Source organism: Flavobacterium sp. HJJ, from assembly GCF_015351475.1.
GTDB classification, from domain to species: Bacteria; Bacteroidota; Bacteroidia; order Flavobacteriales; family Flavobacteriaceae; genus Flavobacterium; species Flavobacterium marginilacus.
The window spans coordinates 115344-172669 of sequence record NZ_JADKPR010000002.1; the positions used below are offsets into that span (position 1 = coordinate 115344).

The 57326-nt window shown below is 34.0% G+C and carries 61 protein-coding genes (1 of these 61 only partly in view); 51 read left to right on the forward strand and 10 right to left on the reverse strand.

The annotated features are described in order from the left end of the window. Positions 1-61 precede the first annotated feature (61 nt). On the reverse strand, positions 62-6328 hold the full coding sequence (locus IRZ80_RS02215) for an alpha-2-macroglobulin family protein (protein WP_194639856.1): 6267 nt from the start codon (positions 6326-6328) through the stop codon (positions 62-64). 166 nt (positions 6329-6494) lie between these two features. Here IRZ80_RS02215 and IRZ80_RS02220 point away from each other — a divergent pair, with 166 nt between their 5' ends. The 5 genes from IRZ80_RS02220 (at position 6495) to IRZ80_RS02240 (ending at position 10447) form a co-directional block, all read left to right on the forward strand. Further along, positions 6495-7076, forward strand: a complete 582-nt coding sequence (locus tag IRZ80_RS02220) for a YdeI/OmpD-associated family protein (RefSeq protein ID WP_194639858.1) — start codon at positions 6495-6497, stop codon at positions 7074-7076. 44 nt (positions 7077-7120) lie between these two features. Further along, positions 7121-7696 (forward strand): Crp/Fnr family transcriptional regulator, encoded by a 576-nt coding sequence (locus IRZ80_RS02225; protein WP_194639860.1) that lies wholly within the window; start codon positions 7121-7123, stop codon positions 7694-7696. A gap of 67 nt (positions 7697-7763) precedes the next feature. After that, the gene (locus IRZ80_RS02230; protein WP_194639861.1) at positions 7764-8204 is read left to right on the forward strand and encodes a carboxymuconolactone decarboxylase family protein; all 441 of its coding nucleotides are present in this window, start codon (positions 7764-7766) and stop codon (positions 8202-8204) included. 155 nt (positions 8205-8359) lie between these two features. Next, the gene (locus IRZ80_RS02235; protein ID WP_194639863.1) at positions 8360-9052 is read left to right on the forward strand and encodes a tetratricopeptide repeat protein; all 693 of its coding nucleotides are present in this window, start codon (positions 8360-8362) and stop codon (positions 9050-9052) included. A gap of 39 nt (positions 9053-9091) precedes the next feature. Beyond that, on the forward strand, positions 9092-10447 hold the full coding sequence (locus IRZ80_RS02240) for a UDP-N-acetylmuramate--L-alanine ligase (RefSeq protein ID WP_194639866.1): 1356 nt from the start codon (positions 9092-9094) through the stop codon (positions 10445-10447). A gap of 58 nt (positions 10448-10505) precedes the next feature. Here the strand turns inward: IRZ80_RS02240 and IRZ80_RS02245 are convergent, their stop codons facing one another. Beyond that, positions 10506-11132: a DUF1287 domain-containing protein gene (locus IRZ80_RS02245; RefSeq protein WP_228520775.1), complete on the reverse strand. Its 627-nt coding sequence runs from the start codon at positions 11130-11132 to the stop codon at positions 10506-10508. 101 nt (positions 11133-11233) lie between these two features. On the opposite strand from IRZ80_RS02245, the gene IRZ80_RS02250 reads away from it, so the two are divergent. From IRZ80_RS02250 to IRZ80_RS02265, 4 genes are all read left to right on the forward strand, one after another. Beyond that, positions 11234-11695: a GNAT family N-acetyltransferase gene (locus IRZ80_RS02250; RefSeq protein WP_194639869.1), complete on the forward strand. Its 462-nt coding sequence runs from the start codon at positions 11234-11236 to the stop codon at positions 11693-11695. An 11-nt stretch (positions 11696-11706) separates the two neighbouring features. After that, a complete protein-coding gene (gene radC / locus IRZ80_RS02255; protein WP_194639871.1) occupies positions 11707-12399 on the forward strand; it encodes a RadC family protein in 693 nt (230 codons plus the stop codon). A gap of 289 nt (positions 12400-12688) precedes the next feature. Next, positions 12689-13378, forward strand: coding sequence for a YjjG family noncanonical pyrimidine nucleotidase (locus tag IRZ80_RS02260; RefSeq protein WP_194639873.1), 690 nt, complete (start codon positions 12689-12691; stop codon positions 13376-13378). Between the two features lie 3 nt (positions 13379-13381). Further along, on the forward strand, positions 13382-14152 hold the full coding sequence (locus tag IRZ80_RS02265; protein WP_194639875.1) for a hypothetical protein: 771 nt from the start codon (positions 13382-13384) through the stop codon (positions 14150-14152). A gap of 105 nt (positions 14153-14257) precedes the next feature. On the opposite strand, the gene IRZ80_RS02270 is transcribed toward IRZ80_RS02265, so the two are convergent. After that, complete coding sequence (locus tag IRZ80_RS02270; RefSeq protein WP_194639877.1) at positions 14258-15535, reverse strand: replication-associated recombination protein A; 1278 nt, start codon at positions 15533-15535, stop codon at positions 14258-14260. Positions 15536-15826: 291 nt separating this feature from the next. Here IRZ80_RS02270 and IRZ80_RS02275 point away from each other — a divergent pair, with 291 nt between their 5' ends. After that, the gene (locus IRZ80_RS02275; protein WP_194639879.1) at positions 15827-16624 is read left to right on the forward strand and encodes a rhomboid family intramembrane serine protease; all 798 of its coding nucleotides are present in this window, start codon (positions 15827-15829) and stop codon (positions 16622-16624) included. Between the two features lie 80 nt (positions 16625-16704). Here the strand turns inward: IRZ80_RS02275 and rlmB are convergent, their stop codons facing one another. The 6 genes from rlmB to IRZ80_RS02305 all read right to left on the reverse strand — a co-directional run bounded on the left by rlmB (position 16705) and on the right by IRZ80_RS02305 (position 29302). Beyond that, the gene (gene rlmB / locus IRZ80_RS02280; protein ID WP_194639881.1) at positions 16705-17439 is read right to left on the reverse strand and encodes a 23S rRNA (guanosine(2251)-2'-O)-methyltransferase RlmB; all 735 of its coding nucleotides are present in this window, start codon (positions 17437-17439) and stop codon (positions 16705-16707) included. An 85-nt stretch (positions 17440-17524) separates the two neighbouring features. Further along, a complete protein-coding gene (locus tag IRZ80_RS02285) occupies positions 17525-18919 on the reverse strand; it encodes a SusD/RagB family nutrient-binding outer membrane lipoprotein (protein ID WP_194639884.1) in 1395 nt (464 codons plus the stop codon). Between the two features lie 4 nt (positions 18920-18923). Then, positions 18924-22031 carry a SusC/RagA family TonB-linked outer membrane protein gene (locus tag IRZ80_RS02290; protein ID WP_194639886.1) on the reverse strand — a complete coding sequence of 1036 codons (3108 nt, stop codon included), beginning with the start codon at positions 22029-22031 and terminating at the stop codon, positions 18924-18926. A gap of 789 nt (positions 22032-22820) precedes the next feature. Further along, positions 22821-24401, reverse strand: a complete 1581-nt coding sequence (locus IRZ80_RS02295; protein WP_194639888.1) for a RagB/SusD family nutrient uptake outer membrane protein — start codon at positions 24399-24401, stop codon at positions 22821-22823. A 12-nt stretch (positions 24402-24413) separates the two neighbouring features. Beyond that, complete coding sequence (locus tag IRZ80_RS02300; protein ID WP_194639890.1) at positions 24414-27521, reverse strand: SusC/RagA family TonB-linked outer membrane protein; 3108 nt, start codon at positions 27519-27521, stop codon at positions 24414-24416. A gap of 83 nt (positions 27522-27604) precedes the next feature. Then, the gene (locus IRZ80_RS02305) at positions 27605-29302 is read right to left on the reverse strand and encodes a hypothetical protein (protein ID WP_228520776.1); all 1698 of its coding nucleotides are present in this window, start codon (positions 29300-29302) and stop codon (positions 27605-27607) included. 261 nt (positions 29303-29563) lie between these two features. On the opposite strand from IRZ80_RS02305, the gene rpsL reads away from it, so the two are divergent. The 37 genes from rpsL (at position 29564) to ctlX (ending at position 53007) form a co-directional block, all read left to right on the forward strand. Next, positions 29564-29947 (forward strand): 30S ribosomal protein S12, encoded by a 384-nt coding sequence (rpsL, locus tag IRZ80_RS02310; protein WP_007136570.1) that lies wholly within the window; start codon positions 29564-29566, stop codon positions 29945-29947. A gap of 53 nt (positions 29948-30000) precedes the next feature. Further along, entirely contained in the window at positions 30001-30477 is a 477-nt protein-coding gene (rpsG, locus tag IRZ80_RS02315; protein WP_012022493.1) for a 30S ribosomal protein S7, read from the forward strand. A gap of 11 nt (positions 30478-30488) precedes the next feature. Beyond that, the gene (fusA, locus tag IRZ80_RS02320; protein WP_194639894.1) at positions 30489-32645 is read left to right on the forward strand and encodes an elongation factor G; all 2157 of its coding nucleotides are present in this window, start codon (positions 30489-30491) and stop codon (positions 32643-32645) included. Between the two features lie 10 nt (positions 32646-32655). Further along, a complete protein-coding gene (gene rpsJ / locus IRZ80_RS02325; RefSeq protein ID WP_007803605.1) occupies positions 32656-32961 on the forward strand; it encodes a 30S ribosomal protein S10 in 306 nt (101 codons plus the stop codon). 154 nt (positions 32962-33115) lie between these two features. Continuing rightward, positions 33116-33733 carry a 50S ribosomal protein L3 gene (gene rplC / locus IRZ80_RS02330; protein WP_194639896.1) on the forward strand — a complete coding sequence of 206 codons (618 nt, stop codon included), beginning with the start codon at positions 33116-33118 and terminating at the stop codon, positions 33731-33733. Next, positions 33733-34362, forward strand: a complete 630-nt coding sequence (gene rplD, locus IRZ80_RS02335) for a 50S ribosomal protein L4 (protein ID WP_194639898.1) — start codon at positions 33733-33735, stop codon at positions 34360-34362. Before rplC ends, rplD begins: the two co-directional genes overlap by 1 nt. Before the next feature lie 7 nt (positions 34363-34369). Further along, complete coding sequence (gene rplW / locus IRZ80_RS02340; RefSeq protein ID WP_077377770.1) at positions 34370-34660, forward strand: 50S ribosomal protein L23; 291 nt, start codon at positions 34370-34372, stop codon at positions 34658-34660. A 6-nt stretch (positions 34661-34666) separates the two neighbouring features. Next, positions 34667-35491 (forward strand): 50S ribosomal protein L2, encoded by an 825-nt coding sequence (gene rplB, locus IRZ80_RS02345; RefSeq protein ID WP_194639899.1) that lies wholly within the window; start codon positions 34667-34669, stop codon positions 35489-35491. Between the two features lie 7 nt (positions 35492-35498). Further along, positions 35499-35777, forward strand: a complete 279-nt coding sequence (rpsS, locus tag IRZ80_RS02350) for a 30S ribosomal protein S19 (RefSeq protein ID WP_035637298.1) — start codon at positions 35499-35501, stop codon at positions 35775-35777. Positions 35778-35783: 6 nt separating this feature from the next. Beyond that, positions 35784-36197, forward strand: coding sequence for a 50S ribosomal protein L22 (gene rplV / locus IRZ80_RS02355; RefSeq protein ID WP_024981512.1), 414 nt, complete (start codon positions 35784-35786; stop codon positions 36195-36197). Between the two features lie 5 nt (positions 36198-36202). Next, positions 36203-36955 carry a 30S ribosomal protein S3 gene (gene rpsC, locus IRZ80_RS02360; RefSeq protein ID WP_194639902.1) on the forward strand — a complete coding sequence of 251 codons (753 nt, stop codon included), beginning with the start codon at positions 36203-36205 and terminating at the stop codon, positions 36953-36955. Between the two features lie 19 nt (positions 36956-36974). After that, the gene (rplP, locus tag IRZ80_RS02365) at positions 36975-37400 is read left to right on the forward strand and encodes a 50S ribosomal protein L16 (protein WP_017495016.1); all 426 of its coding nucleotides are present in this window, start codon (positions 36975-36977) and stop codon (positions 37398-37400) included. Positions 37401-37413: 13 nt separating this feature from the next. Further along, positions 37414-37605: a 50S ribosomal protein L29 gene (gene rpmC, locus IRZ80_RS02370; protein WP_194639904.1), complete on the forward strand. Its 192-nt coding sequence runs from the start codon at positions 37414-37416 to the stop codon at positions 37603-37605. A gap of 17 nt (positions 37606-37622) precedes the next feature. Next, a complete protein-coding gene (gene rpsQ, locus IRZ80_RS02375) occupies positions 37623-37883 on the forward strand; it encodes a 30S ribosomal protein S17 (RefSeq protein ID WP_194639906.1) in 261 nt (86 codons plus the stop codon). A 2-nt stretch (positions 37884-37885) separates the two neighbouring features. Beyond that, the gene (gene rplN / locus IRZ80_RS02380) at positions 37886-38254 is read left to right on the forward strand and encodes a 50S ribosomal protein L14 (RefSeq protein ID WP_007803649.1); all 369 of its coding nucleotides are present in this window, start codon (positions 37886-37888) and stop codon (positions 38252-38254) included. 11 nt (positions 38255-38265) lie between these two features. Then, positions 38266-38580, forward strand: coding sequence for a 50S ribosomal protein L24 (rplX, locus tag IRZ80_RS02385; protein WP_103804342.1), 315 nt, complete (start codon positions 38266-38268; stop codon positions 38578-38580). A gap of 2 nt (positions 38581-38582) precedes the next feature. Further along, entirely contained in the window at positions 38583-39134 is a 552-nt protein-coding gene (gene rplE / locus IRZ80_RS02390; protein ID WP_194639908.1) for a 50S ribosomal protein L5, read from the forward strand. A 3-nt stretch (positions 39135-39137) separates the two neighbouring features. Further along, entirely contained in the window at positions 39138-39407 is a 270-nt protein-coding gene (rpsN, locus tag IRZ80_RS02395; RefSeq protein WP_194639917.1) for a 30S ribosomal protein S14, read from the forward strand. A 160-nt stretch (positions 39408-39567) separates the two neighbouring features. Beyond that, positions 39568-39966, forward strand: coding sequence for a 30S ribosomal protein S8 (gene rpsH, locus IRZ80_RS02400; protein ID WP_194639919.1), 399 nt, complete (start codon positions 39568-39570; stop codon positions 39964-39966). Between the two features lie 18 nt (positions 39967-39984). Further along, a complete protein-coding gene (gene rplF, locus IRZ80_RS02405) occupies positions 39985-40527 on the forward strand; it encodes a 50S ribosomal protein L6 (protein ID WP_194639921.1) in 543 nt (180 codons plus the stop codon). 11 nt (positions 40528-40538) lie between these two features. After that, the gene (gene rplR, locus IRZ80_RS02410; protein ID WP_194639922.1) at positions 40539-40889 is read left to right on the forward strand and encodes a 50S ribosomal protein L18; all 351 of its coding nucleotides are present in this window, start codon (positions 40539-40541) and stop codon (positions 40887-40889) included. Between the two features lie 3 nt (positions 40890-40892). Further along, a complete protein-coding gene (rpsE, locus tag IRZ80_RS02415; protein WP_194640171.1) occupies positions 40893-41417 on the forward strand; it encodes a 30S ribosomal protein S5 in 525 nt (174 codons plus the stop codon). A gap of 12 nt (positions 41418-41429) precedes the next feature. Continuing rightward, positions 41430-41612 (forward strand): 50S ribosomal protein L30, encoded by a 183-nt coding sequence (gene rpmD, locus IRZ80_RS02420; RefSeq protein ID WP_035637325.1) that lies wholly within the window; start codon positions 41430-41432, stop codon positions 41610-41612. Positions 41613-41623: 11 nt separating this feature from the next. Beyond that, positions 41624-42076 carry a 50S ribosomal protein L15 gene (gene rplO / locus IRZ80_RS02425; RefSeq protein ID WP_194639924.1) on the forward strand — a complete coding sequence of 151 codons (453 nt, stop codon included), beginning with the start codon at positions 41624-41626 and terminating at the stop codon, positions 42074-42076. Positions 42077-42090: 14 nt separating this feature from the next. Beyond that, the gene (gene secY, locus IRZ80_RS02430; protein ID WP_100843396.1) at positions 42091-43437 is read left to right on the forward strand and encodes a preprotein translocase subunit SecY; all 1347 of its coding nucleotides are present in this window, start codon (positions 42091-42093) and stop codon (positions 43435-43437) included. Positions 43438-43440: 3 nt separating this feature from the next. Beyond that, positions 43441-43656 (forward strand): translation initiation factor IF-1, encoded by a 216-nt coding sequence (gene infA / locus IRZ80_RS02435; protein WP_007136545.1) that lies wholly within the window; start codon positions 43441-43443, stop codon positions 43654-43656. Positions 43657-43667: 11 nt separating this feature from the next. Then, positions 43668-43784: a type B 50S ribosomal protein L36 gene (gene ykgO / locus IRZ80_RS02440; RefSeq protein WP_002987490.1), complete on the forward strand. Its 117-nt coding sequence runs from the start codon at positions 43668-43670 to the stop codon at positions 43782-43784. Between the two features lie 2 nt (positions 43785-43786). After that, complete coding sequence (rpsM, locus tag IRZ80_RS02445; RefSeq protein WP_035637331.1) at positions 43787-44161, forward strand: 30S ribosomal protein S13; 375 nt, start codon at positions 43787-43789, stop codon at positions 44159-44161. Between the two features lie 8 nt (positions 44162-44169). Next, positions 44170-44553, forward strand: coding sequence for a 30S ribosomal protein S11 (rpsK, locus tag IRZ80_RS02450; RefSeq protein ID WP_024981527.1), 384 nt, complete (start codon positions 44170-44172; stop codon positions 44551-44553). Positions 44554-44646: 93 nt separating this feature from the next. Further along, positions 44647-45252 (forward strand): 30S ribosomal protein S4, encoded by a 606-nt coding sequence (gene rpsD / locus IRZ80_RS02455; RefSeq protein ID WP_115813684.1) that lies wholly within the window; start codon positions 44647-44649, stop codon positions 45250-45252. Between the two features lie 21 nt (positions 45253-45273). Continuing rightward, entirely contained in the window at positions 45274-46266 is a 993-nt protein-coding gene (locus tag IRZ80_RS02460; RefSeq protein ID WP_115813685.1) for a DNA-directed RNA polymerase subunit alpha, read from the forward strand. Positions 46267-46328: 62 nt separating this feature from the next. Then, positions 46329-46817: a 50S ribosomal protein L17 gene (rplQ, locus tag IRZ80_RS02465; RefSeq protein ID WP_194639926.1), complete on the forward strand. Its 489-nt coding sequence runs from the start codon at positions 46329-46331 to the stop codon at positions 46815-46817. Between the two features lie 256 nt (positions 46818-47073). Next, positions 47074-48177 carry a glutamine-hydrolyzing carbamoyl-phosphate synthase small subunit gene (gene carA, locus IRZ80_RS02470; RefSeq protein ID WP_194639935.1) on the forward strand — a complete coding sequence of 368 codons (1104 nt, stop codon included), beginning with the start codon at positions 47074-47076 and terminating at the stop codon, positions 48175-48177. Positions 48178-48296: 119 nt separating this feature from the next. Beyond that, a complete protein-coding gene (gene eno / locus IRZ80_RS02475; RefSeq protein WP_194639937.1) occupies positions 48297-49589 on the forward strand; it encodes a phosphopyruvate hydratase in 1293 nt (430 codons plus the stop codon). A gap of 153 nt (positions 49590-49742) precedes the next feature. Further along, a complete protein-coding gene (locus IRZ80_RS02480) occupies positions 49743-51014 on the forward strand; it encodes a citrate synthase (RefSeq protein WP_194639948.1) in 1272 nt (423 codons plus the stop codon). A gap of 75 nt (positions 51015-51089) precedes the next feature. Further along, positions 51090-52004: a dimethylarginine dimethylaminohydrolase family protein gene (locus IRZ80_RS02485; protein WP_194639950.1), complete on the forward strand. Its 915-nt coding sequence runs from the start codon at positions 51090-51092 to the stop codon at positions 52002-52004. Positions 52005-52071: 67 nt separating this feature from the next. Beyond that, the gene (gene ctlX / locus IRZ80_RS02490) at positions 52072-53007 is read left to right on the forward strand and encodes a citrulline utilization hydrolase CtlX (protein ID WP_194639952.1); all 936 of its coding nucleotides are present in this window, start codon (positions 52072-52074) and stop codon (positions 53005-53007) included. A 66-nt stretch (positions 53008-53073) separates the two neighbouring features. Here ctlX and IRZ80_RS02495 read toward each other — a convergent pair whose 3' ends face one another. Continuing rightward, positions 53074-53703 carry a MarC family NAAT transporter gene (locus IRZ80_RS02495; protein ID WP_194639954.1) on the reverse strand — a complete coding sequence of 210 codons (630 nt, stop codon included), beginning with the start codon at positions 53701-53703 and terminating at the stop codon, positions 53074-53076. Between the two features lie 241 nt (positions 53704-53944). Between IRZ80_RS02495 and IRZ80_RS02500 the strand changes: the two genes are divergently transcribed. The 4 genes from IRZ80_RS02500 to IRZ80_RS02515 all read left to right on the forward strand — a co-directional run. Further along, on the forward strand, positions 53945-54310 hold the full coding sequence (locus IRZ80_RS02500; protein WP_194640172.1) for a CoA-binding protein: 366 nt from the start codon (positions 53945-53947) through the stop codon (positions 54308-54310). A gap of 180 nt (positions 54311-54490) precedes the next feature. Continuing rightward, the gene (recR, locus tag IRZ80_RS02505) at positions 54491-55111 is read left to right on the forward strand and encodes a recombination mediator RecR (RefSeq protein ID WP_194639956.1); all 621 of its coding nucleotides are present in this window, start codon (positions 54491-54493) and stop codon (positions 55109-55111) included. 70 nt (positions 55112-55181) lie between these two features. Continuing rightward, positions 55182-55973 (forward strand): polysaccharide biosynthesis/export family protein, encoded by a 792-nt coding sequence (locus tag IRZ80_RS02510; protein WP_194639958.1) that lies wholly within the window; start codon positions 55182-55184, stop codon positions 55971-55973. A gap of 16 nt (positions 55974-55989) precedes the next feature. Next, positions 55990-57326: the 5' portion of a polysaccharide biosynthesis tyrosine autokinase gene (locus tag IRZ80_RS02515; protein WP_194639960.1), read on the forward strand. The gene runs 1117 nt beyond the window's last position; the window shows 1337 of its 2454 coding nt (coding positions 1-1337); it begins with the start codon at positions 55990-55992; the stop codon falls past the right edge of the window.

Here is a 57326-nt window from a genome sequence, read left to right on the forward strand (position 1 = left end):
GTATAAAAAATCCATCTCGTTAAATTTAACGAGACGGATTTTTAATTGAATGAAGAATTTTCTAATTTTTTACATTCACCCGAATTCCTTTAGTATGACTGGTATATTCAGGAGCATACATACTCTCAATCGTTGAAATTCCATTGGAAAAATTCCCTGTGTTATTTACCCGAATATCATATTCTAAAATATATGTTCCTTTGTTTATCTGGTCAAAAAAGAAATGAGTTGCAACATCTTTGGTGCTTCTGTAAAAGCCCAAACCGCCTTTGTATTCATAGCCCGAAAGCACATCAACAGGCTCAAAACAGGAAGCTCGCATATCTTTCAAGTGAACAAATTCCATATCCTCTTTGGCAGAAATTATTAATCGGACAGTAACTAAATCACCAATTTTCAATTTATTCTTGGCTGTTATTTTTTGCAGTTCAGAACCTTTGTCTGTGTTTTTCTTGATATATAATTCTTTGGCAACCGATAAATTAGTTCCCGAATTGTTTTTGATTTTATCCAAATCTTCAAAATACTGCCAATACACACCTCCAAAACCTGGAACTGTTGATTTGTTTTGAATAGAAACTGAAGCCATTTCTTTTTTGACTTCATTCGCTTTCCAACTCAGTTTGATGTAACCAGTTTCGGCTTCTTTTTCGTTTCCAGCTAGTTTTTTGGTCAGGATTTTTTCATCTCCAATTTTTATAACGGTGTTGTCTTTTACGCTCAGCCAGTCGGTTCCCTGCATTAATAACGCATAGACAGCCTCGGTGGTGGATTTTGTAGTGGACCAGTTTTTGGTTTGTTTGTTTTTTAATAACCAAACTTTCATCGCATCGACAGATTTCGTGTCGTTATCCACTTCGTCGAAAGCTTCAATCAGCAGAGCCTGCGTTTCAATTGGCGCTTGATACCAATACCAGCCGGGCTTATTTGCAATCCAGTACATTCCCCAATCTTCATTGTTGGAAGCGGTTTCTTTTAAGCTTTCGATGATTTTTTTGGCAGATGATGTTTCGCCAAAACGATTCAGTACCAAAGCCGTCATTCCTTTTTCATACAAAGAATAGTTTAGCCAATCTTTTTTAGCTGTTTCTAAATACAGTTTTGTTGCTTTCTTCAAAGTATCGTTTAATGGATAATCTTTTAAATAAAAACTGCGGGTGTATAAATAATGCAGATCAGAATATGGATTCAGCCAGATTAATTTGTCTGTTTTCTTAAGGTTTTTGGTTCTTGTTTTATAATACTCCAAAAATTTGTTGTCAATAAACGGAATACCATTATTAGCAATTTCAACTCTATTAACAGCTATTTCTGAGCTTTTGTTTAATTTATGTAAATGTCCCAACCCCGCCAAAATATGTCTTGTAATGTATTCGTTTTCGTTACTTCCGTCAAACCAGGCGAACCCTCCCGAAGGTTTTTGTTTTTGTTTTAATTTATCAAAAGCTGCCTGTTGCGAAGTTTTCATTTTTTCTAAATCAAAAAGCAGAGCTAGATTTTTCTTTTTTTCGTCTTCGTTTTGAGCGTCGTTTAACCAAGGTGTTTCAGCAAGAATAATCGATTTTAATTCTTCGTTTTCTTCTAGTTTGGAATTTAATTTTCCGTTTTTTCTCCAGGTTTCAAAAAGCTCGGCGATTTTTGGATTGCTGGAAATAATCTCCGAAGCCAAAGCATTGGCATAAAAACGGGCAAAAGTCTGTTCGGCACATTCGTGTTCGTATTCCATCAGATAAGGAAGGGACTGAATCGCCAGCCAAGTTGGATTCGAAGTGTATTCTAGTGTAAACTGATGATTTTTTAAAGTACTTGAATTGTTGTTTTTTAAATTCTCAAACGTGTATTCTTTCTTCGAATTTCCGCGTACCCAAATCGGTATGCTTTCGGTCACTAGCATATTATTGGTCAAGACAGGCAGAATGTTTTCTTCCCCATCCGAAAAATTGCCGGCTTTTGCCAAAACTTTGTATTGAACACCCTGCAATCCTTCAGGAATATAGATTTTCCAGCTCACTGTTGTATTGCCATAAGCAGGAATTGTGAAGTTTTTTACGGTATTGGTATTGTTCATTTTGGAATCAACAGTCTGCATTGTTGTAGCATCAAAAAGCTGTAGAACGGCAATTCCTGTTTTGGCTTCGTTAGTAACATTTGCTACTTTTGTCGTAATAACAATGGAATCTTTTTCCCTGAAGAATCTTGGAAAGTTTGGCGTTACCATTAAATCCTTTTGGGTAATGGTTGTTTTTTCGAGATAGCCGGAAACCGCATCTTTGTTGTGCGCCAATAAGCGGAGTTTCCAAGCTGTCAAAGCTTCGGGAGAGGTGAAATTAAAGCTCACGTTTCCTTTGGAGTCTGTTTTTAAGTTAGGATAAAAGAAAGCAGTTTCGGATAGATTTTTTCTTGCTTTTACTTGGGTTAAGGCTTCTAGTGCTTTTTTGGTGGTGATGATGATAACGCCGTTTGCGCCTTTTTCTCCATATTGGGCTGTGGCTGTGACATCTTTTAGGACATCGATAGATATGATATCTGCCGGATTTAATTTTTTAAAATCAGCTTCTGTTGCAATTTCTCCATCAATAATGTATAATGTTGTTGAAGATGAACGATAACCATAAATAGTTGAGTTTCCTCTGATTCTAATTTCTTCGGCTTTTGCTGCTACAGGTTTTACAAATTTAACTAGGTCAACTTTAGGAGCAGGAGCATTACCTACTTCTTCAACTATTAGCGGTGCATCTGGATCTCCTTTTATTGTTTCAGAACTAACTTTTTTGTCCTTTATGTCATCTAAAGACATTACAAATCCATTAGTTGAATTATTAATATCAAAACCAAACCATTTCAGTTTAGTTTCTTCATTTTGCAGTTCTAATGGAGTTGATTCTAAATTTAAATCTCGAACATAAATGTTAGTTTTATCAAATCCTAAACTAGATCTAAAACTTATACCGTTGCTGTTGTAGTCATAAAAGTTCAATGCTCCCCAAGCTGTTTTTGTAAATTGATCTAAGGAACTGTCATACATGGATGCTAAAATTTCAGCTTCTGCTTTAGTATTTGAAGTTTTTAATTTAAATGACCAATTTTCCTTGCTTCCCGGCTGGATTTTGCTTCTGAAACTTTCTACAGCAAACTCCATCTTTGGCTCATCAAAAGGGAGTACTACTTCTAATTGATCATTGAAAGCCTGATTGTCAAAAACACTTTCAAAGCCAATTCGCAGTGACTTTTCGAAATCTTTTTGAAGCGGAATCGTAACTGTAGTCTGGTGGTTTTCTAAAACAATATTTTTTTCATAGAAAGTGCCGTTTTTGTAATTGGCGGTAGTATGAATATGTAAAGTGTCTAATAGTGATCGAAGCTGAACGGTCACAAAACCATCTTTCTTTGGGTCTTTATTGAGCTGCTCAACAGTGAATAATTTATTTGGACTGAATTTGTCTTTACTTTGAATGATCGAGAAATTAGAAACAGTTTCAATAGGGTTTTCATAACTGTCTTTTGCAGAAAACACTACTTTGTAATTTCCGGATTGATAATTTGTAATAAAATCCAGTACAAGGTTTTTGTCTTTTTCGGTATCTATTTTTTTTGAAAAAACTAACTTTTCAATAGGCTTTTCAGCAGTTGCGGAATTATTAATTTCGTATGGAAATAATTTTTCAAAATCAGCATCCGAAATTGTGTTGATTTCAGGATATTGAAAAACTCTGGATTTGAATTTTTTTGGTACCAGACTTACAAAATATAATTTGATTTCTCCTTTTACAGCTTTAAATTCTCCATTCAGATTCGTGCTGTTTAGGATGATTTCATTTTTATTTTTGGTCTCAATACTATTTGGAACTGTGGCATTGAGTACCAAGTCGTGGTAACCTACTTTAATAGTTGTAACAGCCGTATGTGTTTCTCCATTGATATCGGTAACACTTGTGTTTATTCGGTAATTGAAAACAGGAAGCTGTTCTTTAACTGCATTTTTTGATGGTTTCGCAATGAAATCAATCGCAAATTTCCCAGTAGCATCAGTTTTGGTTTCGCCGCTTATTAAAACTTCTTCGGGCTCATTATTGTAATAATAATTTCTGTAAAAATTTGTAAAACGGGATATGGTATAGGTCATTTTTGCATCTGAAATACTGCTTCCTGCAAATGCTTTGGCAGTTCCTTTTACGGTAACGGATTGATTGACCTGAAAGCTTTCTTTTTTAGACTCAAAAAAGACTTCAAACTTTGGACGTTTATATTCTTCTACTTTGAAATAAGCGGATGAGTTTTGAAAATCCAAGTCTTCCCAAAATGGATGTTCATCTTTTGTTTTATCATGAGAAGTATCTTTTTTGATATCGCTGGGTTCTTCTGCTTCAATCCTAAAATCTCCTGTTAAGCCATTCTTAGGCAGGACAAATTCACCCGAAAACGAACCAAACTCATTAGTAGTAACTTCAAACTCTTTAAAATTGGTGTAATTAGGATCTTTGATGTTTATTTTGAAAGAAGTGTTTGGGACAATACTTGATTTGTTTTTCTTTTTTTGAATGGCAACTCCTTTGTAATAAACGGTCTGTCCTGGGCGATAAATGGCGCGGTCCAAGTAGAATTCTACTTTTCCTATGAATTTTTCGTCTTTGTTATTTTCGTAATAATCTGTGGCATAAGCGAGATAATTTTTAGTGATTAAAATAGTGTCATTCGCTGTTGTCAGCAGAATTGGATACGGATTGTAGTAGCTGTTTTTATTCTCTTTTGGTTGATAAACCGCCAAGCCGTCTCCATTGGTTTTTATTTCGAAATAGCTCGATTTTAAAGAAACATCCTCCATCGGCTTGCCAGTTTTTCTGTTGAGAACAGTATAATATTCTTTACCTGATTTTGAATTAGCCAAAACCGAAATATTTGATACCGTAATGGTTTCATAACCAAAACCTTTTTTGTCTTTGGAGTCGGTTTCGCTCTCAAAATAAACGAGATAACTGCCGGTTTCCAGTTGTGGTAAAAGGATTTCGGTGGAGTATTCAAAATAATCTTTCTTATCTGTAAGTGGATAACTTTTGGTGATTAATGGTTTTTTGGCAGTTACAATTTGGTTTGCCAGACTATCTGTTTTGTTTGGTGTGTTATAGAATTCGGCAATTTTGCTGTAATTTATTTTAAAAAAGGAAACTGTAACATTGTTTGTGTTTTTATATTGAATAAAAGCTCTGGTGTTTTGCTTGCTGTAAATGTATTTTTGAAGTTCGGCCTGAATGTTTTTTGAAAGCAGTTCTTCTTTTTTTTGAATCGCCAGTTTGTAGGCATTCGAATTATTAGTAATCTTCAGGATGTTTTCCAATTCAGAAATCGCTTTAATATTATAATCAGGATGCGTTTCTTTGGAAGCTAATCTGGCGTAAATATTCGCTTTTTCCAATTGAATTTTTTGCAGTTCAATTGCTTCTTTTGTTTCTTTTTCTAAGTTAATTAAAGCATTCAGCAAATCTTCATCTGATTTTATAAGGTATTGGGAGCAAAATAGTATGCGTTCCAATTTGTTTTCAATAGCTGGAACATCAGCTTCTAGCTTTTGATATAGAGAAAGCACTTTTTTTAGATTTTCATCTTTTATAAAATCGAGGTTTAGTTTTGTAAAAAGATCTGTATTTCCTAAAAGAATGTTTTTATGAGCTTCATATTCTTTAGGTTCAAACTGCCATTCCTCTATTTTTTCTTTATAAAAAGCAATGTTTTCCTTTAGTAAATAATCATATAGGCTCTCTTTTTTGAATTTTTCTAAAGTAAAGAATTTGAAAATAGCTTCATAATTGCTTAGAGGTGTAGCTTTTAAAATGGCTTCGTTTTCGAGTGTTTTTTCGAATATTTTGCTGATGTCCTCTTCTTTATTAAAATCAGTAACTGCTGCGGAATCGACGATGTTTGCTGTTGCTGTAGCGACCGTATCTACCGCAACAGCTGTTGTGTCATCAACTACAACAGCAAAGTCGCTGTAATTCTGATTATAATCATTCAGACACTTCGCATGAATCAAATTCAAAATCGCTTTAGACGGAATTGAAACCTGATTAATCTGCGTTTTCAAATCGCTTAAAATGAGTTTTTTTGCATTTTCATCCAGTACTTGTCGGTACTTGGATTTATAGAAAAAGCATTTGATAATTTGGACTTCATTTTTTTTAGAGAAAGCCTTTTTACTAATTTTATTTACAATTTGATTGGCAGTTTTTATTTTGCCTTCATTTTCGTTCTTGACAACCTTGTTCCAGTCTTTTTCATATTGCTGGGCAAATAATGAAGTTGATATAAAAAGAAGTACTAAATAAATATTTTTCATAATGGATTACCGCTAAATGATTTTCGTACAAATTACTGTTTTTTTAGGGTAAAACCAAATGATTATTTTTCAATATCTTTGAGATTCTTAGTTTTTGTTTCTTAAGTAGAAAGTTGAAATTTTCTATTTGACAAAAGCTTTTTTCTGTAATCAATAAATGAATATTATGAATTCAAAAGCTGATTTTTATTTTGCTGATTCCCAAAAATGGCAACGAGAATTGGAACAGTTGCGAGTTATTGCTCTGGACTGCCAGCTTACCGAAGAACTGAAATGGGGCAGTCCCTGCTATACTTTTCAAGGAAATAATATTGTATTAATCCACCAGTTTAAGGAATACTGTGCTTTTTTATTTTTCAAGGGAGTACTGCTAAATGATGTTGCTAATATTTTAGTCCAGCAGTCCAAAAATGTACAATCGGCGCGCCAGATTCGGTTTACTAATGTCGAGCAGATTATTGAACAGCAGGTTATTCTCAAGGCCTATATTTACGAAGCCATCGAAGTCGAAAAAGCGGGTTTGGAAGTAAAATTCAAAACAACTGAAGAGTTCCTTGTTGCCGAAGAATTTAAAATAAAACTCGACGAATCAGCTGAATTAAAAACTGCTTTTGAGGCTCTTACACCAGGAAGGCAAAAGGCTTATTTACTGCATTTTTCGGCTCCAAAACAATCCAAAACCCGTGAATCAAGAGTAGAGAAATGCATTCCCCAAATTCTAAAAGGAAAGGGATTGAACGATTTATAAAGAGATAGGGAATATGAGGTTGTACTAATCATTTGAAAAAAATCATGTCTGAAATATTTAAAAAGCATCTGCAGAAATTCATTGAAATAAACGAGGAAGAGTTCTTTGAAATTTCATCTTTTTTTCAAGTGAAAAAGGTTAAGAAAAAAGAAAATTTACTCGAACAGGGACAGATCAGTAAGTCGCATTATTTTGTATTGAACGGCTGTCTGAGGAAGTTTTTTGTCAATGACAAAGGGATTGAACTCACCACTGAATTTGCAATTGAAAATTGGTGGATGACCGACAATTTTGCTTACGAGCGGGGCCTGGCAACTGATTTTTACATTCAGGCGGTAGAAAATTCAGAAATATTAGTGATTGACAGCGAATCGCAGGAAAAGTTATTGGCTGCATTTCCCAAAATGGAACGTTATTTTAGATTTGTCTATCAGCGCGCTTATGCGGCCACGCAGGTGAGACTGAAATATTTATATGATTTTTCCAAAGAAGAGTTTTACCATCATTTACTAAACTCTTATCCTGAATTTGTACAGCGGATTCCGCAATATTTAATTGCTTCTTTTTTAGGTTTTACCCCCGAATATTTGAGCGAAATCAGAAATAAAAAGCGTTCTTAAACTGGTTTAAGTTTTTTTCATTATCTGTTTCCGAATTTTGTCCTGTTAATTTAAAACAAACAAAAAAATGGAAAAGAGAATAGATATCAGCGAAATTGAACCGCAGGCCTATAAAGCGATGTACGCATTGGAAGGATATTTGGCATCAAGCCAATTGTCTAAAACGCAAAAGGAATTAATAAAAATAAGAGCTTCCCAAATCAATGGCTGTGCGTTTTGCATTGATATGCACACAAAAGATGCACTAAAATATGGCGAAACTGCGCAGCGTATTTTTTTACTGAATGCCTGGCGTGAAACGAATCTGTTTACTGAGGAAGAAAAAGTAATCTTGGCAATTACCGAAGAAATCACTTTGATTCACAATCACGGTCTATCTGACGAAACATATAAAAATGCCGAACAGTTTTTTGATAAAAATACTATTGCCCAGATTATTATGGCTGTTGTGACCATAAATGCATGGAACAGAATTGCTATAAGCACACAATTGGAGCCTGCAGAATAAAAGTTCTTTACAATTAGTCAAGATAAAAAAGTGTAAAAGTTTTTGCTTTTGCACTTTTTTTATGCCTAAAATTTAGATTAAAAAATGATTGGATTCAATTTCTAATTTTTGGTTAAAAGACTTCTATTCTTTTGGAAATTCTTTATTTTTGGAGGATGAAATTACTGCTAAGTATCTTTTTGTTGTTTCCGCTGCTGTTATTGTCCCAATCTTTTGAAAAGGGAGAAAAATTATTCATTGAAAAAAGATACGATCAAGCACAGCCCATTTTTGAAAACTTCCTAAAAAGTAATCCAAACAATCTTAAAACGATAGAATATTTAGGTGACATCGCCGCATACCATAAGTCTTGGGACAAGGCTATTTCGTATTATAAAAAACTTAAAGTTACAAATTCTAAGGAGGCTGATTATTACTTTAAATATGGCGGTGCTTTGGCAATGAAGACTGCAGAAGTCAGTAAATTAAAAGCTTTGGGAATGGTCGGAGAAGTAAGGACTTCATTTGAAAAAGCGATCGAATTGAATCCGAAACATATCGAAGCGCGCTGGGCGCTGATTGAATTGAATCTGCAATTGCCCGGAATAGTTGGAGGAAGTGAGTCCAAAGCTATTAAATATTCGTCCGAATTAAGAGAACTCTCGCCAGTTGACGGGTATTTGTCCCGCGGACATATCGAAGAATATTTTAAAAGGTATACTGAAGCCGAAAAGCAATACAAAAGAGCTATTTTGATAGGAGGTTCAAAGGTTTGCTATCAGGCATTGGCCGATTTTTATAAGAATAAAATGAAACAGCCTGATAAAGCCAATACGGTTTGGGAGGAATATAGAAATAAGAAAAAATAGAGTTATCGATCATTTGATAAAAAATATAAAGAACACTAAATGAAAACACATTTCATAGCCATAGGCGGAAGCGCAATGCACAACTTGGCATTGGCATTACACAACAAAGGATATCAGGTTACGGGAAGTGACGACGCTATTTTTGAACCTTCAAAATCACGTTTGGAAAAAAAAGGAATTCTGCCTGCTGAGCTGGGCTGGTTTCCCGAGAAAATTACTGCCGATATTGATGCTATAATCCTTGGGATGCACGCCAAAGCAGATAATCCCGAGCTTTTAAAAGCACAGGAATTGGGACTTAAAATTTATTCGTATCCTGAATTTTTATACGAACAGTCCAAAAATAAAACCCGTGTGGTCATTGGCGGTTCTCACGGAAAAACAACGATCACTTCGATGATTCTGCACGTAATGCATTATCACAATATAGAAGTGGATTATATGGTAGGAGCACAATTGGAAGGTTTTGACACGATGGTACATCTTACCGAGGAGAATGATTTTATGGTTCTTGAAGGAGATGAATATCTGTCTTCGCCAATTGACCGTAGACCTAAATTTCATTTGTATCAGCCGAATATTGCCTTGATTTCGGGGATCGCATGGGATCATATCAATGTTTTTCCAACTTATGATTTTTATGTAGAACAGTTTGAAATTTTTATTGAAAAAATCACAAACGGCGGAATTTTGGTTTACAATGAAAATGATTCTGAGGTGAAACGTGTTGCAGAGAAAGCTACAAATCCAATCCGTAAAATTCCTTATACAACACCAAAATACGAAGTGAAAGACGGAGTAACATTGTTAGAAACTCCAGAAGGGCCAATGCCTATAGAAGTTTTTGGTGCGCATAATCTAAATAATTTGGCTGGTGCCAAATGGATCTGCCAGAATATGGGAGTTGATGAAGCTGATTTTTATGAAGCGATTGCGAGTTTCAAAGGAGCATCGAAGCGTTTGGAAAAAATTGCTGAAAGCAAAACCAAAGTAGCTTATAAAGATTTTGCCCATTCCCCAAGTAAAGTTGCAGCAACGACAAAAGCCGTAAAAGAACAATATCCAAACCGTACCGTTGTGGCATGTTTAGAACTGCATACTTACAGCAGTCTGAATGCCGAGTTCCTTAAAGAATATGAAGGTGCACTGGAATATGCTGATGTTGCCGTGGTGTTTTACTCTCCTGATGCAGTAAAAATCAAGCAGCTGGAAGAAGTAACCTATGAGCAGATTGCCAAAGCTTTCAATAGAGAAGATCTGATTATTTATACCAATCCGGCAGCTTTCAAAGAATATCTGTTTAATCTGAATCTTGAAAATGCAGCCTTATTATTGATGAGTTCTGGAAATTACGGCGGATTGAATTTTGATGAGGTAAAAGAGTTGATTTTATAGTTTATCAATTAGAAAATTAGATATAATGTGCCAATTGTTTATACAGCTGGCACATTTTTTATTTTACATATTTAAAATGCCCGGCGATCTTATAAGCAAAGAGACAATCCTCTAAAACCTGCCCGTGTCCAACATTGTGAACTATCAGGTTTCGTTTTCCATCTTCTGATTTTTTATTCGTAATGATGCCTATATGGGGTAATTGTCCGTTAATCATCCAAGTTACTATTTCTCCCGTTTTATAATCGCCTGCATTTTCTGTAACAGCTAATTTTGTTCCTTTTCTTTCGAAAAAAGTTTCCAGATTTGGTACTCTCCGATGATCGATATTCGTGTCTGTTTTTGTCATTCCCCATTTCTTCAAATTTGGATATTTTGAAAAATTGGCTTTCATGTCTTCGTGAACCTCTTTTTGTAAATCAATCCCAAGTTTTCTGTATGCCCGAATAATCACATCAGTGCAGACGCCTTTGTCTTTTGGGACATCTCCATTTGGATATTTTATCGAAGTATAGGTAGGATCATAATCTATTGAAGGATTAATTATGGAAATAGCTGCTTCAGATAATTTTTCTTCAAATGTGATGGGCCTTTTTATCGTTATGAAGGATGAGGTTTTATTTTTATTTGTTTGATTACAGGAACATAAAAATATAGAAGCTAGTAATATAGAAATGTATCTCATCTTTTTTTGTTTAAAATTAAACATATTTACAATAGTATATAAATTTAATTTGATTGAATTTTCTTCTTTTTTGTGTAGTTTAGCTAAATATGATATTTTATATGAATCCAAAGGTTAATGTAATAAAAACAACAAGTGAAAATCCCGACTTTGTATTGCTGATACAAACTTTTGATGCTTATTTATGGGATCGTTACCCTAGACTGAAAAAGGATTATTGGGGAAATAATTTAATTGAGTTTAACACCAATGTTTTTATTGTTTATTTAGATGAAAAAGCGGTGGCTTGTGGCTGTTTTAAAAAATATAATAAAGAATCAGCTGAGTTAAAAAGGATGTTTGTTTTACCAGAGGCAAGGGGATTGGGTATGGCTCAATTGGTAATTAAAGAATTGGAAGCAGAAGCGAAGAATCAGGGGTTCGAAGTTTTGATTTTAGAGACTTTATATAAACAAACTGAAGCTATTAATTTTTACCAAAAAACTGGTTTTAGGATAATAGACAATTATGGACCTTATGTAGGTTTGGCAGATAGCGTTTGTATGAGTAAATCGATTATTTAAATTGTATAACAATGGAATCAGGTAATTTTCCAATAACACATTGGGCTGAAGACGACAAGCCCCGCGAAAAATTAATGCTCAAAGGCAAAAGCGTTCTGAGCGATGCCGAATTAATCGCAATTCTCATTGGTTCTGGAAACCGAAATGAATCGGCGGTAGATTTGAGCAAAAGAATTTTGGCCAGTGTCGATCATAATTTAAATACTTTAGGGAAACTATCTATTTCACAATTAATGAATTTTAAAGGCATCGGCGAAGCCAAAGCGATTTCGATAATTTCGGCTATGGAATTGGGCAGGAGGCGGAGAAGCGAAGATGTAGTAGAGCTGACAAAAGTAACTTCAAGTAAGATGGTTTTTGATGTGATGCATCCGATAATAGGGGAGCTGTCGCACGAAGAATTCTGGGTTCTGTTTTTGAACAACTCTAATAAAATACTTTTCAAAAAGCAGTTGAGCAAAGGCGGAATGACTGGAACGATGGTTGATATTCGGATTGTTTTTAAAACTGCTTTTGAGCAAAATGCAACTTCTATAATTTTGGTACACAATCATCCCTCTGGAAAATTACGGGCCAGTGATGCTGATATCTTAATAACAAAAAAAATTAAAACTGCCGGCCAGCAATTAGATATTTCGGTTCTCGATCATTTAATCATTACCGAAAATGGCTATTATAGTTTTGTTGATGAAGGAATATTTTAATTTTTGTAAATCTTCATGGGCTTTGTAATGAAGGGAAATGTATTTTTGGAGAAACGTTAAATATTATTGAAGTCAATATTGTTTGAAATGTTTTTCCTGTACCTTTGGAACGCCTCTTTTCGAGGGTAATTTTATAAAAGAAATAAAGTCTGTATTTTGAAAGTGCATTCACCTGTAATTAAAAATGATTTTAGTTTTTAGGTTAATCTGCATTGTGTTGATTTTGATTAAATTAAAAATAATGAACAGGCTGTTTTTTTGACAAACATTTTAAAATAATTGCAAATACATGTTATCTTCTAAAATAACCGATATATTCTTTGATTTGGATCATACGCTTTGGGATTTTGATGCCAATTCAGAACTGGCTTTTGAAGCTATTTTAACAAAACTGCATCCAGCAATCGAAATTACCGCTTTTATAGAAAAATATATTCCCATTAACCAGGCCTGCTGGAAATTATATCAGTATGATAAAATTACGCACGCAGAGTTAAGGTATAATCGGCTTAAACATACTTTTGATGCTTTGGAATATTTTGTTTCCGACGCACAGATAGAAAGCATGGCAAATGATTATATTCAGTTACTGCCCGAAAATAACCGCTTGTTTGACGGAACGATAGAAGTACTGGAATATTTAGAAAAAAAGTATAAATTGCATATCATTACCAATGGCTTTGCAGATGTGCAGTATAAAAAAATAAATAATTCGAATATTGCAGGTTTTTTCAAAACCATTACCAATTCAGAAATGGCAGGTGTTAAGAAACCCAATCCGTTTATTTTTGAGTATGCTCTTAATCAGGCTCAAGCCAATAAAGAAAACAGTGTTATGATTGGTGACTGTCTCGAGGCTGATGTACAGGGAGCTTTAAATGCTGGATTGGAAGCTATTTTTTTTAATGATAAAAAAATTAAAGTTGAACAAGATATTAAACAAATAACCCATTTATTAGAACTAAAAAAATATTTATAAGTCATGAAGTCAAAATTTTTATACCTATTACTGCTTGTTTCAAGCTTTGGATTTTCACAATCAATCAATGATTATACAGGAGTGATTATTCCTTTGAAATATGATTTCCTTAAATCTGAAAATCAGTACCGCCTTGCTACATTAACTAAGGTTAATTTAAAAAAAGCTGGTTTCGAAGCTTTTTATGCTAATGAAAATTTTCCGGGCGGGTACAATGACAGATGCAGCTTATTGAATGTAGATGTAATAAGAGATAATGGATTTTTAGTAACGAAGCTTTATGTAGTTTTTAAGGATTGCAGCGGCAAAGAGATTTATAAATCTGAAGTTGGGAAAAGTAAAGAGAAAGAATATGATGTAGCTTATGCTGAAGCATTGAATATGGCTTTTGAGTCTGTATATGCATTGCATTATAAATATGATGGCACGCCGGCTGTTAATAATGGATATACAGGAATGGCTGCAGTTCCACAGGGAGTACAAGCAGCACCTGCTGGAGTTACTGCAGCAGCAGCGGTGGCAGTAAGTGTTCCTAACAGCAGTACCGAACCAGACGGCTCAGTATTATTTGCACAGCCAATAAAAAATGGATATCAATTAGTAGACAGTACGCCAAAAGTCGTTCTGAAAGCTTTTAAAACAACTAATCCATCTATATATATGGCATCTAAAGGGGATATACAAGGAACATTGGTTCTAAAAGATAACCAATGGTACTTTGAATATTATGAGAAAGATACTTTAATGTCTGAAAAAATTAAAGTGAAGTTTTAATTTCAGGAATAAAGAAAATTTTCCTAATAATATAAAACCTCGGTGGCTCTGCTCCGAGGTTTTTTGCTTGTACTAAATCTATATCTGATAATTTTGTAGCTTTAATTAATATCCATATTTATCTTTCCAGCGGTTTTTCAGGAATTCACGGGTTGTATTTTCTCTGGAATTCTGTCCCGGAACATAAATTGGTGTGTTACTCAATGCTTCTGGCAGGAATTCCTGTTCCGCAAAATTGTTGGCATAATCGTGCGAATATTTATAATCCTCACCATATCCCAATTCTTTCATTAATTTGGTAGGAGCATTGCGTAAATGGATTGGTACTGGTAAATCTCCAGTTTGTTTTACTAATTGCTGTGCTGTGCCAATCGCTAAATAAGAAGCATTGCTTTTAGGCGAAGTAGCTAGATAAATAGCGCATTGGCTGAGAATAATCCGGCTTTCTGGATAACCAATAGTTGATACAGCCTGAAAAGCATTATTGGCCATAATAAAAGCGGTTGGATTGGCATTGCCAATATCTTCACTGGATAAAATCAGCATTCTTCGGGCTATGAATTTAACGTCTTCACCACCTTCAATCATCCGTGCCAGCCAATATACAGCTCCGTTAGGATCGCTTCCGCGGATCGATTTTATAAAAGCCGAAACTATGTCATAATGCTGTTCGCCGCTTTTGTCATACAAAACAGTATTTTGCTGAACTAATTCAAAAACGCGGTCATTGGTGATCGTAATTTCGTCTTCGGCGGAGGCGTTTACGACCAGTTCAAAAATATTTAATAGTTTGCGCCCGTCACCGCCAGAAAGACGTAATAAAGCTTCTGTTTCTTGCAGTTTTATGTTTTTTGAGGCTAAATAAGTGTCCGTTTTCATTGCTCTTTGCAATAAATGCTCTAAGTCAGCTTTTGTAAATGCGTTCAGAATATAGACTTGACAACGGGATAATAAAGCGGGAATAACCTCAAAACTTGGGTTTTCGGTTGTTGCACCTATTAATGTAATCCATCCTTTTTCAACCGCAGCCAATAAAGAGTCTTGCTGTGATTTACTAAAACGATGAATCTCATCAATAAACAAAATAGGATTTTTAGCAGTGAATAAACCACCGCTTTGTTTTGCTTTTTCAATTACGTCCCGAATATCCTTAACCCCTGAATTAATGGCGCTCAATATATAAAATGGACGGTTAGACTCTTGAGCAATGATTTGTGCCAAAGTTGTTTTTCCAGTTCCAGGAGGGCCCCAAAATATCAAGGATGGAATAATTCCCTTTGCAATCTGTTGTGTCAGCGAGCCATTGGGACCTACCAAATGGGACTGGCTGATGTAGTCTTCAAGTTTTTGTGGGCGTATACGTTCTGCTAATGGTGCTTCCATGCTGTAAAATTAAGCAATTTTTATATTTTTTGGAGCTATTCCAGCTCGGCATTACAAGTCCTCGTCCCGCTGACAAAATTTTTAAGTGTTTGCAAGAGCTTCTTGCTGTCGCTTTGTAAACCCAAAAAATTTAAGTCAGCAGGACTGCGGGCTTTCCATTTCGATCAGGGCTAAGAGATTTGTTTTCGTAAAAGCATTTATTTTATATGACAAAATAACACTAAATTGCTTTTGGACTCATTTTTGATTCGTTTTAAATAGTTTTAATTAGCTTAATAAGTGTTCAGAATAATGGAAGAAAATCATTTTAAATTCAGCAATGCAGTTCTAGGAGTACCGCTTTTTTTTGTGCTGTTCTTATGGTTTGTTTATTGGCTGGAAATTCGTTTTGGATTCGATTTTGACGATAATGGAATTTTGCCGAGAACTTTTTCAGGAATGCAGGGCATAATTTTTAGTCCATTCATTCATTCGAATATTGAACATCTTTATAATAATTCAATATCATTATTAGTGCTTCTGGTAGCACTTTTCTTTTTTTACAGCAAAGAAGCAGTAGGAATTGTGGTTTACGGAATTCTGCTTTCCGGAACTTTGACATGGTTTATTGGAAGAGAAAATTATCATATTGGCGCCAGCAGTTTGATCTATGTATTGGTTTCGTTTATTTTTTTCAAAGGCCTGCAGACCCAATATTATAGATTAGTTGCCTTGTCTCTCACAGTTGTAGTTTTATATGGCGGAATGGTTTGGTATGTTTTTCCAAAAATTGACGAAACCATTTCTTGGGAAGGTCATTTATCTGGACTGATTGCCGGTTTTATACTTACTTTTTTCTATAAAAAGACAGAATTTAAAAAAGTGATAAAATACGATTGGGAAAGGCCGGATTATGACCCCTCCGAAGATAAATTTATGCAGCGGTTTGATGAGAATGGTAATTTTGTCAATTTGCCAAAATCTGAAATAGTAGAAGACGAGTTAGTAGAAATCAATCCTTTTTTTCTGTCTAATTCAAATGTTGTCTACGATTATATAGAAGATTCAGAATCTATCAATAAAAAAAATGAATCAAAACCAGAGTCTTGATTCATTTCGTTTTATCTAAATAGTGAAAAATTTAGATTTTAAATTTCAATCTAAAATCTAAATTCTGCAATCTAAAATTATTAGCTTCTCTGTCTTACAGTTTCATATAAAAAAGCACCGCAAGCAACAGAAACATTCAATGATCCTATAGAGCCAAACATAGGAAGTTTTGCTTTCTCATCTACAATTTTAAGCACTGAAGGATTTACCCCTCGGTCTTCTGATCCCATAATGATTGCTAGAGGTTCATCTAAAGAAATATCATAAATATTTTGGTCTGTTTTTTCGGTAGCAGCAACAGTTTTTATACCGCTTGCCTGCAAAAGAAAAATTGCATCTTTAATATGTTCTACTTTACAAATCGGAATATTAAATACCGCACCTGCCGAAGTTTTTACAGTGTCACCGTTTACTGGAGCCGAACCCGCTTTTTGAACAATAATTCCGTTTACCCCAGTACACTCAGCAGTCCTGATTATTGCTCCAAAATTACGTGCATCCGAAATTTGATCTAAAATTAAGAACAATGGTTTTTTGCCATTTTCAACAACAGTATCTATCAGGGTTTCTAAATCAAAAAACGAAATAGGGGAGATGCTTGCTACGGCTCCTTGATGGTTATTGGGAGTTAATCGGTTTAATTTTTCTACGGGAACATAGGAGAAATTGATATTGCCACGTTTCATTACTTTCATTAAGTCCTTCATCAATTCGCCACTAGTTTCCTTCTGAATATAAACTTTATCCACTGTTGCTCCAGCTTGAATAGCTTCAATTATTGCTCTTATTCCAAAAATTTGATGTTCTTTTTCCATGAGGCAAATATAGGTATAATGTTTTTATAAAAAAAAACCGTTCTGAGTTAACAAAACGGTTTTGGTATTAATTATTGAACAGGGCTTAATTTCCACTAGCCCACCAAACAGGAGTATAAAAACTTGATACAACAGTTGCATTAGTATTTAACGTTCTCTCTGATTTTGGAGTTATTAATCTCACAGGAATCTGTTTAGTTGAACTGTTTTGATTAGGTGTTAATACAGGGAATCCTGTTCTTCTCCAATCATTGTATGGTTCAGTTGAAGTGAACAAAGCAATATATTTTTGTGTAATAATGTTTTTCAAAGTAACTGTAGCTGCCGCGCTTGTAGCAAATGTAGTATCGTCAGCCCCAGTAACATTTATTAAAGAAGCGCTTACAGCAGCTTGTAATGCAGTTTGAGCAGCGGCAGTATTTCCTAATCTAAATTGTGCTTCTGCTTCAATAAATTTAATTTCACTGAAAGTAAAAATATTTAAAGAAGTATTTGGTCCTCCAGCGATATAATCTCCAATTTGAGATGTTACGCCATCTGCATCTGGTGATTCAGGTGCAGCTCCAACATAATTGCCATGTTCATCTGCAAGTGCATAAAATGGTAAACGTGGATCTGCAGTAGTATTTAATAAATCAATAAAATATTTACCCATCCCGATGTATCCAGTTCTTTGATTATTAAAAGCATACCATGAACTTTGATTGTTACCTCCGTCAAAAGTCGCTACTAAATTATCGGAATTTACATCTTTAACAGTTCCTGTGAACGATTTTTGTGCATAAGTCAATGCTTTTTGTGCAGCGACAGTACTTCCGTCTTTTATTGTTAACCTCATAGCATATCTTGCTTTGATAGCATAAGCAAGTTTTGTCCACTTATCAGTATTTCCTTTATAAAAAATATCGTCAACTCCAGGTACAGAAATATTAGCACTTAAAGGTTTTGCTAAATCTGCTATTGCTATATCCAGATAAGATTGAATTCGTTCAATTACGTTTTTTTGAGTATCGTATTTAGGTGTAAGATTACCTTCATTGCCTTGAAATGCATCCGAAAAAGGAATATCGCCCCAGGCATCAGTTGCATACCCCATATTAAGAGCTAATATTATCCTTGCCATACCACCATAGTAGGGATATGTTGCTTCAAATTTCTGTACTATCGTGTTTGCATTAATACCAGCTTGGTAAATGTTACCCCAATCACCTTCGTTGTCTAATTCTGTCAGGATATATTGTCCCGCTTCAGCAGATTGAAATGCATTACCATTAGTATGCTGCGTAAATATAGTAAAGCCTCTTGATAAATTACCTACAGAGTTATTAATTGTCCCAACTTCAGCACCTGTAAGTAATGTAGTTGGATTAGATAATGCGGAAGGTCTATTAGGATTTTCGTTAAAGGTTTCTAATTCATTTGTACATGAATTTAGAGATATCGCTCCTAATATTATAGATAAATATATTATTTTTTTCATAATATTAAAAATTAAGTTTTAATGTTAAAGCGTAGCTTTTTGAACCTGGATTATTAAAATAATCAAATCCACTTGTGTTAGAACCTGATCCAGCAAATGAGTTTTCAGGATCTACTCCATTATAATTTGTAATTATAAATAAGTTTCTTGCTGATAGAGTTAAAGATGCATCTCTAATAAATGGCGCACTATTTGAAAGAAGTTTTCCGAAATTGTAAGCTAAACTAATGTCTCTCATTCTTACCCAGTTAACATCTTTTTCAACTTGTTGCTCATTTGCAGCTCCTGAATCACCTAAATAGCTATTGTAATAAACTTTATTTGATATAGCCTTTGTATTTGGTGTACCCGCCTCAGTAACTCCTGGAATAACATAAGTAGCTGTTCTATCTTCAGCAGACTCTTCGGTAATTCCAAGTCTATTAAGTCTTGCATGTGTACCATTCCAGATATCTCCACCTTTTCTGATGTCAAGAAGGAAGCTTAATGATATATTTTTGTAGCTGAAATTATTTCTTATGCCTGATAAGAAATCTGGAGTTGGATTACCAATGATTTGAGATGCAGATTGAACTAACGGTATACCATTTGTATCAATAATTAAATTGCCAGAACCGTCTCTTTCCCATGCTGTTCCGTACATAACCCCTAAAGGTTGGCCTTTTATGATTGTTGGAGTTACATTACCTGAGAAGAAATCGCTTCCCATACTAGAGTAATTAAGATTATCTGCAACGTCAGTTACTTCATTTACGTTTTTACTCCAGTTAATATTGATATCCCATTTGAATTGAGTATTTTTTAAGATATCGTATCCTAATTCAACTTCTAGTCCTCTGTTTTGAACAGTTGGACCATTAGTGTAGTAGTTGCTAAATCCTGAAGACGCAGCAATTGGTGCTAAAATCAATAAATCATAATTAGTAGATTGGTAAGCACTCATGTTTAAACGTAATCTTTTGAACATTTCTAATTCTAGACCTACTTCAAATTCTTCGTTATGCTCTGGTTTTAGATCTGGATTGTTACGTGTAGTTGAATAGCCATACGCACCAACACCATTATAAGGAGTATACAATTGCGGACCAAATGTATCATAATAATAAGGAGTGGTATAAGTAGTAATTACATTATAAGGATTTGGCGAAGCATAAGTACTTGCGTACGCTCCTCTTAACTTAGCTAAATTAACCCATTCTGGCATATCAAGCGTTTTGTTCATTAACCATGATGCACTTACTGCTGGGTAGAAATACGAACTATTATTAGTTGGTAATGTACTAGTCCAGTCATTTCTTCCTGTAAGTGTTAAAAATAATTGGTCATATAAACCTAGCTCAACTTGTGCATAAATACCTCTTTTTATTTGTTGGGTATCATAGTTTGTAGGTGTAAAAGTTGCAAAGTTACTTAGGTTATACAAATTAGGAGTAAGCATTGTAGATCCTACAGTGTACAAGTCATTTGAGAACTTTGAGTTGATAGATAATCCAGCATTATAACTTAGAGATAGATTATCATCCATAAATTTAAAATCACCATTAAAAATCAAATCAAGATTATAAAGGCTTGCAGTATAAGTATCTAATATTACTTGACCAGTTCCATCTCCAGTTGAGTTACCATTACTACTATAAGAATAGTTTTGTTGTGCATGAGTAGTATAAGTGTCTACACCTGCTCTTAATAATGTGTTAAAAGCTTTACTTTGGTTGTAAGTAAGATGTCCACTGATGATGTTACGATTTGTTTCATCAGTATATGTATTATTATTTACAGTGTAATACGGATTATCGTAAGCAGCAAAATAGTTTTTGTTAGTTCCTACACTTGTCTCGTATTCTCTTAGGTCATAACTTGCAGGAGTTCTAAATAAAGAGAGCATAATTCCTGCTACGTTACTTCCTTTTTGTGCTCTTACTCCTCCAGTATTAGAGTATTTTATATCTGCTCCAGCTTTTAATTTGTCTGTTATGTTATATTGGGCGTTTATACTAAGGTTTGTTCTTTTTAGAGATGTATTCGGAACAATCCCTGTTTGATCTGTATGGCCTAAACCAAGTCTAAAACTCCCTGTGTCACTACCTCCTGATAAAGCAACATTGGTTGTACTTGTAATCCCGTCTTGAAAGAAATTCTTTGGGTTGTTTACAGCTGTAAGTCCTGGTACACTAGAGATTTTTGGTCCCCAGCTTTGATTAGTTCCATTTGTTTGAGCAAATCCGTCTGAGCCATATACAGCAGGTGGTAAATAAGTTGTTCCATTAGTTCCAGCTGCATATTCAAGTTGAATTTTTGGTAACATGCTTACTTGGTCAATTGACATAGAACTTGTTAATTCAACACCTATACCAGTTTTTTTTCTTCCTTTTTTACTAGTGTAAATGATTACACCATTTCTAGCATTTTCACCATAAATAGCTGCAGCTGCACCACCTTTTAAGACAGATACACTTTCAATGTCGTCAGGATTAATATCGACAGCTCTGTTAGAGTCATCAACACCACCTATATTCGTTCCTGAACCTGCATTGTTGTTGATTGAGTTGTCGATTATTTGCCCATCTAAAACGATTAGAGGTTGGCTGGATAAACTAATAGATTTTTGACCTCTAATAATGATTCTACTAGAAGCTCCAGGTGTTCCTGCTGATCCTGTTACTTGGATTCCTGCCGCTTTTCCTGCAAGACTTTCAATAATGTTAGGTTCGTGTGAGTTTTGTAAATCTTCACCTTTTACTTGTGAAGTAGCGTATCCTAATGCTTTTTTCTCTTTTTTGATACCTAATGCGGTAACTACAACGCTTTCTAATTGTGTTGCATCACTTGCAAGTCTAACATTTAGAGATGTTGAACTTGCTGACTTCTCAGAAGATTTCATCCCAACATAGCTAAATACCAATACATCGCTTGGTGCTGCTTTGATAGAATACTTACCATCGAAATCTGATTGAGTTCCATTTTTTGTTCCTTTTACTAATACACTCACACCTGGTAAAGGCATACCTGCATTGTCGGAAACAATTCCTGAAACAGATCTTTCTTGCGCAAAAGTTACTTGCGCCACTAGTACTATAAGAAGTACTAAGAATCCATTGAACTTTAGTTTCATTTTTAAATATTTTGAATTAGTACTGTAAAAATCATAATAATTTGTTAACTATCCTAATATCTAAAACTCTTTTTTTTTGTTAAGGTTAAAATTTAACATTATAACTTATAGTTATGTTTGTGTTATATTTTTTTTGATTTCTTTCGTTATCATTTTTATGTGTTAATTTAAATATTTGGTTTTTATTATTAAAAAACTTTAATTTCAGTGGTTTAGAGTTGGGTTTAGTTGTAGATTGCGAAGAATTAATTAACGTTTTTCTATAATTATCGAAGTCGAAAAATTGATCAGTAAACTATTTTCTGAAAGAAACGAATTGTATTTATGCTTCTAAATATTAATAATTCAGAGGGTAAATAAATCTTGCTTCGTGAAATTAATTTTGATTTTATTTTCTTGTTAAAAAATGGTTGTTTGTTATGTTAAAATTTGCTAAATGTTTTTTAGTTTTTTGTATTAGCGATTTCAGTTATGCTTCTTTTTACCTGCTCCCAAGGTTTATTGTTAGGTAGGATTTTATTGTTGATATTTTATTGTTGTAATAGCTTTGGTAAATTCAAAATTGCATAAACTATATTTTTTAAGTGGTTCAATTTAAAGGGGAATAATTGGATATGGTATGAATATAGTTCGATTTTCATTGATCTATAACGAATTTATAATTGGTATTACTAGTGTCAATATTCTTCATAATTTTTTTTTATAAATTTTGAACAAAAAAAATCCCGATTACATTATGTAATCGGGAAATTAAATAAAACAGTTTGTTTCATTTCTATTTATGAAATTTTACCAGCCTGGATTTTGTTGCTTAGCCAAAGTAGGGTTTGTATTTAACTCAACTTGTGGTATTGGCCATAAGAATCTAAAGTCAGAAGCCGGAATTGCAAGAACTGTACTAGGACCTGTGTAAGGTGTTCCAAGCGTATAGTCAGCAACAGCAGGAACTGCATTTGCATATTTTGCAGGAATACCTGTAGAAGGAGCAATGTCATCTTTTTCAAGACGTTGAATATCAGACCATCTTCTTCCTTCCATCAAGAATTCAATTCTTCTTTCAGTAAGAATGGCATTTACCATTAATGGTATTGTACTCAAAGTAGCAGCTGTATAAGCTTGTGTAGCAGGAGTTGCAAGAGCTCTATTTCTAACTGTGTTTAAGTTGATCAAAGCATTAGCTAAGTCTCCTGTGCGAGCTTGCGCTTCTGCCATATTCAATAATACTTCTGCATATCTAATAACAGGTGTTGCATCTGTAAAATTGACTTGATCTTTATATTTGTTAGTATATATACGACCATTAACGTTGATTATCATTTCAGTTGCTCCAATAACACCAGAACTTGGATTTACAATTGCAGTTCTTCTTTTATCGTCAACTAACCAACTAGGATTTCTCCATATAATTGGACTAACAGCCACTAATTTTCTTCCTCCAAAAATAGAAGCTAATGCAGCATTTGTTCCTGGATTAGAAGTAGTTGAGTGTTGTATGGAGAATATTGATTCTGTATTGCTTAAATTGTTTGCCAAAACAAATGCATCTCCAGGATTAGCTGTTAATGTCCTTTTTCCGTTCAGTTTATTACCTTCAGTGATTACATTTGCCCAGTCTCTTTTTTGAAGATATACTCTTGTTTTGAATGCGATAGCTGCATTTTTTGAAGCTTTTGCAATTCCTGTAGTCGTTATAAGATTTTCAGCGTCATTTAAATCAGCTAAAATCTTAGTGTAGCACTCAGCGACTGTGTTTCTTGGTTTAAGAACTTCAGAATCAATTTCGCCTTGAGTATTAACTCCAACTTCTCTGTAAGGAATTCCCAAATGCTCTGCTGTTGCTGTATAGTTATAACATCTGGAAAAATAATTCAAAAGTTCAAAATGTGTAATTGCGCGTAAGAATTTAGCTTGACCAATATAATCGTTCCCAACTGCAGCTGAAATAATTCCTTTAGCGACGGCATCATTTACACCTTCGATCATCAAATTGCAACGATTAATTAAACGGTAACCATCTACCCAATAATAAACGTTGTTTGCTGTAGTGGCGTCATAGGTAGCTGTATAAGTAAGTTGGTAGAAAGTTGCAGTATTTACTACATCTTCTCCTCTACAGTCTCCTTGTTCTACGAAAGCGGCACCCCAAATATAACCTCTACCACCATTAGCAGTACCACTAGTATATGTTCCTATGGCTGCAGCATTATATACACCATTCATTGCTGATGCAATTAAATCTGGAGTTGTAAATGGATAGTCTTCTGAAGGACTATTTATTGGGTCTAAATCCAATAGTTTTTCTTCTGAACAGGAATTCATTCCCAAAACAATTACAGAAAGAAGTAGTAACGTTTTAAATATATTTTTCATCTTAAATTTGTATTAAAAGTTAACATTGACACCTATTGAAATTGTTTTTACTCTTGGTGTTCCAATGTAATCTACACCTGAATATTGAGTAACTTGTGTGTTTTGCATTTCTGGATTAATTCCTGAGTAGTCAGTAAACATTGCCAATCCTTGCCCTAAAGCATAAATACGGAAACTATCAATACTAATTTTTTGAGTAAATGACTTAGGTAATGTATATCCTAAAGTGATATTGTCTAAAGATATGAAGTCACCATCTTCAAGAAAACGTGTGCTTAAGTGACCTGTTAAATTTGTAAATGTATTAGATCCTCCAACAATTCTCGGAGTCCAGCCATCACCAGGATTGGCTGCACTTTGCCATCTTCCTAAAATCTCGGTACCATTATTAGAGAAATCTTGAGTTACTAGATCTCTACGCGTAGCATTGAAAATTTTATTTCCACCACTAAATCTAAACATAAATCCAAAATCAACCCCCTTGTAAGTAAAGGTATTGTTTAATCCACCATAATAAGTAGGCAAACTGTTTCCTAAAACAGATTTGTCTTTTGCAGAATCTAATGTACTTGAAGCACCTGCTGCGCTTGGATTAGCGGGGTCAAAAACAGTGTAAGTTTGTGTATTTGCATTTCCTTGTACTAAGCTGTTATCCGCTTTGTAATATACGGGATTTCCATTTGCAGGATTTACTCCATAATATCTGTAACCGTAAAGCGCTTTTAATGGTTCGCCTTCTCTAATGATGTTGTAGTCAAAAAGGATGTCTTGTCCTTGATTTAACTTAGTGATTTTATTTTTAATAAGAGTTAAGTTACCAGTGATATCCCAAGTGAAATTACCTTTTACCATTTTGTAACTTGCAGAAAACTCTAAACCTTTATTATATAGCGCACCTATATTCTTGTTAATTACTCCATATGGAGTACTTGTATTACCAGGAATACCTAATGAAGGACTTTGAGGAGCAGCTAAAATTAATTGATCTACATCATTAGAGAAATAATCAAAAGTGAATCTTAATTTATCATCAAATAAACCTAAATCTGCACCATAATCTGTTTTTTTACTTCTTTCCCATTGCAACTGATCATTACCAAATTGAGAATATCCAAATCCATTTAATGATCCGTATGGTGATGCTATAGCAAGTCCTTTATAAGGATAGTTTCCTATATCGGTATTACCAACTTCAGAATAAGAACCTCTAATTTTTAAATCAGAAACTACAGAACGAATTGACTCCATGAAATCTTCATTAGAGATAGTCCATCCTCCAGAAAATCCGGTGAAATTATTCCATCTTGTTGCATCAGCTAATTTTGAAATTCCATCTCTACGGATTGAAACTTGAAAGAAATATTTTTTGCCATAGTCATAGTTAAGGCGGCCAACGTAAGATATAATACCATTCTCGTATTGAGAACCACCTGAATCTTTGGTTGTATATGAATTTGTAATTAATCCTTCGTTGTAAAACCCATCTAGTAATGTTGCTCCTGAACCCCAGAAAGTTTCGTACTTTTCTTTTTGATATTCAGATACAGCTGTTATACCAATAGTATGTTTTTCAGCAAATGTTTTGTTATACGTTAAAATATTTTGGACGTTATAACGTAAAAATTCAGTATCATCGTTATAAACATAACCTTTGTTTGAAAAACCATCACCATTTAAAGGATTAAGATATTGAAACCCTTTATTGATTGAATTGTCAATACTTCCTTGAACTTTAAAATTCAAATCTTTTGTGATTTTTGCGTTAGCAAAAGCACTCGCTAAAATTCTAGTTATTTTTGATGAATATTTGTTTTTATCCATGATATAAACAATATTTGGTAGGTTATTTGCAATTGCAATTTTATTATCCCATTGACCAACTCTATTGTTTACTAAATCTAGGTTATATCCAGTTGGATTAGCTTCGTCGTAGATAGGTGTATTAGGTAACATTTTTGTAGCCGCGTAAATACTACCAGAAAGAGCATTACCTGTTGTACCTCCAGTATTCAAACCATTATAGTCTGTTTTGGTAAGTCCTATATTGGTTCCAATGTTTAACCATTTTGTTACACTAGCATCAATATTTGTTCTAGCGGTATAACGTTTCATATCGTTAGCTTTCGCAAGTCCTTCCTGGTCAGTAGAGCCTAATGATAAATAGAATTTACTTTTGTCAGAACCTCCACTAACGGATAGGTTATTTGTTACTTGCTGCGCATTGTTTCTCATTGTCGCTTTTTGCCAATCTGTATTGTAAGTAGTCCCTGCAGCCCATACAGTTGGAGCTCCTTTTTCATTCGAAATAGTTATAAAGTCTGGAGTTTGTAACAAATCGTATGTCTCTACAGCATTAGAAAAACCGACAGAACTATCGAAACTGGTTTTAAGGTTCCCTTTTTTACCACTTTTTGTTGTAATCAAGATTACACCATTTGCAGCACGAGATCCATAGATTGCTGTAGAAGCACCATCTTTTAAAACCTCATAGGATTCTATATCGTTTGGATTGATATCTCCCAAACCATTTGTTTGTGCTACACCACCAGTATCACCTGTTACTATAGGCATACCGTCAACAATTACCAAAGGATAAGTACCACCAGTTATAGAAGCAATACCTCTAATTCTGAAAATTGGAGCTGCTCCTAATATTCCTGATGGAGTAGTAATTTGCACACCTGCTGCTCTACCTGCTAATTGAGATTCAAAACTGGCAGTTACCAAATTCTTTAAATCCGAACCTTTTACGCTAGTTATAGATCCAGTAACCTCTTTTCTTTTTTGAGTACCGTATCCTACTACAACTACACTTTCTAGTTCAGTTGCATCACTCGTTAATTTAATGTTAAGTGAGGTTGAACTTGCAGATTTTTCTGTGGATTTCATACCTATATAGCTAAATACCAATACGTCAATTGGTGCTGCTTTGATAGTGTACTTACCATCAAAATCTGATTGAGTTCCATTTTTTGTTCCTTTTACTAATACACTAACCCCTGGTAAAGGCATTCCTGCATTGTCGGTAACAATTCCTGAAACAGATCTTTCTTGTGCAAATGTGATTTGCGCCATTAGTACTAGAAGAAGCACTAGGAATCCATTAAATTTTAGTTTCATTTTTAAATATTTTGAATTAGTGAGGCAAAAATCATAATAATTTGTTAAGTTTCCTAATATCTGAAACTCTTTTTTTGTTAAGACTAAAATTTAACATTATAACTTATCGTTATGTTTGTGTTATAAAATTTTATTTCTTCGTTTTTAGACTTACCGTTTGTTATGGCAAATTTCAATAAACCATTTAGAGTTTGTGCACCAAATCCAAACCCTATACCTAGAAGTTTATCATTGTTTTTTTTTGTAGCAGAAATTGTGGAATCCTCGTAATAACAGTAGTCTAGAATGGAATTGAAGTATAAGTTTGATGAAATTAAATATCTGTATTCTGTCATTAAAGCAATCATTAAGTTTGCTTGCAGGCTGTTTTCGGTGAATCCTCGTATTGAGTTTGTTCCTCCAAAACGATGTAATTCATTTGTGATATAATTTTGACTTTTTAAAATATAATTTTGGTTTTTTATATTTATAATATTTTTCTCATTAATATAAAAATCATTAATTATGTTAAAATTAGCAAAATTTTGTTTTTGTGGCAGATTTTCTATTATAGTCCTGTTTCCGATTCCAATTGTTAAGTCTACTAGGGATTTAATTGGGAATAGTTTGTTTTTTGAATTGTTTTTTTTGAATTCTATAGAAGCGGTATAGAAAGTGTTCTTGTAATCGGATAAATTCTGGCTGTTCAGGTTTTGAATGTCACTGGACTCTGTAGATTCAAATCCAAGATATATACGTTTATTGTAGTTTATGAAATAACCCAGGTGCAGGGCGGTCTTTGTGTTTTGAAAAATGCTGTCTTGTTTAAAAATATTAATTTGCGCTTTAATTGCTATTGGGCTGTTGAATAAATAAGGAATATTTAAATTAGCATTAAAAAGCTTTTGGTTATTTCCGTCGTTTTTCCAGTAAATAGATAATTCTTCTCCGTTTCTAAGTGCATTGACTAGGGTTAGGTCTAAATATCCGTTAAATTGAATTTTTTTATTTTCGGTGTTATTGAATCCTAAATAGCCGTCAAAATTATTTGCTTTCTTTTTTTCTAGGTATACAAATATTTTGGTGCTGTCTTGTGTGAATAGTATTTCTGGAAATTTAATTTGATTTATAAATCCAAATTCTTCAAAATCATGATTTATTTGTTTTACTGTTTCTTGATTGAAAATTGAGTTTTTGTATTTTTTTGCGATTTGTTTTTGAGCTCCTTTTGGAAAAAGTTTTTTCTGCTTCTGATCGGAGTATTTTATTTCTATTGTGTTTAAATTTCTTTTAATGTCTGTTGAAATAAATAATTCGGCATAAAGATCTTGTCTTTTCTGTAGAATGTTGTTGAGTTTTACTTTTGCGAAAGCATAACCGTTTTTTTCTAAATTTTGTAGAATCTGTTTTAAAAACGCTTCTGTTTGAGAATATGGTAATAGTATCGAATCTTGATTTGTTTCGAAAAAATCAGCTAAGATCAGTTCGTTTTTTTTACCTATATATATATGTATGTTTTTTATTCTTTTGCCAAGTGAAATTTTAGCGTAAAAAACACTGTCATTTTCTCTGTTTTTCTCAAGTATTTGGTTGTTGATATAGCCATTATCTTTTAGTTTTCTGCTGAGAATATTTATTTCTTCAATTGTGGTTTTTACGTTTTGCTGTTTTTGGGAGTAGCTAATAGAATCAATTGTATTGGTTTCTAATGGAGTTTTGCCGATTATTTTTAATTGTATAGTCTGACTTTGAGAAGTCAAATGGAGAAGAAAAAAAAGCAGAATAAGAATTTTAGATTTCAATTTGATTTCTTTTTTCATGAAAGTAACGCAAATATCTGCTGTTTGTTTTAATATTCATAATGTTTGTGATTTAAATGACAAGAAGGTCTGTTTTTTTGTAGTTTTTTGTTTTTTATATCGAGATGTATTTTATTAAAAGCCAAATGCTTACTTATTTAAAAAATAAACCAATTATGGTTTGTATAGTGGAAATTAATTTATACATTTGCAACCCCGTAAAAAGCGGGAATTTTATAAACAAGTAATTTTTAGTATTTAATTATGCCAACTATTCAACAATTAGTAAGAACAGGAAGAACTCAGATCACTAAGAAGAGTAAATCGGTTGCTTTAGATTCTTGTCCACAACGTCGTGGTGTTTGTACGCGTGTTTACACAACTACTCCAAAAAAACCAAACTCTGCAATGCGTAAAGTAGCGCGTGTACGTTTGACTAATGGAAATGAGGTAAATGCTTACATCCCAGGTGAAGGACATAATCTGCAGGAGCACTCGATAGTATTAGTGCGAGGCGGAAGAGTAAAAGATTTACCAGGAGTTAGGTATCACATTGTTCGTGGTGCACTTGACACATCAGGTGTAGCAGGAAGAACGCAGCGTCGTTCAAAATATGGTGCAAAACGTCCAAAAGAAGCTAAAAAGTAAATCAACTCACGTAAAGATGCGATTTATCGTAACTGCGTAAAAAAACAAAAGACATGAGAAAAAGAGCGGCAAAGAAAAGACCACTTTTACCAGATCCAAGGTTTAATGACCAATTGGTAACACGTTTTGTAAATAACTTAATGTGGGATGGTAAGAAATCAACAGCTTTTAAAGTTTTTTATGATGCAATTGATATCATTGAAACTAAAAAGCAAAATGACGAAAAAACTTCATTAGAAATCTGGAAAGATGCTTTAACAAACGTTATGCCTCACGTAGAAGTACGTAGCCGTAGAGTTGGTGGAGCTACATTTCAAATTCCAATGCAGATCAGACCAGACAGAAAAATTTCTATGGCTATGAAATGGTTAATTCTTTATGCAAGAAGAAGAAACGAAAAATCAATGGCTCAGAGATTGGCTTCAGAGTGTTTAGCTGCGGCTAAAGAAGAAGGAGCAGCTGTTAAGAAAAGAATGGATACTCACAAAATGGCAGAAGCTAACAAAGCTTTCTCTCACTTTAGATTTTAATTCTTAAAGAAATGGCTAGAGATCTTAAATATACAAGAAACATAGGAATTGCGGCTCACATTGATGCTGGTAAAACAACAACAACTGAGCGTATATTATTCTATACTGGAAAATCACACAAAATTGGTGAGGTACACGATGGTGCTGCAACAATGGACTGGATGGCACAAGAGCAGGAAAGAGGTATTACTATTACTTCTGCTGCTACAACTTGTGAGTGGAATTTTCCAACTGAACAAGGTAAAGTTTTACCTGAAACATTGCCTTATCACTTTAACATTATCGATACTCCTGGTCACGTTGATTTTACCGTAGAGGTAAATCGTTCTTTGCGTGTATTGGATGGTTTGGTTTTCTTATTTAGTGCTGTTGATGGTGTTGAGCCTCAATCTGAAACTAACTGGAGATTAGCTGATCAATACCGTGTACCACGTATGGGGTTTGTTAATAAAATGGATAGACAAGGTTCTAACTTTTTGAATGTATGTCAGCAAGTTAGAGATATGTTGAAATCAAACGCTGTTGCGATCACTTTGCCAATTGGTGAAGAAAATGATTTCAAAGGTGTCGTTGATTTAGTTAAAAATCAAGCGATTGTATGGCATGATGCTACACAAGGAGCTACTTTTGATATTATCGATATCCCTGCGGATATGGTTAATGAAGTGAAGGAATACAGAGATATCCTTATCGAAGCGGTTGCTGATTATGATGAAAACTTGCTTGATAAATACATGGAAGATCCAGAGTCTATCACAGAAGATGAAATCAATAAAGCATTGAGAGCTGCAACTATGGATATGGCAATCATTCCTATGATTGCTGGTTCTTCTTTCAAAAACAAAGGGGTTCAATTCATGTTAGATGCAGTATGTAAATATTTGCCATCTCCAATGGATAAAGAAGGTATTACTGGAATTCACCCAGATGATGCTGAATTGCTTGAAGAAGATCAAACTACTATTTTGCGTAAACCAGATGTAAAAGAGCCTTTCGCTGCTTTGGCATTTAAGATTGCTACTGACCCATTCGTAGGTCGTTTGGCTTTCTTCCGTGCTTATTCAGGAAGACTTGATGCTGGTTCTTATGTGTTGAATACTCGTTCTGGTAACAAAGAGAGAATTTCCCGTATCTACCAAATGCACGCTAACAAACAAAATCCAATCGAATATATTGAGGCTGGAGATATTGGAGCTGCTGTTGGATTTAAAGATATTAAGACTGGAGATACATTGTGTGATGAAAAACACCCAATCATTCTTGAATCTATGAAATTCCCTGCTCCGGTAATTGGTATTGCTATTGAGCCTAAAACTAAAGCTGACGTTGATAAAATGGGTATGGCTTTGGCTAAATTGGCTGAAGAGGATCCAACTTTTACGGTTAGAACTGATGAGGCTTCGGGACAAACTATTATCTCTGGTATGGGTGAGCTTCACTTAGATATCTTGGTTGATCGTATGAAACGTGAATTCAAGGTTGAAGTGAACCAAGGTGAGCCTCAAGTTGAGTACAAAGAAGCGTTTACTAAATCTGCTCAGCATAGAGAAACTTATAAAAAACAATCTGGAGGTCGTGGTAAATTCGGTGATATCGTATTTGTACTAGAGCCTGCTGATGAAGTTGATGGTAAAGTTCCTGTAGGATTGCAGTTTATTAATTCAGTAAAAGGTGGTAACGTGCCAAAAGAATATATTCCTTCTGTAGAGAAAGGTTTCCGTGAAGCTATGAAAACTGGTCCTTTAGCAGGTTACCAAGTAGATAGTTTAAAGGTTACTTTATTGGATGGATCTTTCCACCCTGTGGATTCTGATGCGCTTTCTTTTGAATTAGCAGCTAGAATGGGTTATAGAGAAGTAGCAAAAGCTGCTGGAGCTGTAATTCTTGAGCCAATCATGAAAATGGAAGTTATTACGCCAGAAGAAAACATGGGGGATATCGTAGGAGATATTAACCGTCGTAGAGGTCAGGTGAATGACATGGGTGACAGAAATGGTGCAAAAACTATTAAAGCTGATGTTCCATTATCAGAAATGTTTGGATATGTTACTACATTAAGAACATTGTCTTCTGGTAGAGCAACATCTACTATGGAATTTTCACACTATGCAGAAACGCCTTCTAATATTTCAGAAGCAGTAATCAAAAAAGCAAAAGGAAACGCTTAATTTTAAGAAAATGAGTCAAAAAATCAGAATAAAACTAAAATCTTACGATCACATGTTGGTGGATAAGTCTGCTGAGAAGATTGTAAAAACAGTAAAAACTACTGGTGCTGTTGTAACTGGTCCAATTCCATTACCAACACACAAAAAACTTTTTACAGTATTGCGTTCTCCGCACGTAAACAAAAAAGCAAGAGAGCAATTTGAAGTAATGTCATATAAGAGATTAATTGATATTTATTCATCTTCTTCTAAAACTATTGATGCTTTAATGAAGCTTGAATTACCAAGCGGAGTTGAAGTTGAAATCAAAGTTTAAGTACTTTAAGAGTAAAAAGGAACGCTGTTTTTAGGTAAAAAATATTTTTTTGGTTTGTGTGTAAATAAGTTATACATTTGCACCCACTTTAAAAATAGGATTTGCTTAAAAGCTGCGTTCTATATTTATATTTAATAATTAATAATTAATATTTATGTCTGGGTTAATTGGTAGAAAAATCGGCATGACTAGTATTTTCGATGAAAACGGGAAGAATATTCCTTGTACTGTAATTGAAGCTGGGCCATGCGTTGTTACCCAAGTCAGAACCAAAGGTGTTGACGGGTACGAAGCGTTGCAACTTGGTTTCGATGACAAAAACGAGAAACATTCCACAAAAGCGGCTGTAGGTCACTTTAAAAAAGCTGGAACTGTTGCTAAGAAAAAAGTCGTTGAATTTCAAGATTTTGCAACTGAACAAAAATTAGGGGATCTTATTGAGGTTTCAATTTTTGAAGAAGGAGAATTTGTAGATGTACAGGGTGTGTCTAAAGGTAAAGGTTTTCAAGGGGTTGTTAAACGTCACGGATTTGGTGGTGTTGGGCAAGCGACTCATGGTCAGCACAACCGTTTAAGAGCGCCAGGTTCTGTAGGAGCTTCTTCTTATCCATCTAGAGTATTCAAAGGAATGCGTATGGCTGGAAGAATGGGAGGAGATAATGTAAAAGTTCAAAATCTTAGAGTTTTAAAAGTAGTAGCTGAAAAGAATCTGCTTGTTGTTAAAGGATGTATTCCAGGAAGCAAAAACTCTTATGTAATCATTCAGAAGTAATGGAAGCAAAAGTATTAGATTTCAACGGAAAAGATACTGGAAGAAAAGTACAGCTTTCTGATTCAGTATTCGGTATAGAGCCAAATAATCACGCCGTATATCTTGATGTTAAGCAATATCTTGCTAATCAAAGACAAGGTACACACAAAGCTAAAGAAAGAGCTGAAGTGACTGGAAGTACGCGTAAAATAAAAAAACAAAAGGGAACAGGTACTGCTCGTGCGGGTAGTGTGAAGAATCCTTTGTTTAAAGGTGGTGGAACAGTTTTTGGACCAAGACCAAGAAGTTATTCATTTAAATTGAATAAAAGCTTGAAGCGTTTGGCTAGAAAATCTGCTTTCTCAATTAAAGCAAAAGAATCAAACATTATTGTTCTTGAAGATTTCAATTTTGAAACGCCAAACACTAAGAGTTTTGTTAATGTTTTGAAAGCTTTAGAGTTAGAAAACAAAAAATCTTTGTTTGTGTTGGGTGATACGAATAAAAATGTATATTTGTCGTCACGAAATTTAAAAGCGTCAAACGCTGTAAGTGCCAATGAATTAAGTACTTATGCTATTTTGAATGCTAATAATTTAGTGCTTTTGGAGAGTTCTTTGGAAGTAATTGAAGAAAATTTAAGTAAATAAATAGGATATGAGCATCATAATTAAACCTATAGTAACGGAAAAAGTAACCAAAGAAAGTGAAGTTTTAAACCGCTTCGGATTCGTTGTTGACAGAAAAGCAAACAAAGTACAAATTAAGAAAGCTGTTGAAGCTGCTTACGGTGTAAATGTTTTGAGTGTTAATACAATGAATGTGAGACCGGATAGAACTACCAAATACACTAAAAGTGGTTTAATCAGTGGAAAGACAAATGCAATTAAAAAAGCAATTGTACAAGTACAAGAAGGAGAAACAATTGATTTTTACAACAATATCTAAGATAAAATGTCAGTAAGAAAATTAAAACCTATTACCGCAGGTCAGCGATTTAGAGTTGTGAATGGTTATGACGCCATTACAACTGATAAGCCGGAACGCTCTTTGATAGCGCCGATAAAAAACTCTGGAGGTAGAAATAGTCAAGGAAAGATGACCATGCGTTATACGGGTGGTGGTCACAAGCAGAGATATCGTATTATTGATTTCAAACGTACTAAAGAAGGAATTCCAGCTACAGTGAAATCAATCGAATATGATCCAAATCGTACTGCATTTATCGCTTTATTAGCTTATGCTGATGGAGAGAAAACATACATTATTGCACAAAATGGATTGAAAGTAGGTCAGAAAGTTGTTTCTGGACCAGAATCTCAGCCAGAAATTGGTAATACATTGCCTTTAAGCAGAATTCCTTTAGGAACTGTTATTTCTTGTATTGAATTGAGACCAGGTCAAGGAGCTGTAATTGCTCGTTCTGCTGGAACATTTGCTCAATTAATGGCAAGAGATGGAAAATATGCTACAATTAAAATGCCTTCAGGTGAAACAAGATTGATCTTGTTGACTTGTTCAGCTACAATTGGAGCGGTTTCTAATTCAGACCACCAATTAGTTGTATCTGGTAAAGCAGGTAGAACAAGATGGTTAGGAAGAAGACCTAGAACAAGACCTGTTGCAATGAACCCTGTTGATCACCCAATGGGTGGTGGTGAAGGACGTTCTTCTGGAGGTCATCCACGTTCAAGAAATGGAGTACCAGCTAAAGGTTATAGAACTCGTTCTCCGAAAAACCCGAGTAATAAGTATATCGTAGAACGTAGAAAGAAATAATTAAGATATGGCACGTTCATTAAAAAAAGGACCATTTGTTCATTATAAGTTAGACAAGAAAGTTGCAGAAAACATTGCAGGTGGAAATAAAGGAGTTGTTAAGACATGGTCTAGAGCTTCTATGATTACTCCTGACTTCGTTGGACAGACTATCGCAGTTCATAACGGTCGTCAATTTGTACCAGTTTACGTTACAGAAAACATGGTAGGTCACAAATTAGGAGAATTTTCACCAACTAGATCTTTTAGAGGTCATGCTGGAGCAAAAAATAAAGGTAAAAAATAAGAAGCAATGGGAGTTCGTAAAAGAGAAACAGCAGATGCGAGAAAAGAGGCTAATAAGTCTATTGCTTTCGCGAAATTGAATAACTGCCCTACTTCACCTAGAAAAATGCGCTTAGTAGCGGACTTGGTAAGAGGTCAGAAGGTAGAAAGAGCACTTAACATATTAAGATTCAGTTCTAAAGAAGCTTCAAGAAAATTAGAAAAACTATTATTATCTGCAATCAATAACTGGGAGCAGAAAAATAGCGAAGCTAGTCTTGAAGAAGCTGGTTTATTTGTTAAAGAAATCCGTGTTGACGGTGGAATGATGTTGAAAAGACTTCGTCCAGCGCCACAAGGTAGAGCACACAGAATAAGAAAACGTTCTAACCACGTTACAATCGTGTTAGGAGCTATCAATAACACACAAAGCAATTCTTAAGCAGCATGGGACAAAAGACAAATCCAATTGGAAATAGACTTGGTATCATCAGAGGATGGGACTCAAACTGGTATGGTGGAAATGATTACGGTGATAAATTAGCCGAAGATCAAAAAATCAGAAAGTATATCCACGCTCGTTTATCAAAAGCTAGTGTATCAAAAGTAATCATCGAGAGAACTTTGAAACTTGTAACCGTTACTATCACTACTGCAAGACCAGGTATCATTATCGGGAAAGGCGGACAAGAGGTAGACAAGTTGAAAGAAGAACTTAAGAAAATTACTGACAAAGAGGTTCAAATCAACATCTTTGAAATTAAAAGACCTGAACTTGACGCGTATCTAGTTGCTACAAGCATCTGTCGTCAAATCGAAAGCCGTATTTCTTACAGACGTGCAATCAAAATGGCTATTGCTGCTTCTATGCGTATGAACGCTGAAGGTATCAAAGTTTTGATTTCTGGTCGTTTGAATGGTGCTGAGATGGCTCGTTCAGAGGGTTTCAAAGAAGGTAGAATTCCTCTATCAACTTTCAGAGCTGATATTGATTATGCTTTGGCTGAAGCTCATACTACTTATGGTAGAATGGGTATCAAAGTATGGATCATGAAAGGTGAAGTTTACGGAAAGAGAGATCTTTCTCCGCTTGCCGGAATGGACAAAAAACAAGCTGGCGCTAAAGGTGGAGATGCTCCAAGAGGAGACAGAAAGCCTTTTAATAAAGGTGGAAAATCAGACGCTCGTAAAAGAAAGTAAATTTTTAAACTAAAGAAAAATGTTACAGCCTAAAAGAACAAAATACCGTAAGGTACAAAAAGGTAAAATGAAAGGGAATTCCCAAAGAGGACACGAACTTTCTAATGGAATGTTTGGTATTAAATCTGTACATGAAGATGGAATGTTCTTAACTTCTCGTCAAATCGAAGCAGCTCGTATTGCTGCTACTCGTTACATGAAAAGAGAAGGACAATTATGGATTAAAATATTTCCAGACAAACCTATCACTAAGAAACCTCTTGAGGTACGTATGGGTAAAGGTAAAGGTGCCGTTGAATATTGGGCTGCCGTTGTTAAACCCGGAAGAATTATGTTTGAAGTTGGAGGAGTTCCTTTGTCAGTTGCAAAAGAGGCTTTGCGCCTTGCAGCTCAAAAGCTTCCAGTAAAAACTAAGTTTGTTGTTGCTAGAGATTTCGAAGCATAATCTATATTATATTATGAAACAATCAGAAATAAAAAATCTTTCTATAGCTGAGTTGCAAAATGCACTTAGCCAAGCTAAGAAAGCACATGCTGACCTAAAATTAGCTCACGCTATCTCTCCAATTGAGAATCCGCTTCAAATTAGAAGTGCTAGAAGAACAGTTGCAAGATTAGCTACAGAGCTTACTAAAAAAGAATTACAATAATTGTATTCTGCTGAAAGATGGAAGAAAAAAGAAATTTAAGAAAAGAAAGAATTGGGGTTGTTACTTCAAACAAAATGGATAAATCCATTGTAGTTGCTCAGGTAACTAAAGTAAAACACCCATTATACGGTAAGTTCGTGTTGAAAACAAAGAAATTTGTTGCACATGACGAAACAAACGACTGTAACATTGGAGATACTGTAAGAATCAGCGAAACGCGTCCTTTAAGTAAAACAAAATGTTGGAGATTAGTTGAAATCCTAGAAAGAGCTAAATAATTATGGTACAACAAGAATCAAGACTAAAAGTAGCAGATAACACAGGAGCTAAAGAAGTTTTAACTATCCGTGTTTTAGGAGGTACCAAAAGAAGGTATGCCTCTGTTGGAGACAAGATTGTAGTATCAATTAAAGACGCAACACCAAACGGAAACGTTAAAAAAGGTGCTGTTTCAACTGCAGTTGTTGTACGTACCAAAAAAGAAGTGAGAAGAGCTGATGGTTCTTATATCCGTTTCGATGATAATGCATGTGTTCTTTTGAATGCTGCAGGGGAAATGAGAGGAACTCGTGTTTTTGGTCCGGTAGCAAGAGAACTTCGTGAAAAACAATTCATGAAAATTGTATCATTAGCACCAGAAGTGCTTTAATTCGTTTTAAGATGATAAAGCTAAAAATAAAATCAGGAGACATCGTAAGAGTTATCGCTGGTGACCATAAAGGTGCTGAAGGTAAAGTTTTACGCGTGTACAAAGAGAAAAACAAAGCAATTGTTGAAGGTGTAAATTTAGTTTCTAAACATACGAAACCAAGTGCAAAAAACCCTCAAGGTGGTATTGTAAAAAAAGAAGCTTCTATTCAAATATCAAATATTTCTCTAATTGATCCTAAAACTAAGGAAACAACAAGAGTAGGTATTAGAGTTGAAGGAGATAAGAAAGTAAGATTTTCAAAAAAATCTAATCAAGTACTATAGTAATGGCATATATACCTAGACTAAAAGAAGAATATAAGAGTAGAGTTATCTCTGCTCTTAAAGAAGAATTCGGTTACACAAACGTAATGCAGGTTCCAAAATTGGAGAAAATCGTTTTGAGTAAAGGAGTTGGTGCAGCAGTATCTGATAAAAAATTGATTGACTATGCAGTTGATGAGTTAACTAAGATTACTGGACAAAAAGCAGTATCTACTATTTCAAAGAAAGACGTTGCGTCTTTCAAATTGAGAAAAGGGATGCCTATTGGAGCAAAAGTTACTTTGCGAGGTGAAAGAATGTATGAGTTTTTAGATAGACTTATCACTTCTTCATTGCCGCGTGTTAGAGATTTCAGTGGTATTAAAGCAACTGGTTTTGATGGTAGAGGTAATTACAATTTAGGTGTTTTAGAGCAAATCATTTTCCCTGAAATTGATATTGACAAAGTAAATAAAATATCTGGAATGGACATTACTTTTGTTACTACTGCAAAAACAGATAAAGAAGCAAAGTCATTGTTGGCTGAATTAGGTTTACCTTTTAAAAAGAATTAAGATATGGCTAAAGAATCAATGAAAGCCCGTGAGGTGAAAAGAGAAAAAACGGTAGCAAAGTACGCTGAGAAAAGAAAAGCTTTATTGGAAGCTGGAGATTACGAAGCTTTACAGAAATTGCCGAAAAATGCTTCACCAGTTCGTTTGCACAATCGTTGCAAATTAACAGGAAGACCTAGAGGGTATATGCGTCAATTCGGAATTTCACGTGTAACTTTCCGTGAAATGGCTAATAATGGACTAATTCCAGGTGTTAAAAAAGCAAGCTGGTAATAAATATTATTTGCGATTTTGATATTTCAACAGATAGTTGTAAGTTTGCCGGATTTTTGTCGGTAAATTGACAACTATCTGTTGATTAATTAATGAGTTTAATGGTTTCAGGTTCTTCCGGATGGTCCGGTAAGAATACCAAAACCGCAATTTTATACATATGTATACAGATCCAATTGCAGATTATTTGACGCGAGTTCGAAATGCTGTGGCTGCAAACCACAAAGTTGTCGAAATTCCCGCTTCTAATCTTAAAAAAGAAATAACAAAGATCTTATTTGATCAAGGTTATATCTTAAGTTACAAGTTTGAAGAGAACACTGTTCAAGGTTCTATCAAAATTGCTTTGAAGTATGATAAAGATACTAAAGAGCCGGTTATCAAAGATATTCAAAGAATTAGTAAGCCAGGTTTACGTAAGTATGCAGGCGCTTCCAAATTGCCAAGAATCCTTAACGGATTGGGAATTGCTATTGTTTCAACTTCAAAAGGTCTAATGACTGGGAAACAAGCTAAGCAGTTAAATGTTGGTGGAGAAGTAATTTGCTACGTATACTAATTTTAAAGACTATATAAGATGTCAAGAATAGGTAAAAGTCCAGTAACAATACCAGCTGGAGTAACTGTTGAAGTTGCTGGTAGTATTATTACAGTAAAAGGAAAAAAAGGTCAACTATCACAGGGGTTTTCGGACGTAGCTGTTACAGTTGAAGGAGATCAAGTTTTAGTAGAAAGATCTTCTGATCATAAAGACCAAAGAGCAAAACACGGTTTGTATAGAGCTTTAATCAATAATATGGTTATAGGGGTAACAGAAGGTTTTACTAAGGAGTTAGAATTGGTTGGAGTAGGTTATAGAGCTTCAAATCAAGGACAAAAATTAGATTTAGCTCTTGGGTTCTCACACAATATTATTTTAGAAATAGCTCCTGAGGTATCTCTTGAGACAATATCTGAAAAAGGTAAAAATCCAATTGTAAAATTAACATCATTAGATAAACAGCTTTTAGGACAGGTTGCTGCGAAAATCAGAGGTTTCCGCAGACCAGAGCCATATAAAGGAAAAGGTGTTAAATTTGTAGGTGAAGTATTAAGAAGAAAAGCAGGTAAATCAGCTTAAAAAATAAGATTATGTCATTAACAAAACCTGAAAGAAGACAACGTATTAGATTCAGAATTAGAAAAACGATCAGTGGTACTGCTGCTAATCCAAGACTATCTGTTTTTAGAAGTAACAAAGAAATTTACGCTCAACTTATTGATGATGTAAACGGAGTTACTTTGTTAGCAGCTTCTTCAAGAGAAAAAGAAATAGGAAAAGGTACGAATATTGAAGTAGCTACTGCAGTTGGTAAACTAGTTGCTGAAAAAGCCTTAAAAGCTGGTATTGATGTGGTAACTTTCGATAGAGGAGGTTATTTATACCACGGTCGTATTAAATCATTAGCAGAAGGCGCAAGAGCTGCTGGACTTAAATTCTAATATATTATGTCTAAATACAAGAATATTGAGATAGTAAAACCAAGTGGTCTTGAATTAAAAGATCGTTTGGTGAGTGTTAATCGTGTTACTAAGGTTACAAAAGGAGGTAGAGCTTTTGGTTTTTCTGCTATTGTAGTTGTTGGTGATGAAAATGGAGTTGTAGGTCATGGATTAGGAAAATCTAAAGATGTTTCGGAAGCAATTGCGAAAGCTGTTGAAGATGCAAAGAAAAATCTAGTGAAAATTCCTTTGAGCGGGCAATCAGTTCCTCACGAACAAAAAGGTAAATTTGGTGGTGCACGTGTGTTCTTAATTCCTGCTTCTCATGGTACAGGAGTTATTGCTGGTGGAGCTGTTCGTTCGGTTCTTGAATCAGTTGGGATTCACGATGTATTGTCTAAGTCACAAGGATCTTCAAATCCTCACAACGTAGTGAAAGCAACTTTTGATGCTTTATTACAAATGAGAAGCGCTCATACTGTTGCAAAACAAAGAGGTGTTTCTTTAGAAAAAGTTTTTAAAGGTTAATTCAAGGAAATTATGGCTAAATTATTAGTAAAACAAGTTCGAAGCAAAATCAATTGCCCTCTTACTCAAAAAAGAGGTTTGGAAGCTTTAGGCCTACGTAAAATGGGACAAGTTGTAGAGCATGAGTCAAATCCTGCTATCCTTGGGATGATAAATAAAGTTAAACACTTAGTTTCTGTAGAAGAAGCTAAATAACAAATACTGTTATGAATTTAAGTAACTTACAACCTGCTGAGGGTTCTACACACAATCAAAATAAAAGATTAGGTAGAGGTGAAGGTTCTGGTAAAGGTGGTACCGCTGCACGTGGTCACAAAGGAGCAAAATCTCGTTCTGGTTATTCTAAAAAGATTGGTTTTGAAGGAGGTCAGATGCCACTTCAAAGACGTGTGCCTAAGTTTGGTTTCACTAACATCAACCGTAAAGAATACGAAGGTGTTAATCTTGATACTCTTCAATTATTGGTTGATAATGGAGTAATTACAGATACTGTTGATATGACAGTTTATGTAGCTAATCGTCTTGCTGCTAAAAATGAAATCGTAAAGATTTTAGGTAGAGGAGAATTGAAAGCAAAATTAAAAGTAACTGCTCACAAATTTACTGCTACTGCAAAAGCTGCTATTGAAGCTGCTGGTGGAGAGGCTGTAATCATGTAATTCCTGCAATTAAGATGAAGAAATTTATTGAATCAATAAGTAATGTTTGGAAAATAGAAGAACTAAAGAATAGAATTTTAATTACTTTAGGTCTGCTTTTAGTTTATCGTTTTGGTGCACACGTTACGTTACCGGGAATTGACGCAACTCAATTAACTGGTTTAGCGGGACAAACCAAAAATGGATTAGGATCTATTCTGGACATGTTTACCGGAGGTGCATTTTCTAAAGCGTCAGTTTTTGCTTTAGGGATTATGCCTTATATTTCTGCATCTATTGTTGTGCAACTTATGGGAATTGCGATTCCTTATTTGCAAAAACTACAAAGTGATGGAGAGAGCGGTAGAAAGAAAATCAATCAAATTACCCGTTGGTTAACTATAGTTATTACCTTAGTACAAGGACCAACTTATATCTACAATCTTTACAGAACTTTACCTAGTTCAGCTTTTATCTTAGGATTTAATTCATTTGAATTTTTATTTTCTTCAGTAGTTATCTTAGTTACGGGTACAATTTTTGCCATGTGGTTAGGAGAAAAAATTACTGATAAAGGTATCGGAAACGGTATTTCCCTTTTGATCATGGTTGGTATCTTAGCTAGGTTACCACAAGCTTTTATCCAAGAATTTACAACAAGAGTAACTAATAATAATGGAGGGCCAATGTTATTGGTTGTTGAAATCATTATTTGGTTACTTGTAATTATTTCTTGTGTACTGCTTGTGATGGCAGTTAGAAAAATTCCAGTACAGTATGCTCGTCGTACAACATCTGGTGATTTCGAACAAGATATGATGGGTGGTAACAGACAATGGATTCCTTTAAAGCTTAATGCATCTGGTGTAATGCCAATTATATTTGCACAAGCTATTATGTTTATTCCTGCTGCTGTTGCTGGTTTGTCTAAATCAGATGCTTCTCAATCTATTGTTGGTGCTTTTAGTAATATGTTCGGTTTTTGGTATAATTTCTTGTTTGCAACATTAATTGTTGTCTTCACTTTCTTTTATACTGCAATTACAGTTCCTACTAACAAGATGTCTGATGATTTGAAGAGAAGCGGCGGTTTTATACCAGGTATTAGACCAGGTGTTGAGACTTCTGATTATCTTGATAAAGTGATGTCTTTAATAACTTTTCCAGGATCTTTATTTCTTGCTTTGATAGCTGTGTTCCCAGCAATTGTTGTAAGTCTTATGGATGTTCAGCAATCTTGGGCTATGTTTTTTGGAGGGACTTCATTAATTATTATGGTTGGAGTTGCAATTGATACGATTCAACAGATTAATTCATACTTGTTGAATAAGCATTATGATGGTTTGATGAAAAGTGGTAAAAATAGAAAAGCGGTAGCTTAACTTATGGCAAAACAATCAGCAATAGAACAAGACGGATCTATCATTGAAGCATTATCAAATGCGATGTTCCGTGTAGAGTTAGAAAATGGACATATTGTAATTGCTCATATTTCTGGAAAAATGCGTATGCATTATATTAAGTTATTACCTGGTGATAAAGTAAAACTAGAAATGAGCCCTTATGATTTGTCAAAAGCAAGAATTACTTATAGATATTAAAGATATTCAAAATGAAAGTAAGAGCATCAGTTAAAAAAAGAAGCGCCGAGTGCATCATTGTGCGTAGAAAAGGCAGATTATACGTAATCAACAAAAAGAATCCTAGATTTAAACAAAGACAAGGATAATTATGGCAAGAATAGCAGGGGTAGATATCCCAAAAAACAAAAGAGGTGTTATAGCACTTACCTATATCTTTGGATTAGGAAAAAGTAGAGCTATTGAGATTTTAGAGAAAGCTCAAGTTAGCCAAGATAAAAAAGTTCAAGAATGGAATGATGATGAAATCGGAGCAATTCGTGAAGCAGTTTCATCTTTCAAAATTGAAGGAGAATTACGTTCTGAAATTTCTTTGAACATCAAACGTTTAATGGATATTGGATGTTATAGAGGAATTCGTCATAGATCTGGTCTTCCTTTGAGAGGACAAAGAACTAAAAACAACTCTAGAACAAGAAAAGGTAAAAGAAAAACTGTTGCTAACAAGAAAAAAGCAACTAAATAATAAGTAATATGGCTAAAGCAACTGCAAAAAAACGTAAAGTTATCGTTGAATCAACGGGTGAGGCTCATATTTCTGCTACCTTCAATAACATCATCATTTCTTTGACTAACAAAAAAGGTGAAGTTATTTCTTGGTCATCAGCTGGTAAAATGGGTTTTAGAGGTTCTAAAAAGAATACTCCATACGCAGCTCAAATGGCAGCAGAAGATTGTAGTAAAGTAGCTCTTGAGGCTGGACTTAAAAAAGTTAAAGTTTATGTAAAAGGACCAGGAAATGGACGTGAGTCTGCTATCCGTTCTTTGCATAATGGTGGAATTGAAGTTACAGAGATTATCGATGTTACTCCAATGCCTCACAACGGATGCCGTCCTCCAAAAAGACGTAGAGTATAATACTCAAATAAATTTATAGTATAATAAAGGTAGAATAACGATTATCGAAGGATAAGACCTGAATTCATAATCTCTACCTTAAATTTTTTTAAAATGGCAAGATATACTGGTCCAAGCACAAGAATCGCACGTAAATTCGGCGAAGCAATTTTCGGAGATGATAAAGCTTTCGAAAAAAGAAATTATCCTCCTGGGCAACACGGGATGGCTAAAAAAAGAGGAAAAAAATCTGAGTATGCTGTTCAGTTAATGGAAAAGCAAAAAGCTAAATATTCTTATGGAATTTTAGAAAAACAATTCAGAAATTTATTCGAAAAAGCATCAGCTACTAAAGGGGTTACTGGTGAGGTTTTATTACAATTGTGCGAAGCAAGATTGGATAACGTAGTTTTTAGAATGGGTATTGCTCCTTCTAGAAGAGGTGCTCGTCAAATCGTTTCTCACAGACACATCACAGTTAACGGTGAAGTTGTTAATATTCCTTCTTACCACCTTAAACCTGGTGATAAAGTTGCTGTTCGTGAAAAATCTAAATCATTAGAGGCTATCGAACGTTCTTTATCAAATTCAAGTCATGTTTATGAATGGATTACTTGGAATCAAGATCTTAAAGAAGGAACATTTGTTTCTGTACCTGCAAGACTTCAAATTCCTGAAAACATTAAAGAACAATTAATCGTAGAGTTGTACAACAAATAATAATTGACTTAGTCGAAATTTATGGCAATATTTAATTTTCAGAAGCCCGATAAAGTTATCATGATCGATTCAACCGATTTTGAAGGTAAATTTGAATTTAGACCTTTAGAACCTGGATATGGATTGACTGTTGGTAATGCACTTAGAAGAGTTTTGCTTTCAGCATTAGAAGGTTATGCAATTACATCTGTTCGCATTGAAGGTGTAGATCATGAGTTTTCTACTATTTCAGGAGTTGTTGAAGACGTTACCGAAATTATCCTTAATCTTAAGCAAGTGCGTTTCAAACGTCAAATTGAAGATATCGATAATGAATCAGTTACTATATCTGTTTCGGGTAAAGATCAATTAACAGCAGGTGATTTTCAAAAATTTATTTCAGGTTTCCAAGTTTTGAATCCAGATCTTGTTATCTGTAATTTAGATAGTAAAATTAAACTGAATTTCGATTTAACTATCGAAAAAGGTAGAGGATATGTTCCTGCTGAAGAAAACAAAAAACAGAATGCTGCAATAGGAACTATATTTACTGACTCAATTTTTACTCCGGTAAAAAATGTTAAGTATGCTATTGAAAACTTCCGTGTAGAGCAAAAAACAGATTATGAAAAATTAGTTTTTGAAATTAAAACTGATGGATCAATCAATCCTAAAGACGCTCTTACTGAGGCTGCAAAAGTTTTAATTCACCATTTCATGTTGTTTTCTGATGAAAGAATTACACTTGAGGCTGACGAAATTGCACAAACAGAGTCATATGATGAAGAATCATTGCACATGAGACAATTGCTTAAAACGAAGCTTGTTGATATGGATCTTTCTGTTAGAGCGTTAAATTGTTTGAAAGCGGCTGAAGTTGATACACTTGGTGATTTAGTATCGTTCAATAAAAATGACCTAATGAAGTTCCGTAATTTTGGTAAAAAATCTTTAACTGAGCTAGATGAACTAGTTGCAATTAAGAATTTAACTTTTGGAATGGATTTGGCAAAATACAAATTAGATAAAGAATAATTTACTTCATATTTTGCTCTCCAAAGTGGATTGCAGCAAGATGAAGTTAAAATAAATTGGTCATGAGACACGGAAAAAAATTCAATCACTTAAGCAGACAGACTGCACATAGAAGTTCTATGTTGGCTAATATGGCTTGTTCTCTTATTGAACACAAACGTATTAATACTACTGTTGCTAAAGCTAAAGCGCTTAAACAATTTGTTGAGCCGCTTATAACAAAATCAAAATCTGATACTACTCATAATCGTCGTATCGTTTTTGCTTACTTACGTAGTAAATATGCAGTAACTGATTTATTCAGAGATGTTGCAGCTAAAGTAGGTGACCGTCCAGGAGGATACACTCGTATCATTAAAGTTGGAAATCGTTTAGGAGATAATGCTGATATGGCAATGATCGAATTAGTTGATTTCAATGAACTTTACAACGGAGGTAAAAAAGAAGTTAAAAAAGCAAAAAGCCGTCGTGGCGGGAAAGCTAAAAAAGCAGAGGAAGCTACTGAAGCTCCAGTTGCTGAAGCTGAACCAACAACTGATGCAGCTGAATAATTATGAGAATAATAATTCAATAATAAAGAGGGATAAACTATTTATAGTTTATCCTTTTTTTTTGAAAAATAAATAAGGATTTTTTGTCAAAGGTTAAAGGAAGTAGAGAATGCAGTTGATTTGGAGATCTTTTTTAAAACATTTTAATGCCTTTTTGTTACTCTGATGTTTACGGTTTCAAATAGATATAATTATTCCTAAAAAACATTGCGTCCACTGTTTTAAAAATTTAAATTTGCACAATATTAAATTAGATATGAAATATACAACACGAAAAAGCGCTATTCTTTTATTAAGTGACGGAACTATCTTCCATGGTAAATCGATTGGAATCACTGGAAAAACATTTGGTGAAGTTTGTTTTAATACGGGTATGACCGGATATCAAGAGATTTTTACAGATCCTTCATATTTTGGTCAATTGATGGTTGCTACAAATGCTCACATTGGGAATTATGGAGTAAATGATAAAGAAGTTGAATCCAACAGTATAAAAATTGCTGGATTGGTTTGTAAAAACTTTAGTTTTAACTATTCTAGAACTGACTCATCTGGAAGTCTAGAAGATTATTTTGCTAAACAGAATTTAATTTGTATTTCGGATGTTGATACACGTGCGTTAGTGAGTTACATACGTGAAAACGGGGCTATGAACGCTGTCATCTGTACAGATGAAACTCCAATTGAAGAATTGAAAACGATGCTAGCTGAAGTTCCAGACATGAAAGGTTTAGAATTAGCTTCGAAAGTTTCTACATTAGAACCTTATTTTTATGGTGATGAGAATGCTGCCTATAAAATTGCAGCTTTAGATTTAGGAATAAAAGAAAACATCCTTAGAAATTTAGCTAAAAGAGACTGTTATATTAAAGTTTTTCCATATAACGCTTCTTACTCTGAATTAGCATCTTTTAATCCGGACGGTTTTTTCTTGTCTAATGGTCCTGGAGATCCAGATCCTTTGGAAAGTGCTATACAAGTAGCGAAGGAAATACTTGAAAATAATAAACCTCTGTTTGGTATTTGTCTAGGGCATCAGGTTATTGCTTTGGCAAACGGTGTTTCTACTTATAAAATGTTCAATGGGCATAGAGGAATTAATCATCCTGTAAAAAATATAATTAGTGATCGTGGGGAGATTACTTCGCAAAATCATGGTTTCGCTGTGAATAAAGAAGAATTAGATCAGCATCCAGATTTAGAAATAACACATTTGCATTTAAATGACGGGACTGTGGCAGGTATGAGAATGAAAAATAAAAATTGTTTCTCTGTGCAGTATCACCCAGAAGCAAGCCCAGGTCCGCACGATTCTTCTTATCTTTTTGACCAGTTTATAGAAAATATCAAATCAGCATAAGATCTAAAACGTTATCGTTAATAAATAAAATTATATTAACGATTAAATAATGAAGACTAATGAATTTTTTTACTTAATTTTGAGTAAAATACAAATTAATAACATAAAAAATAAGAATAATGAGTATTATTGTTAAAATTCACGCAAGACAAATTTTCGATTCAAGAGGTAATCCTACAGTAGAAGTAGACGTAGTAACAGAAAACGGAGTTTTAGGAAGAGCTGCTGTTCCTTCAGGAGCATCAACTGGAAAATTCGAAGCTGTTGAATTGCGCGATGGAGGAAAATCTTTTCTTGGGAGAGGAGTTTTAAAAGCCGTTGAAAATGTAAATACTAAAATTGCTGAAGAGTTAATTGGAATTTCAGTTTTTGAGCAAAACCTTATAGATCAAGCAATGATTGATTTGGATGGTACGCCAAACAAAGCTAATTTAGGTGCAAATGCTATTCTAGGAGTTTCTCTTGCTGTTGCAAAAGCTGCTGCTAATGAATTAGGTTTGCCTTTATATAGATATGTGGGTGGTGTTTCTGCAAACACATTGCCTGTTCCTATGATGAATATTATCAATGGTGGTTCTCACTCTGATGCGCCTATTGCATTTCAGGAATTTATGATTTTCCCGGTAAAAGCAACTTCTTTTACTCATGCTATGCAAATGGGAACTGAAATTTTTCATAATTTGAAAAAAGTATTGCATGATAGAGGTCTAAGTACTGCTGTTGGTGATGAAGGAGGATTTGCTCCAAATTTAGCGGGAGGAACTGAAGATGCATTAGATACTATTAAATTGGCTGTTGAAAAGGCTGGATATTCTTTCGGTGATGAAATAATGGTGGCTTTGGACTGCGCTTCATCTGAGTTTTATTCGGACGGAAAATATGATTATTCTAAATTTGAAGGGCCAACTGGAAAAATTAGAACTTCTGCCGAGCAGGTGGAATATTTAGCTGAATTAGTTGCTAAATATCCAATTATCTCTATCGAAGACGGTATGGATGAAAATGACTGGGACGGATGGAAATTATTAACTGAAAAAATTGGGACTAAAACTCAATTAGTTGGTGATGATTTATTCGTGACTAATGTTGAGCGTTTATCTACTGGAATTGAAAAAGGAATTGCTAATTCGATTTTGATTAAAGTAAACCAAATCGGAACATTATCAGAGACTATTGCTGCTGTGAATATGGCTAAAAATGCTGGGTATACTTCAGTTATGTCCCACCGTTCAGGAGAAACTGAAGATAATACAATTGCTGATTTAGCAGTTGCATTAAATTGTGGTCAAATTAAAACCGGATCTGCTTCACGTTCTGATCGTATGGCTAAATACAATCAATTATTAAGAATTGAAGAAGAATTAGGGACTTCTGCATATTTTCCTGGGAAAAAAGCTTTTAAAATAAAGTAATTGTAATGAATTTGTAATAAATGAGCCATTCGTCTATGATGAATGGCTTTTTTATTGAATATTTAACAAATTCAATACTTAATAAGTTTTTAAATTACTTAGAAATTACTTAGATTTGGTAAATTATAATTTAAATTTTATTTCATAAACAATATGTCAAAAATAGCAATATTAGAAATCGATGGTAACAAGTTTGAGCTTCCAGTTATAATAGGGAGCGAAAATGAGGCAGCTGTTGATATTAGTAAATTACGTGATATGTCTGGTGTGATTACGCTTGATCCAGGATATAAAAATTCTGGAGCGTGCAAAAGTGAAATCACTTTTTTGGACGGAGAGCTTGGTATTTTACGTTACAGAGGATATTCAATCGAGGAGTTGGCTGAAAAATCTCATTTTCTAGAAGTTTCTTATTTAATAATTTTTGGTGATTTACCATCTGCAGAAAGATTAGAACAATTTGAAAATGATATTAGAAAGCACACTCTGGTAAGTGAGGAAATGAAAATTATCCTTGATGGTTTTCCAAGAACTGCTCACCCAATGGGAGTATTGTCTGCTTTGACTAGTGCTTTAACAGCTTTTAATCCTAAATCTGTTGATGCAAGCAATGAAAAAGACATGTATGATGCTGTTTGTAAAACTATTGCTAAATTCTTAGTTATTGCTACTTGGACTTATAGAAAAAGTATGGGGTATCCTTTAAATTATTATGATAATACTATTGGATATGTTGAGAATTTTATGAGTTTGATGTTTAAACTTCCTACTGCTCCATATACTGCTAATCCAATTGTTATTGATGCATTAGATAAATTATTTATTCTTCATGCTGATCATGAACAAAACTGTTCAACTTCTACAGTTAGAATGGTTGGTTCTTCTCACGCTGGTCTTTTTGCTTCAATTTCTGCGGGAGTATCTGCATTATGGGGGCCTTTGCATGGTGGAGCAAATCAAGCTGTTCTTGAAATGTTAGAAGAAATACATGCACATGGTGGCGATGCAGATAAGTATTTAGCAAAAGCAAAAGATAAAAATGATTCTTTCAGATTGATGGGTTTTGGTCATAGAGTTTATAAAAACTTTGATCCAAGAGCAAAAATTATCAAGAAAGCTGCAGATGAAGTGCTTTCAACTTTAGGAGTTAATGATCCTATTCTTGAAATCGCTAAAAAATTGGAAGCAGCGGCATTGGAAGATGAATATTTCAAATCAAGAAATTTATATCCGAATGTTGATTTTTATTCTGGTATTATTTATAGAGCTTTAGGAATTCCAACTGATATGTTTACTGTTTTGTTTGCAATTGGTAGATTGCCAGGGTGGATTGCTCAATGGAAAGAAATGAGAGAAAATAAAGAACCAATCGGAAGACCTAGACAAGTTTATACGGGTTATCCTTTAAGAGAATATAAGAAATAATAATTCTCAGACAGATTATCAAAGCTTCACTTTACTAGTGAAGCTTTTTTTTTATCTTTGGCAAAATTTATAACAATGCTTAAATTAAATGTTAAGAATGAAACTTCGAGATTAAGGGCAGTAGTGTTAGGATCTGCAATTAGCAATGGACCAACACCAAAAGCAGATGAAGCCTATGATCCAAAATCTTTAGAACATATTTTGGCTAATACTTATCCAGTCGAAAGTGATATGATTATTGAAACGGAAGCCTTTAATTCGGTCTTTCAAAAATATGGGGTCACAGTTTTACGTCCCAAAATGATTGAAAACTACAATCAAATATTTGCTAGAGATATTGGTTTTGTAATTGATGATGTATTTGTTAAATCCAATATTCTGCCTGACCGCGAAAGAGAATTAGATGCTATTCAATATGTGATTGATCAAATAAATCCAGAAAAAATAATTCGGCCGCCCGAAGAAGTTCATATCGAAGGAGGTGATGTAATGCTTTGGAACCAATATGTTTTTGTTGGAACATATAAAGGAAGTGATTATGCAAATTATATTACTGCAAGGACAAATATGCATGGTGTTGATTTTATAAAAGAATTGTTTCCAAATAAAATTGTAAAAGAATTTGATTTGGTAAAATCAAAGATCGAAGCAAGAGATAATGCACTGCATTTGGATTGCTGTTTTCAGCCCGTTGGGAAAGACAAAGGGATTATTTATAAGAGGGGGTTTAGAGAAGAGGCCGATTATATGTTTTTGGTTGATCTTTTTGGTAAAGAAAATCTATTTCATATTACGAGGGATGAGATGTATAATATGAATTCTAATGTGTTTTCAATAGATACGAATGTGGTTGTTTCTGAGAAAAATTTTACAAGATTAAATAATTGGCTAAGAGCAAATGGATTTATTGTAGAAGAAATCCCATATGCTGAAATTGCAAAGCAAGAGGGACTATTAAGGTGTTCTACTCTGCCATTAATAAGAGATTAATAGTGTGTTTTGAGCTTATATTGTTTAACTTTAGACAATACATTTTCAAACTATAAAAAATAAGAATATGACACAAACAACAAACTCCATTTTGATGATTCGGCCAGTTGCTTTTCGTATGAACGAGCAAACGGCAGTGAATAATTATTATCAAAAAGTTTTAGATGGTCTTTTGCCGGCAACAGTAAATGCAAAAGCGCAACAGGAATTTGATGTTTTTGTTGACAAGCTTCGCTCAGTTGGGGTAGACGTAACAGTGGTAGATGATGTAGAAAATGCAGATACTCCGGACAGTATTTTTCCAAATAATTGGATTTCTTTTCATGAGAATGGAGACGTAGCACTTTATCCGATGTTTGCTGAGAACCGCCGTCAGGAACGCCGTGAAGATATTCTGGATATTCTAGAAGAAAAAGGATTTATAATTAATAATATTATGGATTATACTTCTGCAGAAGAAGATGGTTTTTTTCTGGAAGGAACAGGAAGTTTATTATTAGATAGAGAAAACAGCAAAGCATATTGTGCTCTTTCTCCAAGAGCAGATGAAGAGTTATTTATTGAATTTTGTGAAGATTTTGAATTTACACCTGTAATTTTTGAAGCTTTTCAAACGGTTAATAACGAGCGAAAACTGATTTACCATACTAATGTCATGATGTGCATAGGAGATACATTTGCTGTTATCTGCGCTGATTCTATTGATGATAAAAAAGAACGAAAAATGGTTCTTGACAGTTTGAAAGGGGATGAAAAAGAAATAATTCTGATTACTGAAGAGCAAGTGAATAATTTTGCAGGCAATATGCTCGAAGTAAAAGGAGCTGATGACAGAAGATATTTAGTAATGAGCGCTTCGGCTCATCAGAGTCTGACTAAAAAACAAGTTGCCCAGTTAGAAGAGCATGTTACAATTTTGAGTTCAAATTTAGATACAATTGAAGCTTGTGGCGGAGGAAGCGCACGCTGTATGATGGCTGAGATTTTTTTGCCGAGAGAATAATAAATACAAATTCAAAAATTAAATCCCAAATTCCAGCACTTTAGAATTTGGGATTTTTTTGTGCCATCACATCAAATTACTTTTAATGATATTGATTAGTGCACTGACTATATATTGAATACCAATAGCTACAACAATAAAACCAACAATTCTTGAAATGGCAACAATTCCAGAAGCTCCAAGTATTTGAGCTAAATAGTGAGCGCTTCTTAAAATAATAAAAATAGCAATTGCGATTGCTAATATAGCTAGAGAGGCAATTATAAGTTCATTCGTTTTGTGATGTTCCTGATAAAAAGCAATTAATAGAGATATTGACCCAGGACCAGCAAGCATTGGAATTGCTAGTGGTGTCAATGCAATATCATTTCTTTTTTGAGCATCGGTTTCTATCTTTTTATTGATACCGCGCTTTTTATTGAATTTACCCGAAAGCAAAGAAAATCCAGAGCTTACGATAATTAATCCTCCTGCAATCCTTAGAGAATCAATACTAATTCCAAAAAAGCTTAAAACATATTTTCCTATAAAAAATGAAATTATAAGAATTAAAAATACATTTATTGAAGTCCATAGTGAAATTCTTGAGCATTCCTGTTTAGAATCGTCTTGAGTAAGGCCGACAAAAATTGGAACGGTTCCAATAGGATTTAATACAGAAAATAAAGCAACAAATAGGTAAATAAATAAATCCATTCAGTATTAATTTTTGATTGTAAAATTACAATTTTCTCTATAATTAAGTTTAAATAAGAGTTAGATTATTGTTTATTTCAGTAAAAGGGGTTACTAATTATGAAATTTCAAATCGATAGTGTTTTTAGCTGCAGTTCCTTAGAGCTTCAAAATTCTAATGCTGAATACGGGTTTAAAACAACTATTTAGTTAGTGCTTACTTGTTTTTGCTTACTTTTGCACTTCATAAAGATTTACAATGATAAAAAATAAAAAAACATTAATTATTGGAGCAACTACAAAGCCTGAAAGGGCCGCTTTTAAAGCAGTTAATATGCTTGTTGCTAAAGGACATTCTGTTCTTGCAGTAGGGCAGAATGCAGGGGAAGTTGCTGGTGTAAAAATAAATACGAAAGCAATTCCGGTCAAAAATATTGATACTATTTCACTTTATATAAATCCTTCACGACAAAAAGATTATTATAATTATATTGTAGAGGCTAGTCCTAAACGCGTGTTGTTTAACCCAGGGACTGAAAACCCAGAGTTTTATCAGCTTTTGGAATTAAACAATATTAAATTTGAAGCAGCCTGTACATTAGTTTTACTGACATTAAATAAATATTAATTGGATTTGTTTCTATCTGAAAGTAGAAATCAAATGGCATAAATTATAGTGATGTGATATTTTGAAACGATCTGCTTTTTTCGAAAAAATAAAAATTTATTTGTTTTAAAGTTGGCTATTGTCTTTAAAATAGGTTTAATTTTTAAATGATGGTTTGTCAAATTGCTTACTTTTGTACCCATGGAATTTTCTTCAAAATTAATAGAAAAAGCGGTTAATGAAATGGCTCAATTGCCTGGAATTGGTAAAAGAACTGCTTTGCGATTGGTTTTGCATATTTTAAAGCAGCCAAAAGAACAAACAGTTTTTTTAGCTCAAGCGCTGGTTACAATGCGTGAGGAAATTAAATATTGCAAAAGCTGTCATAATATATCGGATAAAGAAGTTTGTGAAATTTGTACTAATTCAAGCCGTAATCATCATATTATATGTGTGGTAGAAGATATTCGTGATGTAATGGCCATCGAAAACACAGGACAGTTTAGAGGGATTTATCATGTTTTAGGAGGTAAAATTTCACCAATAGATGGAGTCGGACCTAGTCAGCTTACTATCAGTTCATTGGTAGAAAAGGCTAAATTACGGCAAATTAAAGAGATTATTTTTGCTCTAAGTTCTACAATGGAAGGGGATACAACCAATTTTTATATCTATAAACAAATAGCTGATTTAGAGATAATAGTTTCTACAATTGCAAGAGGAATTGCTGTTGGAGACGAATTAGAATACGCCGATGAAGTTACCCTTGGCAGAAGTATACTGCAAAGAGTGCCATTTGAAAAATCATTGAAAATCAATTAAACTGTTTATTAAGTATCGTCCCTTTTTAAATAGTAATCTAAAAACTATATTTGTTATTAAATAAATACGAATGAACAAGCACTTAGTCTATATTTTTTTATTTATCAGTGTATTTTTTACATCATGTATACCAGTAAAAGATTTGGTCTACCTTCAAAAAAAGGACAATTCTTCAAATGAAAATGCGATTGCAATGGTGGAGTCTAAGCCATATCGTCTGCAGACTCATGATGTGCTGAGGATTAGTATCAAAGCTTCGGATCCTAAATTAGTAACTATTTTTAATCCAACTGCAGATGGTTCAGCGTTAGATCAGTCAGAGTCAGGGTTGTATTTTGACGGTTTTACAGTAGATGATCATGGTAATATTAGAATTCCTGTTTTGGGAGAGATGAATGTGATGGGATTTACTTTGGAAGAAGTGCGTATTAGTATTGAAAAACAATTATTAGCCGAATATTTTAAAGATAATGCCAGTATTTTTGTGGTAGTAAAATTAGCAGGTTTTCGTTATACAATAAATGGCGAGGTAGGAAGTACAGGGACTAAAACTTTGTTTCAGGAAAAAGTAAATATAATGGAAGCTATCGCCAATGCTGGAGATATTAGTACAACTGGTGACAGGAAAGCTGTAACGATTATTAGGCAGACTCCCAATGGTACCGAAATGAAAGACCTTGATTTGACTAATATCAATGTAATGAATTCGCCCTATTATTTTTTACAGCCAAATGACTATATTTATGTAAAACCGCTCAAGCAAAAAACATGGGGAACAGGTAGTACGGGAATTCAATCTTTGACAACGATTATTACGCTCTTGTCTTTAGTTTCTACCACTTATTTATTGCTTAAAAAATAAAAACAATTCCCCAAATATGTTAGATATTAAAGATTTTGCAGTTTTTGAAAATGTTCCAAGTTTTGATTTTAAGGGTTTTTTACTTAAAATACTAAGTTATTGGAAATGGTTTTTAGTATCCGTTGTTTTAGCCTTAATGGTTGCTTATCAGATTAATATACGTAAAGAAAAAATTTATAGTATTGAAACTTTAATCTCTGCAAAAGAAGAAACCAATCCTCTTTTTACCTCAAGCACAAATTTAGTTTTTAATTGGGGAGGTGCTTCTGATCAGATTCAAACTATTTTAACCACGTTACAGTCTCGTTCTCATAATGAGCTAGTTGTGGATAAATTACAGTTTTATATTGACTATTTGGTACAAGGGAAGTATAATCTTCTTGATGCTTATGGTGCAGTTCCATTTCATGTAGATATTGATAAAAAGCAAGGGCAATTAGCAGGAACTCTAATCGGAATAAAGTTTATTAGTGAAAATGAATATCAAATAAAAATACTTTTTGAAGGACCTTCAGTTTCAATAATTCATTATTCGGATAATAGTTATGCTAATACTTCTGTTGCTGAAGGAGAGTTTATTAAAAAGTACAAAGTTGGCGAACAAGTATCCTTGCCATTTTTAAATTGGAAACTGCAGATAAATGAAAATCCAGGGCTGTATAAAGGAAATGAATATTTTGTTCGATTTAATGATTTTGATGGAACTGTTGCGAATTACAGAAATCTGAATGTTAGAGCAGATGACAAGGGTAGTTCAATAATCACCTTGGGAATGCAGGGAACCAATAAAGCCAGAATGGTTGAGTATCTTAATTCTACTGTTAAGATGCTTATGAAAAGACAGCTGGATAATAAAAATCTGTTTGCAACTAATACTATTAATTTTATTGACAGCACGCTTGTGGCAATGGAGTCACAGCTAAGAAAAACCGGTGATGAACTAAAATCTTTTAGAAAAGATAAAAATATTTTTGAGATCGAAGGTGGAGGCGGAGCTAAGTTTTCTGATAAAATTCTTGATTTTGATGTTGAGAAAGATGCTGTAAACAGAAAAATAACATATTATAATTCTTTAAAAGCATATTTAAAAAACAGTGTTGATTATTCAAAACTTCCGGCTCCTTCAGTGGCGGGAATTGAAGATCCTAATATTGCTGTGAATGTGTCCAAATTGATAGCACTTTCGACTCAAAGATCGGAAATGGCTTATGCCGTAAAAAGTGAAAAAATTTTCCGAGATTTTGATAATCAAATGGAAGCTGTTAAGAATGTTTTATTAGAAAATATTAATACAGCCAAAGCTTCTTTGCAGTATGATCTGGCAATTGTTGAAAGTAAAATTAATGAGACAGA

What these genes read in the sequence shown, in the direction of transcription:
- IRZ80_RS02215 (WP_194639856.1), bottom strand. Translation starts at nt 6,328, where the DNA reads ATGAAAAATATTTATTTAGTACTTCTTTTTATATCAACTTCATTATTT.
- IRZ80_RS02220 (WP_194639858.1), top strand. Translation starts at nt 6,495, where the DNA reads ATGAATTCAAAAGCTGATTTTTATTTTGCTGATTCCCAAAAATGGCAA.
- IRZ80_RS02225 (WP_194639860.1), top strand. Translation starts at nt 7,121, where the DNA reads ATGTCTGAAATATTTAAAAAGCATCTGCAGAAATTCATTGAAATAAAC.
- IRZ80_RS02230 (WP_194639861.1), top strand. Translation starts at nt 7,764, where the DNA reads ATGGAAAAGAGAATAGATATCAGCGAAATTGAACCGCAGGCCTATAAA.
- IRZ80_RS02235 (WP_194639863.1), top strand. Translation starts at nt 8,360, where the DNA reads ATGAAATTACTGCTAAGTATCTTTTTGTTGTTTCCGCTGCTGTTATTG.
- IRZ80_RS02240 (WP_194639866.1), top strand. Translation starts at nt 9,092, where the DNA reads ATGAAAACACATTTCATAGCCATAGGCGGAAGCGCAATGCACAACTTG.
- IRZ80_RS02245 (WP_228520775.1), bottom strand. Translation starts at nt 11,132, where the DNA reads ATGAGATACATTTCTATATTACTAGCTTCTATATTTTTATGTTCCTGT.
- IRZ80_RS02250 (WP_194639869.1), top strand. Translation starts at nt 11,234, where the DNA reads ATGAATCCAAAGGTTAATGTAATAAAAACAACAAGTGAAAATCCCGAC.
- radC (WP_194639871.1), top strand. Translation starts at nt 11,707, where the DNA reads ATGGAATCAGGTAATTTTCCAATAACACATTGGGCTGAAGACGACAAG.
- IRZ80_RS02260 (WP_194639873.1), top strand. Translation starts at nt 12,689, where the DNA reads ATGTTATCTTCTAAAATAACCGATATATTCTTTGATTTGGATCATACG.
- IRZ80_RS02265 (WP_194639875.1), top strand. Translation starts at nt 13,382, where the DNA reads ATGAAGTCAAAATTTTTATACCTATTACTGCTTGTTTCAAGCTTTGGA.
- IRZ80_RS02270 (WP_194639877.1), bottom strand. Translation starts at nt 15,535, where the DNA reads ATGGAAGCACCATTAGCAGAACGTATACGCCCACAAAAACTTGAAGAC.
- IRZ80_RS02275 (WP_194639879.1), top strand. Translation starts at nt 15,827, where the DNA reads ATGGAAGAAAATCATTTTAAATTCAGCAATGCAGTTCTAGGAGTACCG.
- rlmB (WP_194639881.1), bottom strand. Translation starts at nt 17,439, where the DNA reads ATGGAAAAAGAACATCAAATTTTTGGAATAAGAGCAATAATTGAAGCT.
- IRZ80_RS02285 (WP_194639884.1), bottom strand. Translation starts at nt 18,919, where the DNA reads ATGAAAAAAATAATATATTTATCTATAATATTAGGAGCGATATCTCTA.
- IRZ80_RS02290 (WP_194639886.1), bottom strand. Translation starts at nt 22,031, where the DNA reads ATGAAACTAAAGTTCAATGGATTCTTAGTACTTCTTATAGTACTAGTG.
- IRZ80_RS02295 (WP_194639888.1), bottom strand. Translation starts at nt 24,401, where the DNA reads ATGAAAAATATATTTAAAACGTTACTACTTCTTTCTGTAATTGTTTTG.
- IRZ80_RS02300 (WP_194639890.1), bottom strand. Translation starts at nt 27,521, where the DNA reads ATGAAACTAAAATTTAATGGATTCCTAGTGCTTCTTCTAGTACTAATG.
- rpsL (WP_007136570.1), top strand. Translation starts at nt 29,564, where the DNA reads ATGCCAACTATTCAACAATTAGTAAGAACAGGAAGAACTCAGATCACT.
- rpsG (WP_012022493.1), top strand. Translation starts at nt 30,001, where the DNA reads ATGAGAAAAAGAGCGGCAAAGAAAAGACCACTTTTACCAGATCCAAGG.
- fusA (WP_194639894.1), top strand. Translation starts at nt 30,489, where the DNA reads ATGGCTAGAGATCTTAAATATACAAGAAACATAGGAATTGCGGCTCAC.
- rpsJ (WP_007803605.1), top strand. Translation starts at nt 32,656, where the DNA reads ATGAGTCAAAAAATCAGAATAAAACTAAAATCTTACGATCACATGTTG.
- rplC (WP_194639896.1), top strand. Translation starts at nt 33,116, where the DNA reads ATGTCTGGGTTAATTGGTAGAAAAATCGGCATGACTAGTATTTTCGAT.
- rplD (WP_194639898.1), top strand. Translation starts at nt 33,733, where the DNA reads ATGGAAGCAAAAGTATTAGATTTCAACGGAAAAGATACTGGAAGAAAA.
- rplW (WP_077377770.1), top strand. Translation starts at nt 34,370, where the DNA reads ATGAGCATCATAATTAAACCTATAGTAACGGAAAAAGTAACCAAAGAA.
- rplB (WP_194639899.1), top strand. Translation starts at nt 34,667, where the DNA reads ATGTCAGTAAGAAAATTAAAACCTATTACCGCAGGTCAGCGATTTAGA.
- rpsS (WP_035637298.1), top strand. Translation starts at nt 35,499, where the DNA reads ATGGCACGTTCATTAAAAAAAGGACCATTTGTTCATTATAAGTTAGAC.
- rplV (WP_024981512.1), top strand. Translation starts at nt 35,784, where the DNA reads ATGGGAGTTCGTAAAAGAGAAACAGCAGATGCGAGAAAAGAGGCTAAT.
- rpsC (WP_194639902.1), top strand. Translation starts at nt 36,203, where the DNA reads ATGGGACAAAAGACAAATCCAATTGGAAATAGACTTGGTATCATCAGA.
- rplP (WP_017495016.1), top strand. Translation starts at nt 36,975, where the DNA reads ATGTTACAGCCTAAAAGAACAAAATACCGTAAGGTACAAAAAGGTAAA.
- rpmC (WP_194639904.1), top strand. Translation starts at nt 37,414, where the DNA reads ATGAAACAATCAGAAATAAAAAATCTTTCTATAGCTGAGTTGCAAAAT.
- rpsQ (WP_194639906.1), top strand. Translation starts at nt 37,623, where the DNA reads ATGGAAGAAAAAAGAAATTTAAGAAAAGAAAGAATTGGGGTTGTTACT.
- rplN (WP_007803649.1), top strand. Translation starts at nt 37,886, where the DNA reads ATGGTACAACAAGAATCAAGACTAAAAGTAGCAGATAACACAGGAGCT.
- rplX (WP_103804342.1), top strand. Translation starts at nt 38,266, where the DNA reads ATGATAAAGCTAAAAATAAAATCAGGAGACATCGTAAGAGTTATCGCT.
- rplE (WP_194639908.1), top strand. Translation starts at nt 38,583, where the DNA reads ATGGCATATATACCTAGACTAAAAGAAGAATATAAGAGTAGAGTTATC.
- rpsN (WP_194639917.1), top strand. Translation starts at nt 39,138, where the DNA reads ATGGCTAAAGAATCAATGAAAGCCCGTGAGGTGAAAAGAGAAAAAACG.
- rpsH (WP_194639919.1), top strand. Translation starts at nt 39,568, where the DNA reads ATGTATACAGATCCAATTGCAGATTATTTGACGCGAGTTCGAAATGCT.
- rplF (WP_194639921.1), top strand. Translation starts at nt 39,985, where the DNA reads ATGTCAAGAATAGGTAAAAGTCCAGTAACAATACCAGCTGGAGTAACT.
- rplR (WP_194639922.1), top strand. Translation starts at nt 40,539, where the DNA reads ATGTCATTAACAAAACCTGAAAGAAGACAACGTATTAGATTCAGAATT.
- rpmD (WP_035637325.1), top strand. Translation starts at nt 41,430, where the DNA reads ATGGCTAAATTATTAGTAAAACAAGTTCGAAGCAAAATCAATTGCCCT.
- rplO (WP_194639924.1), top strand. Translation starts at nt 41,624, where the DNA reads ATGAATTTAAGTAACTTACAACCTGCTGAGGGTTCTACACACAATCAA.
- secY (WP_100843396.1), top strand. Translation starts at nt 42,091, where the DNA reads ATGAAGAAATTTATTGAATCAATAAGTAATGTTTGGAAAATAGAAGAA.
- infA (WP_007136545.1), top strand. Translation starts at nt 43,441, where the DNA reads ATGGCAAAACAATCAGCAATAGAACAAGACGGATCTATCATTGAAGCA.
- ykgO (WP_002987490.1), top strand. Translation starts at nt 43,668, where the DNA reads ATGAAAGTAAGAGCATCAGTTAAAAAAAGAAGCGCCGAGTGCATCATT.
- rpsM (WP_035637331.1), top strand. Translation starts at nt 43,787, where the DNA reads ATGGCAAGAATAGCAGGGGTAGATATCCCAAAAAACAAAAGAGGTGTT.
- rpsK (WP_024981527.1), top strand. Translation starts at nt 44,170, where the DNA reads ATGGCTAAAGCAACTGCAAAAAAACGTAAAGTTATCGTTGAATCAACG.
- rpsD (WP_115813684.1), top strand. Translation starts at nt 44,647, where the DNA reads ATGGCAAGATATACTGGTCCAAGCACAAGAATCGCACGTAAATTCGGC.
- IRZ80_RS02460 (WP_115813685.1), top strand. Translation starts at nt 45,274, where the DNA reads ATGGCAATATTTAATTTTCAGAAGCCCGATAAAGTTATCATGATCGAT.
- rplQ (WP_194639926.1), top strand. Translation starts at nt 46,329, where the DNA reads ATGAGACACGGAAAAAAATTCAATCACTTAAGCAGACAGACTGCACAT.
- carA (WP_194639935.1), top strand. Translation starts at nt 47,074, where the DNA reads ATGAAATATACAACACGAAAAAGCGCTATTCTTTTATTAAGTGACGGA.
- eno (WP_194639937.1), top strand. Translation starts at nt 48,297, where the DNA reads ATGAGTATTATTGTTAAAATTCACGCAAGACAAATTTTCGATTCAAGA.
- IRZ80_RS02480 (WP_194639948.1), top strand. Translation starts at nt 49,743, where the DNA reads ATGTCAAAAATAGCAATATTAGAAATCGATGGTAACAAGTTTGAGCTT.
- IRZ80_RS02485 (WP_194639950.1), top strand. Translation starts at nt 51,090, where the DNA reads ATGCTTAAATTAAATGTTAAGAATGAAACTTCGAGATTAAGGGCAGTA.
- ctlX (WP_194639952.1), top strand. Translation starts at nt 52,072, where the DNA reads ATGACACAAACAACAAACTCCATTTTGATGATTCGGCCAGTTGCTTTT.
- IRZ80_RS02495 (WP_194639954.1), bottom strand. Translation starts at nt 53,703, where the DNA reads ATGGATTTATTTATTTACCTATTTGTTGCTTTATTTTCTGTATTAAAT.
- recR (WP_194639956.1), top strand. Translation starts at nt 54,491, where the DNA reads ATGGAATTTTCTTCAAAATTAATAGAAAAAGCGGTTAATGAAATGGCT.
- IRZ80_RS02510 (WP_194639958.1), top strand. Translation starts at nt 55,182, where the DNA reads ATGAACAAGCACTTAGTCTATATTTTTTTATTTATCAGTGTATTTTTT.